The sequence below is a fragment of the Pseudomonas sp. GD03842 genome (genome assembly GCF_029841165.1).
In the GTDB taxonomy this organism is placed as follows: Bacteria; Pseudomonadota; Gammaproteobacteria; order Pseudomonadales; family Pseudomonadaceae; genus Aquipseudomonas.
In genome coordinates, this window is sequence record NZ_JAOCEA010000014.1 from 1 (window position 1) to 56,607 (window position 56,607).

50 protein-coding genes and 1 tRNA gene (1 of these 51 only partly in view) are annotated in these 56,607 nt (G+C 60.4%); 29 read left to right on the forward strand and 22 right to left on the reverse strand.

Translation table 11 applies throughout. The features are described from left to right. The first annotated feature begins 21 nt into the window (after positions 1-21). On the forward strand, positions 22-810 hold the full coding sequence (gene pcaD, locus N5D61_RS19295; RefSeq protein WP_279893868.1) for a 3-oxoadipate enol-lactonase: 789 nt from the start codon (positions 22-24) through the stop codon (positions 808-810). Between the two features lie 121 nt (positions 811-931). Here the strand turns inward: pcaD and N5D61_RS19300 are convergent, their stop codons facing one another. The 3 genes from N5D61_RS19300 to N5D61_RS19310 are packed head-to-tail and all read right to left on the reverse strand — an operon-like array spanning position 932 to position 6,666. Further along, a complete protein-coding gene (locus tag N5D61_RS19300; protein ID WP_279893869.1) occupies positions 932-2,398 on the reverse strand; it encodes an AdeC/AdeK/OprM family multidrug efflux complex outer membrane factor in 1,467 nt (488 codons plus the stop codon). Then, on the reverse strand, positions 2,395-5,523 hold the full coding sequence (locus tag N5D61_RS19305; protein ID WP_279893870.1) for an efflux RND transporter permease subunit: 3,129 nt from the start codon (positions 5,521-5,523) through the stop codon (positions 2,395-2,397). Before N5D61_RS19305 ends, N5D61_RS19300 begins: the two co-directional genes overlap by 4 nt. Positions 5,524-5,526: 3 nt before the next feature. After that, positions 5,527-6,666 (reverse strand): efflux RND transporter periplasmic adaptor subunit, encoded by a 1,140-nt coding sequence (locus N5D61_RS19310; RefSeq protein ID WP_108236998.1) that lies wholly within the window; start codon positions 6,664-6,666, stop codon positions 5,527-5,529. A 252-nt stretch (positions 6,667-6,918) separates the two neighbouring features. Here N5D61_RS19310 and N5D61_RS19315 point away from each other — a divergent pair, with 252 nt between their 5' ends. Continuing rightward, a complete protein-coding gene (locus N5D61_RS19315) occupies positions 6,919-7,566 on the forward strand; it encodes a TetR family transcriptional regulator (RefSeq protein WP_108236999.1) in 648 nt (215 codons plus the stop codon). Positions 7,567-7,972: 406 nt separating this feature from the next. Then, positions 7,973-9,154 carry a formate-dependent phosphoribosylglycinamide formyltransferase gene (purT, locus tag N5D61_RS19320; protein ID WP_108237000.1) on the forward strand — a complete coding sequence of 394 codons (1,182 nt, stop codon included), beginning with the start codon at positions 7,973-7,975 and terminating at the stop codon, positions 9,152-9,154. Between the two features lie 90 nt (positions 9,155-9,244). On the opposite strand, the gene N5D61_RS19325 is transcribed toward purT, so the two are convergent. The 3 genes from N5D61_RS19325 to ccsA all read right to left on the reverse strand — a co-directional run bounded on the left by N5D61_RS19325 (position 9,245) and on the right by ccsA (position 12,925). Further along, positions 9,245-10,564, reverse strand: a complete 1,320-nt coding sequence (locus tag N5D61_RS19325) for an MFS transporter (RefSeq protein ID WP_108237001.1) — start codon at positions 10,562-10,564, stop codon at positions 9,245-9,247. 299 nt (positions 10,565-10,863) lie between these two features. Beyond that, positions 10,864-12,102, reverse strand: a complete 1,239-nt coding sequence (locus tag N5D61_RS19330; RefSeq protein WP_108237002.1) for a CNNM domain-containing protein — start codon at positions 12,100-12,102, stop codon at positions 10,864-10,866. Between the two features lie 10 nt (positions 12,103-12,112). Beyond that, on the reverse strand, positions 12,113-12,925 hold the full coding sequence (ccsA, locus tag N5D61_RS19335; RefSeq protein ID WP_108237003.1) for a cytochrome c biogenesis protein CcsA: 813 nt from the start codon (positions 12,923-12,925) through the stop codon (positions 12,113-12,115). Positions 12,926-13,164: 239 nt separating this feature from the next. On the opposite strand from ccsA, the gene ffh reads away from it, so the two are divergent. The 11 genes from ffh to N5D61_RS19390 all read left to right on the forward strand — a co-directional run bounded on the left by ffh (position 13,165) and on the right by N5D61_RS19390 (position 24,358). Then, on the forward strand, positions 13,165-14,544 hold the full coding sequence (gene ffh / locus N5D61_RS19340) for a signal recognition particle protein (RefSeq protein WP_108237004.1): 1,380 nt from the start codon (positions 13,165-13,167) through the stop codon (positions 14,542-14,544). A gap of 246 nt (positions 14,545-14,790) precedes the next feature. Continuing rightward, a complete protein-coding gene (rpsP, locus tag N5D61_RS19345) occupies positions 14,791-15,042 on the forward strand; it encodes a 30S ribosomal protein S16 (protein ID WP_108237005.1) in 252 nt (83 codons plus the stop codon). A 5-nt stretch (positions 15,043-15,047) separates the two neighbouring features. Then, entirely contained in the window at positions 15,048-15,584 is a 537-nt protein-coding gene (gene rimM / locus N5D61_RS19350; protein ID WP_108237006.1) for a ribosome maturation factor RimM, read from the forward strand. Between the two features lie 3 nt (positions 15,585-15,587). Beyond that, on the forward strand, positions 15,588-16,340 hold the full coding sequence (trmD, locus tag N5D61_RS19355; protein ID WP_108237007.1) for a tRNA (guanosine(37)-N1)-methyltransferase TrmD: 753 nt from the start codon (positions 15,588-15,590) through the stop codon (positions 16,338-16,340). A gap of 43 nt (positions 16,341-16,383) precedes the next feature. After that, positions 16,384-16,734 (forward strand): 50S ribosomal protein L19, encoded by a 351-nt coding sequence (rplS, locus tag N5D61_RS19360; protein WP_108237008.1) that lies wholly within the window; start codon positions 16,384-16,386, stop codon positions 16,732-16,734. Between the two features lie 174 nt (positions 16,735-16,908). Beyond that, positions 16,909-17,805, forward strand: coding sequence for a site-specific tyrosine recombinase XerD (gene xerD / locus N5D61_RS19365; protein ID WP_279893871.1), 897 nt, complete (start codon positions 16,909-16,911; stop codon positions 17,803-17,805). Between the two features lie 166 nt (positions 17,806-17,971). After that, on the forward strand, positions 17,972-18,712 hold the full coding sequence (gene dsbC, locus N5D61_RS19370; protein ID WP_108237010.1) for a bifunctional protein-disulfide isomerase/oxidoreductase DsbC: 741 nt from the start codon (positions 17,972-17,974) through the stop codon (positions 18,710-18,712). Positions 18,713-18,788: 76 nt separating this feature from the next. Further along, positions 18,789-20,093: a homoserine dehydrogenase gene (locus N5D61_RS19375; protein ID WP_108237011.1), complete on the forward strand. Its 1,305-nt coding sequence runs from the start codon at positions 18,789-18,791 to the stop codon at positions 20,091-20,093. Between the two features lie 149 nt (positions 20,094-20,242). Then, positions 20,243-21,652, forward strand: a complete 1,410-nt coding sequence (thrC, locus tag N5D61_RS19380) for a threonine synthase (protein ID WP_279893872.1) — start codon at positions 20,243-20,245, stop codon at positions 21,650-21,652. Between the two features lie 114 nt (positions 21,653-21,766). Then, entirely contained in the window at positions 21,767-23,920 is a 2,154-nt protein-coding gene (locus tag N5D61_RS19385; protein WP_279893873.1) for a transporter substrate-binding domain-containing protein, read from the forward strand. A 141-nt stretch (positions 23,921-24,061) separates the two neighbouring features. After that, the gene (locus N5D61_RS19390) at positions 24,062-24,358 is read left to right on the forward strand and encodes a DUF3509 domain-containing protein (RefSeq protein WP_108237014.1); all 297 of its coding nucleotides are present in this window, start codon (positions 24,062-24,064) and stop codon (positions 24,356-24,358) included. A 162-nt stretch (positions 24,359-24,520) separates the two neighbouring features. On the opposite strand, the gene N5D61_RS19395 is transcribed toward N5D61_RS19390, so the two are convergent. After that, positions 24,521-25,414 carry a TIGR02285 family protein gene (locus N5D61_RS19395; protein WP_279893874.1) on the reverse strand — a complete coding sequence of 298 codons (894 nt, stop codon included), beginning with the start codon at positions 25,412-25,414 and terminating at the stop codon, positions 24,521-24,523. Positions 25,415-25,710: 296 nt separating this feature from the next. Here N5D61_RS19395 and N5D61_RS19400 point away from each other — a divergent pair, with 296 nt between their 5' ends. From N5D61_RS19400 to N5D61_RS19415, 4 genes are all read left to right on the forward strand, one after another. After that, positions 25,711-26,253 carry a YaeQ family protein gene (locus N5D61_RS19400; RefSeq protein WP_108237016.1) on the forward strand — a complete coding sequence of 181 codons (543 nt, stop codon included), beginning with the start codon at positions 25,711-25,713 and terminating at the stop codon, positions 26,251-26,253. 58 nt (positions 26,254-26,311) lie between these two features. Then, on the forward strand, positions 26,312-28,027 hold the full coding sequence (gene recJ, locus N5D61_RS19405; protein ID WP_279893875.1) for a single-stranded-DNA-specific exonuclease RecJ: 1,716 nt from the start codon (positions 26,312-26,314) through the stop codon (positions 28,025-28,027). Between the two features lie 105 nt (positions 28,028-28,132). Next, a complete protein-coding gene (locus N5D61_RS19410) occupies positions 28,133-29,239 on the forward strand; it encodes an NADH:flavin oxidoreductase/NADH oxidase (RefSeq protein WP_279893876.1) in 1,107 nt (368 codons plus the stop codon). A gap of 123 nt (positions 29,240-29,362) precedes the next feature. Beyond that, entirely contained in the window at positions 29,363-30,166 is an 804-nt protein-coding gene (locus tag N5D61_RS19415) for a cache domain-containing protein (protein WP_279893962.1), read from the forward strand. Between the two features lie 79 nt (positions 30,167-30,245). Here the strand turns inward: N5D61_RS19415 and N5D61_RS19420 are convergent, their stop codons facing one another. Continuing rightward, positions 30,246-31,751, reverse strand: a complete 1,506-nt coding sequence (locus tag N5D61_RS19420; protein WP_279893877.1) for an MDR family MFS transporter — start codon at positions 31,749-31,751, stop codon at positions 30,246-30,248. Between the two features lie 437 nt (positions 31,752-32,188). Then, positions 32,189-33,070 carry a LysR substrate-binding domain-containing protein gene (locus tag N5D61_RS19425; RefSeq protein ID WP_279893878.1) on the reverse strand — a complete coding sequence of 294 codons (882 nt, stop codon included), beginning with the start codon at positions 33,068-33,070 and terminating at the stop codon, positions 32,189-32,191. 159 nt (positions 33,071-33,229) lie between these two features. On the opposite strand from N5D61_RS19425, the gene N5D61_RS19430 reads away from it, so the two are divergent. Both N5D61_RS19430 and N5D61_RS19435 read left to right on the forward strand, forming a co-directional pair. Then, positions 33,230-34,867, forward strand: a complete 1,638-nt coding sequence (locus tag N5D61_RS19430; RefSeq protein ID WP_279893879.1) for a 5-guanidino-2-oxopentanoate decarboxylase — start codon at positions 33,230-33,232, stop codon at positions 34,865-34,867. Further along, on the forward strand, positions 34,864-36,324 hold the full coding sequence (locus N5D61_RS19435) for an aldehyde dehydrogenase family protein (protein ID WP_279893880.1): 1,461 nt from the start codon (positions 34,864-34,866) through the stop codon (positions 36,322-36,324). Before N5D61_RS19430 ends, N5D61_RS19435 begins: the two co-directional genes overlap by 4 nt. Here N5D61_RS19435 and N5D61_RS19440 read toward each other — a convergent pair whose 3' ends face one another. After that, positions 36,325-37,251 carry an AraC family transcriptional regulator gene (locus N5D61_RS19440; RefSeq protein ID WP_279893963.1) on the reverse strand — a complete coding sequence of 309 codons (927 nt, stop codon included), beginning with the start codon at positions 37,249-37,251 and terminating at the stop codon, positions 36,325-36,327. 357 nt (positions 37,252-37,608) lie between these two features. Here N5D61_RS19440 and N5D61_RS19445 point away from each other — a divergent pair, with 357 nt between their 5' ends. Together N5D61_RS19445 and N5D61_RS19450 are read left to right on the forward strand one after the other, a co-directional pair. Next, positions 37,609-37,956, forward strand: coding sequence for an antibiotic biosynthesis monooxygenase (locus N5D61_RS19445; protein ID WP_279893881.1), 348 nt, complete (start codon positions 37,609-37,611; stop codon positions 37,954-37,956). Positions 37,957-38,087: 131 nt separating this feature from the next. Beyond that, positions 38,088-38,327 carry a hypothetical protein gene (locus tag N5D61_RS19450; RefSeq protein WP_279893882.1) on the forward strand — a complete coding sequence of 80 codons (240 nt, stop codon included), beginning with the start codon at positions 38,088-38,090 and terminating at the stop codon, positions 38,325-38,327. 9 nt (positions 38,328-38,336) lie between these two features. Here the strand turns inward: N5D61_RS19450 and N5D61_RS19455 are convergent, their stop codons facing one another. The 7 genes from N5D61_RS19455 to bglX form a co-directional block, all read right to left on the reverse strand. Then, entirely contained in the window at positions 38,337-38,960 is a 624-nt protein-coding gene (locus N5D61_RS19455; RefSeq protein ID WP_279893883.1) for a flavin reductase family protein, read from the reverse strand. A gap of 188 nt (positions 38,961-39,148) precedes the next feature. After that, complete coding sequence (locus N5D61_RS19460) at positions 39,149-39,550, reverse strand: hypothetical protein (protein WP_279893884.1); 402 nt, start codon at positions 39,548-39,550, stop codon at positions 39,149-39,151. A 409-nt stretch (positions 39,551-39,959) separates the two neighbouring features. Next, a complete protein-coding gene (locus N5D61_RS19465; RefSeq protein WP_108237027.1) occupies positions 39,960-40,424 on the reverse strand; it encodes a hypothetical protein in 465 nt (154 codons plus the stop codon). 382 nt (positions 40,425-40,806) lie between these two features. Then, positions 40,807-42,126 (reverse strand): MFS transporter, encoded by a 1,320-nt coding sequence (locus tag N5D61_RS19470; RefSeq protein WP_279893885.1) that lies wholly within the window; start codon positions 42,124-42,126, stop codon positions 40,807-40,809. A 201-nt stretch (positions 42,127-42,327) separates the two neighbouring features. Further along, on the reverse strand, positions 42,328-43,677 hold the full coding sequence (locus tag N5D61_RS19475) for a sigma-54 dependent transcriptional regulator (protein ID WP_279893886.1): 1,350 nt from the start codon (positions 43,675-43,677) through the stop codon (positions 42,328-42,330). Next, the gene (locus N5D61_RS19480) at positions 43,671-45,428 is read right to left on the reverse strand and encodes an ATP-binding protein (RefSeq protein WP_279893887.1); all 1,758 of its coding nucleotides are present in this window, start codon (positions 45,426-45,428) and stop codon (positions 43,671-43,673) included. The genes N5D61_RS19475 and N5D61_RS19480 overlap by 7 nt, the downstream gene beginning before the upstream one ends. Before the next feature lie 168 nt (positions 45,429-45,596). Beyond that, positions 45,597-47,897, reverse strand: coding sequence for a beta-glucosidase BglX (bglX, locus tag N5D61_RS19485; RefSeq protein ID WP_279893888.1), 2,301 nt, complete (start codon positions 47,895-47,897; stop codon positions 45,597-45,599). A 281-nt stretch (positions 47,898-48,178) separates the two neighbouring features. Between bglX and N5D61_RS19490 the strand changes: the two genes are divergently transcribed. The 4 genes from N5D61_RS19490 to N5D61_RS19505 all read left to right on the forward strand — a co-directional run bounded on the left by N5D61_RS19490 (position 48,179) and on the right by N5D61_RS19505 (position 51,500). After that, the gene (locus tag N5D61_RS19490; RefSeq protein ID WP_108237032.1) at positions 48,179-48,802 is read left to right on the forward strand and encodes a LemA family protein; all 624 of its coding nucleotides are present in this window, start codon (positions 48,179-48,181) and stop codon (positions 48,800-48,802) included. Then, the gene (locus N5D61_RS19495; protein WP_279893889.1) at positions 48,802-49,542 is read left to right on the forward strand and encodes a TPM domain-containing protein; all 741 of its coding nucleotides are present in this window, start codon (positions 48,802-48,804) and stop codon (positions 49,540-49,542) included. The genes N5D61_RS19490 and N5D61_RS19495 overlap by 1 nt, the downstream gene beginning before the upstream one ends. A 26-nt stretch (positions 49,543-49,568) precedes the next feature. Further along, complete coding sequence (locus N5D61_RS19500) at positions 49,569-50,186, forward strand: hypothetical protein (protein WP_279893890.1); 618 nt, start codon at positions 49,569-49,571, stop codon at positions 50,184-50,186. A gap of 96 nt (positions 50,187-50,282) precedes the next feature. Beyond that, positions 50,283-51,500 (forward strand): SAM-dependent methyltransferase, encoded by a 1,218-nt coding sequence (locus N5D61_RS19505; RefSeq protein WP_279893891.1) that lies wholly within the window; start codon positions 50,283-50,285, stop codon positions 51,498-51,500. Here N5D61_RS19505 and N5D61_RS19510 read toward each other — a convergent pair. Then, the gene (locus N5D61_RS19510; RefSeq protein ID WP_279893892.1) at positions 51,497-52,396 is read right to left on the reverse strand and encodes a DMT family transporter; all 900 of its coding nucleotides are present in this window, start codon (positions 52,394-52,396) and stop codon (positions 51,497-51,499) included. The genes N5D61_RS19505 and N5D61_RS19510 overlap by 4 nt on opposite strands. A gap of 238 nt (positions 52,397-52,634) precedes the next feature. Here N5D61_RS19510 and N5D61_RS19515 point away from each other — a divergent pair, with 238 nt between their 5' ends. Then, on the forward strand, positions 52,635-52,865 hold the full coding sequence (locus N5D61_RS19515; protein ID WP_279893893.1) for a hypothetical protein: 231 nt from the start codon (positions 52,635-52,637) through the stop codon (positions 52,863-52,865). Positions 52,866-52,892: 27 nt separating this feature from the next. Here the strand turns inward: N5D61_RS19515 and N5D61_RS19520 are convergent, their stop codons facing one another. Next, positions 52,893-53,930: a DUF4917 family protein gene (locus tag N5D61_RS19520; protein WP_108239305.1), complete on the reverse strand. Its 1,038-nt coding sequence runs from the start codon at positions 53,928-53,930 to the stop codon at positions 52,893-52,895. 186 nt (positions 53,931-54,116) lie between these two features. On the opposite strand from N5D61_RS19520, the gene N5D61_RS19525 reads away from it, so the two are divergent. Beyond that, the gene (locus tag N5D61_RS19525; protein ID WP_279893966.1) at positions 54,117-54,344 is read left to right on the forward strand and encodes a hypothetical protein; all 228 of its coding nucleotides are present in this window, start codon (positions 54,117-54,119) and stop codon (positions 54,342-54,344) included. A gap of 98 nt (positions 54,345-54,442) precedes the next feature. Continuing rightward, positions 54,443-54,682 carry a DUF2188 domain-containing protein gene (locus N5D61_RS19530; RefSeq protein WP_279893894.1) on the forward strand — a complete coding sequence of 80 codons (240 nt, stop codon included), beginning with the start codon at positions 54,443-54,445 and terminating at the stop codon, positions 54,680-54,682. Positions 54,683-54,766: 84 nt separating this feature from the next. Here N5D61_RS19530 and N5D61_RS19535 read toward each other — a convergent pair. The 3 genes from N5D61_RS19535 to N5D61_RS19545 form a co-directional block, all read right to left on the reverse strand. Further along, positions 54,767-54,840: transfer RNA gene (locus tag N5D61_RS19535), tRNA-Gly, on the reverse strand. A gap of 205 nt (positions 54,841-55,045) precedes the next feature. Then, complete coding sequence (locus N5D61_RS19540; RefSeq protein ID WP_279893895.1) at positions 55,046-55,930, reverse strand: alpha/beta hydrolase; 885 nt, start codon at positions 55,928-55,930, stop codon at positions 55,046-55,048. Positions 55,931-56,238: 308 nt separating this feature from the next. Then, positions 56,239-56,607, reverse strand: partial view of a pseudouridine synthase gene (locus N5D61_RS19545; RefSeq protein ID WP_279893964.1) — the 3' portion only. It continues 324 nt past the right edge of the window; the window shows 369 of its 693 coding nt (coding positions 325-693); the start codon falls outside the window, past its right edge; it ends in the stop codon at positions 56,239-56,241.

Genomic DNA, 56,607 nt, shown 5'->3' on the forward strand with positions numbered 1-56,607 from the left:
GCTCAGTCCAAGGGAGTTGTCATGGCATTCGTAAAATTGCAAGACGGCGACTTGCATTATCAGATTCAAGGCCCTGCAAGCGCGCCAGTGTTGGTGCTGTCCCATTCGCTCGGCACCGATCTGCATATGTGGGATGCGCAGGTGGCTTCGCTCAGCAAATCGTTCCGCGTGGTGCGGTACGACACCCGGGGCCATGGCGAATCCCTCGTCACTCAAGGCCCTTACACCATCGAACAGTTGGGTCGCGACGTGTTGACGTTGCTCGACACATTGAAGATCGAGAAGGCTCATTTCTGCGGATTGTCGATGGGGGGACTGATTGGCCAATGGTTAGGTGTTCATGCCAATGAGCGTCTGCACAAACTGATCCTGTGCAACACCGCCGCGAAGATCGGTGGCCCGGATATCTGGGGGCCCCGTATCGAGACGGTAGAGAAGGGGGGCGAACAGGCGATGAAGGCGCTATGCGCCGGTGCCGTTGAGCGCTGGTTTACGCCGGACTTCGCGCGTGAGCATGCGGACCGGGTGACGCCTCTGCTTGACGTACTCGCCGCGACGTCGCCCCTGGGTTATGCCGCATGCTGCGCGGCGGTGCGCGATGCGGATTTTCGCAAGCAGGTGACCTCCATCACCGCCCCGACCTTGATCGTGTGCGGCAGCCATGACTCGGTGGCCACCGTCGCGGATGGACACTATTTGCAGAACCACATACAGGGTTCGCAATTGTCCGATTTCTATGCTGCACACCTTTCCAGCGTCGAGTTGGGTGAAGTCTTCACCTTGCGCGTAACGGAGTTTTTGCTGAGCTGAGAGGGTGAGGGATAGGTGGTGCTGCAGCCTACATCAGTTGCAGTGTCGTCAAGGCACGAAGGATTGAGCGCCAACGAGGGACAAAAAAACCACCTTTCGGTGGTTTTTTTAGGCCTTCAGGTCAGAACATCCGCATGGGCGGTACGTCACCCGAGGTGGGCTGTCGCTCCCCGGTCGGTGTCCGCTCATACCAGCCGCCACCCAGGGCGCGGTAGAGATTGACCTCGCTGCTCAGTTGCGACAGACGATCGGTGATCAGGGATTGCTGCGCGCTGAACAACTGACGCTGGGCGTCGAGGAAGGTCAGGTTGCTGTCGATACCGATCCGATAGCGGCGCTCTGCCAACCGGTAGTAATCCTGGTTGGCATTGACGAAGTCAGACTGGGCTTTCAACTGATCGGTGAAGGTCTTGCGCGCCGCCAGGCCGTCGGAGACTTCCTGGAAGGCGGTTTGAATCGCCTTCTCATAGTTGGCGACGCCGATGTCCTTCTGGATCTTCGAATAATCCAGGCTGGCACGCAGGCTGCCCGCATTGAAGATCGGCAGGTTGATCTGCGGCTGGAACAGCCAGGTGCCCGAACCGCCTTTGAACAGCCCGCTCAAGTCACTGCTCGCCGTGCCTGCGCTGGCGGTCAGGCTGATGCTCGGGAAGAACGCTGCCCGCGCTGCACCAATGTTGGCGTTGGCCGCTTTCAGGCTGTGTTCGGCCTGGAGGATATCCGGACGACGTTGCAGCAGTTCCGACGGTAGCCCTGCGGGCATTTCGTTGAGCATGTCAGCGCTCAACGGTTGCGGTGCGGGCAGGTTGGCCGGCAGCCCGGTGCCTAGCAACAGCACCAGATTGTTCTCGTCCTGAGCGACCAGGCGCTGATACTGCGCCAGCTTGACGCGGGCGCTTTCGACGGACGTACGCGACTGTGCCAGATCCAGCGCCGACGCCACGCCGACTTCGCTGCTGCGTGAAGTGAGACGGAAGCTTTCTTCGAAAGCACCGAGGGTGTCCTGGGTCAGCTTCAGCAGTTCCTTGTCGGCTTGCCAGGTCAGGTAGGCATTGGCCACGTTGGCCACCAGACTGATCTGCGTGCTGCGGCGGGCTTCTTCGCTGGCGAAGTAGGTTTCCAGCGCTTGCTCACTCAGGCTGCGCACCCGGCCGAACAGGTCCAGCTCATAGGCGCTGACACCCAGGCCAACCGAATACTGGCTGGTGATCCCCGCTTGGCCTGTCTGCGACAGGTCGCCCGGAACCCGCTGACGGGTGCCGGACGCGTCGGCCGCCACGGCCGGGAACAGGTCCGCACGCTGGATGCGGTACTGCGCCCGGTAAGCGTCGATGTTCAGCGCCGCGACACGCAGGTCGCGGTTGTTGCTCAGGGCGGTCTGGATCAGTTGCTGCAGCGCCGGGTCATGGAAAAACTGACGCCAGCCTTGTTCGGCCGCAGCCTGATTGGCCGCTTCGGCCGGCGAGTACGCCGGGCCTTGCGGGTATTGCGCAGCTACCGGTGCCGCGGGTTGCTGGTAATCAGGGATCAACGAGCAGCCGCTCAAGACGATCGCGGTCACTGCCAGAGAGATCAGGGACTTGCTCATTGGCCAGCCTCATCGTGTGGGATGTGTTTCTGTTTGCTCTTGAACAAACCGGAGATCGATACGAAGAACAACGGTACCCAGAAGATCGCCAGAATGGTCGCGGTAATCATACCGCCGATCACGCCTGTACCGATCGAATGCTGGCTGCCCGAGCCCGCGCCGCTGGAAATGGTCAGGGGTACGACACCGAGAATGAATGCCATCGAAGTCATCACGATCGGGCGCAGACGCATGCGACAGGCTTCCACCGCCGCGTCGAGCAGCGATTTGCCCTGTTCATGCAATTCCTTGGCGAACTCGACGATCAGAATGGCGTTCTTCGCTGCCAGGCCCACCGTCACCAACAGGCCCACTTGGAAGAACACGTCGTTGGACAGCCCGCGCAGGCTGGTCGCCATCAACGCACCGATGACCCCCAGTGGTACCACGAGCAGAACGGCAATCGGAATCGACCAGCTTTCATACAGTGCCGCGAGGCAGAGGAAAACCACCAGCACCGATATCGCGTACAACGCCGGCGCTTGCGAGCCGGACAGGCGTTCTTCGAACGACAGCCCCGTCCACGAGTAACCGATGCCCTGCGGCAATTGCTGCGCCAGGCGCTCGATCTCGGCCATGGCTTGGCCGGTACTGTAGCCCGGTGCCGGCGTACCGAGAATTTCCTCAGCTGGAACGCCGTTGTAGCGCGACAGTTTTGGCGAGCCGTAGATCCACTCGCCGCTGGCGAAGGCATCGAACGGAACCATGGTGCCGCTGGCGTTACGCACGTACCATTTTTTCAAGTCTTCAGGGCTCATGCGGGACTTCGGCGTCCCCATGATGTACACCTTCTTCACTCGACCGCGGTCGATGAAGTCATTGACGTAGTTACCGCCCATCGCGACCGATAGCGTGGTGTTGATGTCCGACTGGGTCACGCCGAGGGCGCGGGCTTTCTCGTCATCGATCAGCAGTTGGTACTGCGGTTCGTCTGTCAGTCCGTTCGGACGCACCCCCGCCAGGATCTTGCTTTGCGACGCCAGACCTAGCAGTTGGTTACGCGCCTGCATCAGCTTTTCATGGCCAACGCCCCCTTGGTCCTGCAGATAGAGGTCGAAACCGGTGGCGTTACCCAGCTCCAGTACCGCGGGTGGAACGACGGCGAAGGACATCGCGTCACGGAAGCCGAAGAAGTGCGCCTGTGCACGCTTGGCGACTTCGAACACGCTGTTGGACGAATCCCGTTCTTCCCATGATTTGAGCATGACGAAGCCCAGGCCCGAGCTCTGACCACGACCGGCGAAGTTGAAGCCGTTGACGGTGAACACCGAGTTCACGCCTGGATCGGTCAGCAGGTACTCGCGCATCTTGTCCAGCGTCTGCTGGGTTCGCTCGGCGGTGGAACCCGGTGGGGTCTGCACCTGGGCGAAAATCACGCCCTGGTCTTCTTCGGGGAGGAACGCCGTCGGGATGCGTGTGAACATCCAGATCATGCCTGCGAAGATCAACAGATAAGCGAGGAACGCCGGGAATTTGTGGCGGATCACATGGCCGACGCCCCGCTCGTAGCTCTGGACGCTGCGGTCGAACGTGCGGTTGAACCAGCCAAAGAACCCTTTACGCGGCTGGCCGTGTTTCTCGGGGTCGATTGGCTTGAGCATGGTGGCGCAAAGCGCCGGTGTGAAGACCAGTGCGACCAGTACCGAGAGCGCCATGGCCGAGACGACGGTGATCGAGAACTGGCGATAGATCACACCGGTGGAGCCGCCGAAGAACGCCATGGGCAGCAGCACCGCCGACAGCACCATGGCGATACCCACCAGCGCGCCTTGGATCTGCTCCATCGATTTGCGCGTGGCTTCACGGGGCGACAAGTGCTCCTCGGCCATGACCCGCTCGACGTTCTCCACCACGACGATGGCGTCGTCCACCAACAAGCCGATGGCCAGCACCATGCCGAACATGGTGAGGGTGTTTATGGTGAAACCGGCGGCCGCGAGGATGCCGAACGTACCCAGCAACACCACAGGCACGGTCATCGTGGTGATGATGGTGGCGCGGAAGTTTTGCAGGAACAGGTACATCACCAGGAACACCAGGACGATCGCTTCGCCCAAGGTGTGCACGACGCCGTTGATCGATTCTTTCACCACCGGGGTGGTGTCGTAGGGATAAACGACCTTCATCCCTGGCGGGAAGAAAGGCTCGAGGCGATCCATGGTGGCGCGGATGGCTTTAGAAGTGTCCAGCGCGTTCGCACCGGTCGCCAGCTTGATCGCCAGGCCCGAGGCCGGCTTGCCGTTGAACTGCGCGTCGACGCTGTAGTTCTCGCCGCCCAGACCGATGGTTGCCACGTCTTTGAGGCGAACCTGCGAGCCGTCCTGGTTGACCTTGAGCAGGATGTTGCCGAACTGCTCGGCGGTCTGCAGGCGCGTCTTGCCGATGATCGTCGCATTGAGCTGCTGGCCCTTGACCGCAGGCAGGCCGCCGATCTGACCCGAGGAGACCTGAACGTTCTGCGCGGTGATCGCCGATTTCACATCCACAGGGGTCAACTGGTAGTTGTTCAGCTTGTCCGGATCAAGCCAGATCCGCATCGCGTACTGCGAACCGAACACCTGGAAGTCCCCGACACCCGGGGTCCGCGCAATCTGGTCCTGAATATTGGAAACGATGTAGTTGGACAAGTCTTCCTTGGCCATGCTGCCGTCTTCGGAGACCAGACCGATCACCAGGAGGAAGTTTTTCACCGCCTTGGTCACCCGCAAGCCCTGTTGCTGCACCTCTTGAGGCAGAAGCGGGGTTGCGAGGTTGAGCTTGTTCTGCACCTGCACTTGCGCAATATCGGGGTTGGTCCCCTGGTTGAACGTCACCGTGATGGTCATGCTGCCATCAGAGTTACTCTCCGAAGAGATATAGCGCAGATTGTCGATGCCGTTCATCTGCTGCTCGATCACCTGAACCACGGTGTCCTGCACGGTCTGTGCGGACGCGCCGGGGTAGGTGACCTGAATGGCGATGGCGGGCGGCGCGATGGCGGGGTACTGGTTGATCGGCAGATTGAGGATCGAAAGAGCCCCAACCAGCATGATCACGAGGGCGATGACCCACGCGAAAATCGGTCGGTCGATGAAAAACTTCGACATGAATCAGTTACTCCCTTGCGCAGGGGCCGGCGCGGCTGCCTTGACGTTGGTCGCTTCGGCGACCTTCACTTGCGCGCCCGGTTTGACGTATTGCAGGCCTTCGGTGATGACGCGATCACCCGGGTTCAAGCCCTTCTCGACGACCCAGTCGGTGCCGCTGGTGCGGTTGGCGACCAGCGTGCGCTGCTCGACCTTGTTGTCCTGATTGACCACCAGTGCAGTCGGGGTACCTTTGAGGTCTCGGGTCACGCCCTGCTGCGGCACCAGGATCGCCTGCTCGTTGACACCGGCCTGCAGGCGGGCGTGTACGAACATGCCGGGCAGCAATGTGTGGTTCGGGTTGGGGAACACGGCGCGCAGGGTGACAGACCCTGTGGTCTGGTCGACGGACACCTCGGAGAATTCCAGCTTGCCGTCTACCGGATACTGGCTGTTGTCCTCCAGGGTCAACTTGACCTTGGCGGCGTTTTCACCGGCCTTTTGCAGCTTGCCGCTTTCCAGTTCGCGGCGCAGGCGCAGCATCTCGGTCGAGGACTGGATGACGTCCACATAGATCGGATCGAGTTGCTGGATGGTGGCCATCGCGTCGGCCTGACCATTGCTGACCAGCGCACCTTCGGTGACCAGTGAGCGACCGATGCGGCCGGAAATCGGCGCGTACACCTTGGTGTAGCGCAGATTGATCTCAGCCGTCTGCACGGCGGCCTGAGCTTCGCGCGCGTTGCCCACGGCGGTGTCGTACTCCTGACGACTGACGGCCTGTTCGTTGATCAATTGCTTGTACCGCCCGGCCAGCGAACTGGTCGCATCATAGGTGGCCTTGGCGCTGTTGAGGTTCGCCTCATAGATGGCAGGGTCGATCTGATACAGCTGTTGACCGGCCTTGACGTCGGTGCCCTCAGTGAACAGCCGCTTGAGAATGATGCCGTTGACCTGAGGGCGCACTTCAGCCACCCGATAGGCGGTGGTGCGGCCCGGCAAGTCCGAGATCAGGGTGTAAGGTTGGGGCTGGATGGTCACGACGCCGACCTGAGGAGGCGGAGGAGTCGCCGCCGTGGCTTCTTCCTTTTTACTGCATCCACTGAGCAGCGATGCCAGAGCGGCGGCAGTGACCAGTACGGTAACAGCTGGCTTGAATTGCATGAAGATCCTCGGGTCAGGAGCAGGGCTCATGAAAAGTGGAAAGGGTATGGATGCTTTTCCGGCTGGATAAGTAGCAAGCTAATGAATATACTTACGTTCACGGCTGTTTGTAAACACCTGTAACCGCGACGTATGATCGCGTTTCGGGAATCGATCGCTCGCACGGGACAAGGCATTACAAAGGCCGCCCGCTACGCTGTTCGGGCCTGCGGACCGCAGCGCCTGACGCATCTTCATTGAGGTTTTACTGCCATGGTTCGTCGCACCAAAGAAGAAGCTCAGGAAACGCGCAGGCAGATTCTGGAAGCGGCCGAACAGGCGTTTCTCGAGCGGGGTGTCGCCCGTACCACGCTGGCGGACATAGCGACCTTGGCGGGCGTAACCCGAGGGGCCATCTACTGGCACTTTAGCAACAAGGCCGATCTGGTGCAGGCGATGCTCGACAGCTTGCATGAGCCGCTGGAAGCGATGGCGCGCGCCAGTGAAAGCGCGGACGAAATAGACCCGCTCGGCTGGACGCGTAAACTTTTGATTCATTTGTTTCAACAAGTTGCTACGGACCCGAGAACCCGCCGCATCAATGAAATTCTCTATCATAAATTCGAATTCACCGATGAAATGTGCGACATGCGCCGCCAGCGCCAATTCGTCTGGCTCGATGCCAATGAGCGTATCGCCCTGGCCTTGAGCAACGCCTCGCGACAGGGGCAGTTGCCTGCCGACCTGAACCCGCGGCGAGCGGCGATCTGTCTGCATGCTTATATACACGGCATTCTGGGCCAGTGGTTACTGGTGCCCGAAAGCTTCTCGTTGCACGAGGAGGCTGAACGCCTGGTCGATACCGTTCTGGACATGCTCCGTTTCAGCCCCGCTTTGAGAGACCCGACCGCGCGCCGGTGAGCGCCTCCTCTCACGGGTGCAGCCACTCTTTCAAAGGATCGGCTGCGCCGTCCCAAGTGACCGACTATAACTGTGTGGTGCCTGACCTGCATCTATATAGCGAAGCGTTGCTGTTGAACAGTCGGTTTACCTAGCCTTTACGCAAATCCCGAGGCGTGTTCAGCCAGCCGACAGGCGTGGCCGAGGTTCTCTGCCGATGTGGCGGGTGCCGTTTCGCCCGTTCGCCTGCTTCGGGCATGGCGCCCGTGCGACCCGTCGGGTGCGAGAAAAGGGGGCGTGCTGGTGTCAGGTCGTCAGCCGTCCGTCCCCCTCCATGCTGGCTTCATGGTAAATTGCGCGCCTTTCTCCCCTGCGGTTGCTCGCCTGTGGCGGGCTGCCCTCGATATCTGCTCCACGAGGACCTGAGATGACCCAAATCGGAACTCCATTGTCGCCGACCGCGACCCGCGTTTTGCTCTGCGGTTGCGGCGAGCTTGGCAAGGAAGTGGTGATCGAACTGCAACGTCTGGGCGTTGAAGTCATCGCCGTCGACCGCTATGCCAACGCGCCAGCCATGCAGGTCGCACACCGCAGCCATGTGATCAACATGCTCGATGGGGCAGCGCTGCGCGCGGTGATCGAGGCCGAAAAGCCGCACTACATCGTGCCGGAAATCGAGGCGATCGCCACCGCGACCCTCGTGGAGCTGGAGTCCGAAGGTTTCACCGTCATCCCAACGGCGCGCGCCGCTCAGTTGACCATGAACCGCGAAGGCATTCGCCGCCTGGCCGCCGAAACGCTGGACTTGCCGACGTCGCCCTATCATTTCGCCGACACCTTCGAAGACTACCGTAAAGCGGTCGAAGATCTGGGCTTTCCCTGCTTCGTCAAGCCTGTGATGAGTTCGTCAGGCAAGGGGCAAAGCCTTCTGAAAACGGAAGCGGATGTCCAAAAGGCCTGGGATTACGCCCAAGAGGGCGGGCGAGCGGGCAAAGGCCGGGTGATCATCGAAGGCGCCATCGATTTCGATTACGAGATCACGCTGCTGACGGTGCGCCACAAAGGGGGAACTACATTCTGTGCGCCGATCGGTCACCGTCAGGAAAAGGGCGACTATCAGGAGTCCTGGCAGCCGCAGGCCATGAGCCCCGCGGCGCTGGCAGAGGCCGAGCGCGTGGCCAAGGCGGTGACCGGCGAGTTGGGAGGGAGCGGTCTTTTCGGCGTCGAGCTCTTCATCAAGGGCGATCAAGTCTGGTTCAGCGAAGTGTCGCCTCGTCCACATGACACCGGTCTGGTGACCCTCATCTCTCAAGACCTGTCGCAGTTCGCCTTGCATGCCCGCGCCATCCTTGGGCTGCCGATTCCATCCATTCGACAGTTCGGCCCTTCGGCTTCGGCGGTGATTCTGGTCGAGGGTCAATCGACCCAGACGGCTTTCGCCAACCTTGAAGAAGCCCTCAAGGAACCCGACACCGCGCTGCGGCTTTTCGGCAAGCCTGAAGTCAATGGCCAGCGCCGCATGGGTGTGGCCTTGGCGCGGGATGAGTCCATCGACGCCGCTCGTCGCAAGGCAACACGCGCCTCGATGGCTGTGAAAGTGCAGGTATAAGCTTCACGGCTGATGAAAACGGCGCCTCTCAGGCGCCGTTTTTCGTGGGCATTCGCGTGTCCGAGCGTGACCCGGCCACGCGAGCGCGTGTCAGGCGATCTTATCGAGATCGGCGTGCCGGGTTTCTTTCAGGCAGAGCACGGCGATCAGGCTCAGCAACGCAGCGGCAGAGACGTATCCGCCGACCCAACTCAAGCCGCCCATCTCCACCAGTTGCTGAGCGAAGAAGGGGGCCACCGAGGCACCCACGATGCCTCCGATGTTATAGGCCGCTGATGCGCCCGTATAACGTACGCGTGTTGGAAACAACTCAGGCAGCATCGCCCCCATCGGGGCAAAGGTGACGCCCATCAGGAACAGCTCGATGGACAGGAACAGCGTCACGGCCCAGGTCGTGCCATGGGTCAGCAGTGGCTGCATCAGGAAACCCGAGAGGACCGCCAGCACGCCGCCGATAATCAGCACCGGCTTGCGTCCGAAGCGATCGCTGGCCCAGGCGGACAGCGGCGTCGCCAGCGCCATGAACAGCACGGCAAAGCACAGCATGGCAAGGAAGGATTCGCGGCTGTAGCCCAGGCTCTTGACCCCGTAACTGAGCGAGAACACCGTCGAGATGTAGAACAGCGCGTAGCACACCACCATCGAAGCCGCGCCCAGCAGTACCGGTGCCCAGTAATGCGAGAACAGTTCTGCGATCGGCATCTTCACCTGCTCGTGACGCGCAATGGCCTTTGCGAAGATCGGCGTCTCTTCCAGCTTGAGTCGCACGTACAGACCGATTACCACCAGCACTGCGCTGAGAAGAAACGGAATTCGCCAGCCCCAGGTGCGGAATTGCTCGTCGTTCAGCGTCATGGCCAGCGTGAGAAACAGGCCGTTGGCCGCCAGGAAACCGATCGAAGGGCCCAGTTGCGGAAACATGCCAAACCAGGCGCGTTTGCCTTTGGGGGCGTTTTCGGTAGCCAGTAACGCCGCGCCACCCCACTCACCCCCAAGCCCCAGGCCCTGGCCGAAACGCAGCACGCACAGCAAGATCGGCGCCCACGATCCAATGGCGTCATAACCGGGCAACACGCCGATCAAAGTGGTGCAAATGCCCATCAGCAGCAAAGACGCCACCAGTGTCGATTTGCGACCAATGCGGTCGCCGAAGTGGCCGAACAGCAGCGAGCCCAGCGGGCGAGCGAGAAACGCGATACCGAACGTCAGAAACGCCGACAGCATCTGCGCCGTGCTGGAGGTCTGTGGAAAGAACACCGGTCCGATCACCAGCGCGGCGGCCGTGGCATAAACGTAGAAGTCGTAGAACTCGATGGCGGTGCCGATGAAGCTGGCAGTGGCGACGCGCGCGGCGGAGTTGGCCGGCCGCGCACTCTCATCGCTGGACGGATAAGTGGAGGTACTGGTCATGCGAGTATCCCTGGCAGTCATGTCGCCTTTCAGCAGGCAGAGAAGTGGCCTGCGCGCTGGGGGCGATCATCATTAATTATTGTTGGGTACAGCGCTGAACAGACTAGCCCGGATGCGGGAGGGGCGATTGCTCGGGATGGGAGCGTGCGCCAGAGGCGTCGCGTGAAGACGTCAGGCTGAGTGACTGGCCGACTTACGCCTGGTGCGGGTAGCACGCGGGTCGGCGGGGCTGGGTAAGCGGTTCGATTATAGGAAGGGCATCTGCGCGGAAACAAGTGTTTCAAAGTGCTGGATGCGCTTCAGATCACGTCTTTGGTCCGGCTGTTCTGCCACATCAGTACGCGGGTGACGCGGTTGTCCTCGGTTTCGAGGGTCTCCAGACGGTACGGGCCGATCTTCAAGCACACCGAGCTGTCAGGAATCGTTTCCAGCGCTTCGGTGATCAGGCCGTTGAGGGTTTTCGGGCCGTCAGCGGGCAGGTGCCAGCCCAGGCTCTTGTTCAGGTCTCGAATCGAGGCTGCGCCCTCGACCACCAGGCGCCCATCGGGCTGCGGGTGGATGTGCGGATTGTCCAGGGTCTGCTCGCTTTCGAATTCGCCGACAATCTCTTCCAGAATGTCTTCGAGACTGACGATGCCCTGAACTTCACCGTATTCGTCCACCACCACGCCCATGCGTCGCTGTTGCTTGTGGAAGTTCAACAGTTGCAACTGCAACGGTGTGCTCTCCGGGACGAAATAAGGTTCGTAGCAGGCAGCGATCAACGCTTCCTTGGTCAATTGTCCCCGTGGCAGGAGATGGCTGATCATCCGGGTGTTGAGCACGCCTTCGACCTGATTGATGTCGTTGTGGTAGACGGGCAAACGGGTATGCCGCGAGATGATCAGCTTGTCGGTGATTTCTTCGATCGTCTCATCGAGATTGATGCCGTCCACTTCGCTGCGTGGAACCAGGATGTCGTTGACCGTCATGCTGTCCAGCGCATGAATGCCGGACAGAACACGGGAGCGGCCGAACTGGCTTTCGTTGTCCTGATAGACCACCGTGCCCATGTCGTCGTCATCGGCGGCCGTATCGGGGCGGCGCTTGGAAAGGAAAGGGCGCAATACCAGTTTGGCGAGGTTCTTGTACAGCCACGTGAGGGGGCGCAGCACGTGCATCGGGATGCGCAGAACGTTGTTACCCAGCAGAAGAATCGCCTCGGGACGCCGGGCGGCGAGTTTGCGGGGAATGAATTCGGTGACGATCACCAGCAGACTGGCGACGAGGATCCAGGCGAGTAGCGGGCCATGGACATACCACTGACCGATCGCCAGCACCGTTGCCAGAACGGTGATGAGGGTTTTCAGCAGGGTGTTGCCCAACACCAGGCTGTTGAAGTTAAAGGCGAGAACCGGCTTGGGCGGCTCGGTCGAGCGAGGATTGATGCGGGCCGCGCGCAGGTTGTGATGAGCCGCTTCGACGGCGCTGAACAGCGCTGACCACAGAGTGAGCAGAGCAAGCAGCGCGAGCAACGTGCCGGTGGGCAGGTTTTCCATGGTCGGCCTGTCAGATATGCAAGATGTATTCGCGGACCAGTTTGCTGCCGAAATAGGCCAGCATCAGCAGCAGGAAGCCGCCGAGCGTCCAGCGGATTGCTTTGTGACCCCGCCAGCCCAGACGCGTGCGGCCCCATAGCAGGACGCTGAATACGATCCAGGCGAGGATCGACAGCAGCGTCTTGTGCACAAGATGTTGTGCAAAAAGGTTCTCGACGAACAGCCACCCGGAGATCAGCGACATCGACAACAGCGTCCAGCCCGCCCACAGGAACCCGAACAGCAGGCTTTCCATGGTTTGCAGGGGCGGGAAGCTACGGATCAGCCCGGAGGGGTGCTTGTTCTTGAGCTGGCGGTCTTGCACCAGCAACAGCAGTGCCTGAAACACCGCGATGGTGAACATGCCGTAAGCCAGGATCGACAGCAGGATATGGCCGATAAGGCCCTGCTCGCCGACGATCGGCTGCAGCGTACCGGCAGGCGCGAACTGTGCCATCAGGGTGGTCAGCAGGCCCAATGGGAAGAGCAGTACGAGGAGAATTTCCACAGGGATGCGGATGCACGCCAGCATGGTGACGATGATCACCGCCACTGCGATCAGGCTCGCCGCGCTGAAGAAATCCAGCCCCAGGCCGATCGGCCGTACTAGCTGGCTGAACAGCGCACTGGCCTGGCAAGCGACCGCCAGCGTCCCGATGAGGCACAAAAGCCACTTGTCGGCCTTCCTGCCCTGGCGCAGACGAATACCTTGATAAAGAGTCGCAGCGGCATAGAGGACGGCGGCGGCGAGGCTGAACGGCAGACTGGGTGACAAGGGGAACATAGATCCTGATGGGCGGGCCCGAAAGCCGCTGAGTGTGGCATAGAATCGGCGTAGCACGAAAGACCACGCAAGCCGACGTCATGGTGTCCGCGCGTCGGACTCTCCGCTATAATCCGCGACCTGCTCACGCCAACGCCTTGTCGAGCGCTGTTCCTTCCTTATATAAGCATCGCATCGAGCGGTGGCCGGAGAACAGGGCCGCTCCCACTGGGGTTCGCCGCGAACTCAAAGGATCACGCATGTTTGAAAATCTGACAGAACGTCTTTCACAGACGCTGCGCCAGGTCACCGGCAAAGCCAAGCTGACCGAAGACAACATCAAGGACACGCTGCGTGAAGTGCGTATGGCACTGCTCGAAGCCGACGTTGCCTTGCCGGTCGTCAAAGACTTCGTCAATCGCATCAAGGAGCGAGCGGTCGGCACCGAAGTCTCTCGCAGCCTGACGCCGGGTCAGGCGTTCGTGAAAATCGTCCAGGCCGAACTGGAAGAGATGATGGGCGCTGCCAACGAGGAGCTTTCGCTCAACGTGGCGCCGCCGGCCGTGGTGCTGATGGCGGGTCTGCAGGGGGCGGGCAAGACCACCACCGCGGGCAAGCTGGCGAAGTTCCTTAAGGAGCGCAAGAAGAAAAGCGTGATGGTGGTGTCGGCAGACGTGTACCGCCCTGCCGCGATCAAGCAACTGGAAACCCTGGCCAACGACATCGGCGTGACCTTCTTCCCGTCCGACATCAGCCAGAAGCCAGTGGCCATTGCCGAAGCGGCCATCAAGGAAGCCAGGCTCAAGTTCATCGATGTCGTGATCCTCGACACCGCCGGTCGCTTGCACGTCGATGCCGAGATGATGAGCGAGATCCAGGCCCTTCACGCAGCGGTCAAGCCCGCCGAAACGCTGTTCGTGGTCGACGCCATGACCGGTCAGGACGCCGCCAATACGGCGAAAGCGTTCGGCGACGCGTTGCCGCTGACAGGCGTGATTCTGACCAAGGTCGACGGTGACGCCCGTGGCGGCGCCGCGCTTTCCGTTCGTGCCATCACTGGCAAACCGATCAAGTTCATCGGTATGGGCGAGAAAAGCGAGGCACTCGAGCCTTTCCACCCGGACCGAATCGCCTCGCGCATTCTGGGCATGGGCGACGTCCTCAGCCTGATCGAGCAGGCCGAGCAGACCCTCGACAAGGAAAAGGCCGACAAGCTCGCCAAGAAACTGAAGAAAGGGAAGGGCTTTGACCTCGAAGACTTCCGCGACCAGTTGCAGCAGATGAAGAACATGGGTGGCCTGGGTGGCCTGATGGATAAGTTGCCGAGCATTGGCGGCGTCAATCTGTCGCAAATGGGCAACGCGCAGAACGCTGCAGAAAAACAGTTCAAACAGATGGAAGCCATCATCAACTCGATGACCCCGGCTGAACGCCGCGATCCCGACCTGATCAGCGGTTCGCGCAAGCGCCGCATCGCAATGGGTTCCGGCACGCAGGTGCAGGACATCGGACGTCTGATCAAACAGCACAAGCAGATGCAGAAGATGATGAAGAAATTCTCCACCAAGGGTGGCATGGCGAAAATGATGCGCGGACTGGGCGGGATGATGCCCGGTGGCGGTGGCATGCCTCGCCTTTGATCGGCTTGGGCGCGTACCGTTCGTCCGTGCCCGCTTCTTTGGGATCGCCTCCCTCAGGTCTGCCCACGCAGGCATACAGGCCGTCGAAACGATGGCTCCTTTCACGGATGTGGATGGCTCAGGGCCTTGCGCCGGAAAAAGTCATTTGCAAACGTCCGGATATTCCTTAGAATATGCGGCCTTTCGGGCACCCCGTGCCCGTTCGTGCACTTTAGATTTGCAGCACACTAACAGGAACTTTGTTCAATGCTAACAATCCGTCTGGCCCTTGGCGGCTCCAAGAAGCGCCCGTTCTACCACCTGACTGTGACCGACAGCCGTAACCCACGCGACGGTTCGCACAAAGAGCAAATCGGTTTCTTCAACCCGGTCGCCCGTGGTCAGGAAATCCGTCTGTCCGTGAACCAAGAGCGTGCCAACTACTGGCTGAGCGTTGGTGCACAACCTTCTGAGCGCGTTGCTCAGCTGTTGAAGGAAGCTGCGAAGGCTGCGGCCTGAGCGATATGAGCGCGACGCCAGCATCTGCCGACGATCTGATCGTCATCGGCAAGATCTATTCGGTACATGGCGTGCGTGGAGAAGTGAAGGTGTATTCCTTTACCGATCCGACTGAAAACCTGTTGAAGTACAAAACCTGGACGCTCAAGCGCGAAGGGAGTGTGAAACAGGTTGAGCTGGTCAGCGGGCGCGGGAGCGACAAGTTCCTGGTCGCGAAGCTCAAGGGTCTGGATGATCGCGAAGAAGCCCGTCTTCTCGCCGGTTACGAGATCTGCGTGCCAAGCCACCTGCTACCGGGGCTGGACGACGGCGAGTACTACTGGTACCAGCTTGTCGGCCTCAAGGTCATCGACCATCTTGGGCAACTGCTCGGGAAAATCGATCACCTCCTGGAAACCGGTTCGAACGATGTCATGGTGGTCAAGCCCTGCGCAGGCAGTCTGGATGATCGTGAACGCCTGTTGCCCTATACGGAGCAATGTGTGTTGGCAGTCGATCTGGTTGCAGGCGAGATGAAGGTGGATTGGGACGCGGATTTCTGAGCAATGGCCAGCCTGCGCATAGAAGTCATCACGCTGTTTCCCGAGATGTTTTCCGCCATCAGCGACTATGGCATTACCAGCCGTGCGGTAAAGCAGGAGCTTTTGCAGCTGACCTGTTGGAATCCGCGGGACTACACCACGGATCGGCATCACACGGTGGACGATCGCCCCTTCGGCGGTGGTCCGGGCATGGTGATGAAGATCAAGCCTCTGGAAGACGCTCTGGTTCATGCCAGGCAGGCAGCAGGGGATGCGGCGAAGGTGATTTACCTGTCGCCACAAGGCCGCAAGCTGGAACAAGATGCGGTACGCGAGCTGGCAAAGGAAGAAGCACTGATTCTGATTGCCGGTCGTTATGAAGGCATTGACGAGCGCTTTATTGAGGCTCATGTCGATGAAGAGTGGTCGATAGGGGATTACGTGTTGTCTGGCGGCGAGCTGCCGGCCATGGTCCTGATCGATGCGGTTACACGGCTGCTGCCCGGAGCTTTAGGGCATGCGGACTCCGCGGAGGAAGATTCCTTCACGGATGGTCTGCTCGATTGCCCGCACTACACCCGACCTGAGGTGTATGCGGATCAGCGTGTACCCGACGTATTGCTCAGTGGCAATCACGCACATATCCGGCGTTGGCGTTTGCAGCAGTCCCTTGGTAGGACCTACGAACGACGAGCCGATCTTCTGGAAAGGCGCTCGCTTTCTGGAGAAGAGAACAAGCTGCTGGCGGAATACCTCCGTGAGCGGGACGATAGTTAACGTATCGATGGTAGATCCGACTGATTTACCTTAGGAGCACAACATGACGAACAAAATCATTCTGGCCCTCGAAGCAGAGCAGATGAGCAAAGAAATCCCTCCTTTTGCCCCGGGCGACACCATCGTCGTTCAGGTGAAGGTAAAGGAAGGTGACCGTTCCCGTCTGCAGGCGTTCGAAGGCGTTGTCATCGCCAAGCGCAACCGCGGCATCAACAGTGCTTTCACTGTTCGCAAGATCTCCAACGGTGTTGGCGTTGAGCGTACTTTCCAGACCTACAGCCCGACCATCGACAGCATGGCGGTCAAGCGTCGCGGTGACGTCCGTAAAGCCAAGCTGTACTACCTGCGCGACCTGTCGGGTAAAGCAGCACGCATCAAAGAAAAACTGTCTTGATTCCAGTTCTTCGGTGCAGAAAGGAGCAGCCTTCGGGCTGCTTTTTTTATGGCCGGGGAAAAGTGACAGTTGGCGCAGAGGGGGGGCGCCAAAATCGTTCGACTCGACAATTTTGTCATGCGGGGGTGGATGTGAAAAACTGCTCCACGTTTTCGTTCGCTCAAGTCTGACTCCATGCCTGCCCTAGACCACCCCATGATCGACCGTTTCCTCGATGCCTTGTGGCTAGAAAAGGGCCTCTCGGACAATACCCGCGACTCGTACCGCAGTGACCTGGCGTTATTCAACGGTTGGTTGCAGGAGCGAGGTGTCGATGTGATGGAGGTGGGGCGGGAGGTGATCTTCGATCACTTGGCCTGGCGTGTGGATAACGGCTACAAGGCGCGTTCGTCCGCACGTTTCCTTTCCGGGGCGCGAGGGTTTTACCGCTATCTGCTGCGTGAGAAGCTCATTTCGGTGGACCCGACACTGCAAGTGGACATGCCGCAACTTGGTAAGCCGTTGCCCAAATCCTTGTCCGAAGCCGATGTCGAGGCGTTGCTCGCGGCCCCCGATTTGAGCGAGGCCATCGGTCAACGCGACCGGGCAATGCTGGAGGTGCTCTATGCCTGTGGCCTGCGTGTGACCGAGTTGGTCAGTCTGACGCTCGAGCAGGTCAACCTGCGCCAGGGCGTCCTGCGCATCATGGGCAAAGGCAGCAAGGAGCGCCTGGTGCCTATGGGGGAAGAGGCCATCGTCTGGGTCGAGCGGTATTTGCGTGACGCCCGTCAGGAGTTGCTCGGCGGTCGTCCCAGCGATGTGCTGTTCCCCAGCATGCGGGGTGAACAGATGACCCGGCAAACGTTCTGGCATCGCATCAAGCTGCAGGCCAAGGTGGCCGGCATCGGCAAAAGCCTCTCCCCGCACACGCTGCGCCACGCGTTCGCCACTCATTTGCTGAACCACGGGGCCGACCTTCGTGTGGTGCAGATGCTGCTCGGCCACAGTGACCTGTCGACGACACAGATCTACACCCATATTGCCCGCGCAAGACTGCAGGAACTGCACGCCAAGCATCACCCTCGCGGGTAGTGGACAGCAGGAATTTGCGACGAGTCTTACGTCAGTCAGCGTCGGCCTCTTGAGCCTAATGTGATAGGCTTTGCCGGTTTCGCAGATTGGCACTTCGAAAAGGATGTGACGGCTCCGCATCCACCTTTTCGGGCCTGCCCAACTGCCCACCGCTCGAGGAGTTTTCATGCGCGTGACTCGTTTTATCGGTGCTGCTGTCGTAGCGCTGGCCAGTACTTTCAGCCTGTTCGCCCACGCCGATGAAGCGTCCGACAAGGCCATCCGCAAGACGCTGGAATCGCTGAACCTGGAAATTCCGGTGGAGAGCATCTCCAGCAGCCCGCTCAATGGGCTGTATGAAGTCAACCTGAAGGGCGGTCGAGTGCTCTACGCCAGCGCCGACGGGCAATTCGTCATGCAGGGTAACCTTTACCAGATCCAGGGCGGAAAACCCGTCAACCTCACTGAAAAGGTCGAGCGCCTGGCGATCTCGAAGACCATCAACGGTATCCCCACCGCGGAAATGGTGGTCTATCCGGCAGTTGGCGAGACCAAGTCACACATTACCGTGTTCACCGACACCACATGCCCGTATTGCCACAAGCTGCATGGTGAGGTGCCTGAGTTGAACAAGCGCGGGATCGAAGTCCGCTACGTGGCGTTCCCTCGCCAGGGCCTGGGTTCGCCCGGCGACGAGCAACTGCAGGCTGTCTGGTGCTCCAAGGATCGTCGCGACGCGATGAACCGCATGGTGGACGGCAAGAACATCAGTGCGCCCAAGTGCGATAACCCGGTGACCCGCCAGTTCGAGATCGGTCAGTCCATCGGGGTCAACGGTACGCCCGCCATCGTGCTGGCGGATGGTCAGGTGATTCCGGGTTATCAACCTGCCCCGCAAGTGGCCAAGCTGGCGTTGAGCGCCAAGTAATTCAACAGCGAGCCGCACTGTGATGCGGCTGTTACCACGGTCGGCCTCGTGCCGGTCGTTTTACGGGGAGTTCATAGTGAAACCGGTCAAAGTAGGCATCTGTGGGCTGGGTACTGTCGGTGGCGGTACCTTCAATGTGCTAAAGCGTAACGCCGAGGAGATCGCCCGCCGTGCCGGGCGTGGAATCGAAGTCGCGCAAATTGCCATGCGTTCGCCAAACCCCCATTGCCAGATTACCGGTACCCCGACCACCACCGATGTTTTCGAAGTGGCCAGCAATCCTGACATCGACATCGTTATCGAGCTGATCGGCGGCTACACCGTCGCGCGCGAGTTGGTGCTAAAAGCCATAGAAAATGGCAAGCACGTGGTCACTGCCAACAAGGCGCTGATCGCGGTGCACGGTAATGAAATCTTCGCCCGAGCGCGGGAGAAAGGCGTGATCGTCGCCTTCGAAGCGGCCGTGGCGGGGGGCATTCCGGTAATCAAGGCGATTCGGGAAGGCCTGGCGGCCAACCGCATCAACTGGTTGGCAGGTATCATCAACGGCACAGGCAATTTCATCCTGACCGAAATGCGCGAAAAGGGTCGGACGTTTCCTGACGTGCTCGCCGAAGCGCAGGCGCTGGGTTATGCCGAAGCCGATCCGACGTTCGACGTGGAAGGCATCGATGCGGCCCACAAGCTGACGATTCTGGCGTCCATCGCGTTCGGCATTCCACTGCAGTTCGACAAGGCCTACACCGAAGGCATCACCCAACTGACCACTGCCGATGTCAATTACGCCGAAGCGTTGGGCTACCGCATCAAGCATCTGGGTGTGGCGCGCAGCACCCCGGCGGGCATCGAGTTGCGGGTCCACCCGACGCTGATCCCGTCCGATCGCCTGATCGCCAACGTCAATGGCGTCATGAACGCCGTCATGGTCAATGGCGATGCCGCCGGTTCGACGCTGTTCTACGGTGCCGGCGCTGGTATGGAGCCCACGGCCTCATCCGTCGTCGCCGACCTGGTGGATGTGGTGCGTGCCCTGACCACTGACCCGGAGAACCGCGTGCCGCACCTGGCGTTCCAGCCTGATTCGCTGTCGGCCCATCCGATCCTGCCGATCCAGGAGTGCGAAAGCGCTTACTACTTGCGCATTCAAGCCAAGGATCACCCAGGCGTCCTGGCACAGGTGGCGAGCATCTTGTCCGAGCGCGGGATCAACATCGAGTCGATCATGCAGAAGGAAGTCGAAGAGCAAGATGGGCTGGTGCCGATGATTCTGCTCACCCACCGGGTGGTCGAGCAGCGCATCAACGATGCCATTCAGGCGCTCGAGGCCCTGGAAGGCGTTGCGGGTCCGGTCGTTCGCATCCGTGTCGAGCATCTGAACTGACAGCAGCAACACGCTTTAAGCTAAAAGCTGCACGAAAGAGCAAAATCACATCGCGGCGAGCTTCGAACCGCGAGCTGGAAGGCAAAGGCAAACCGCTTTTGCTTGCAGCTTGCAACTTGCAGCTTGCGGCTCGAACCGAAGGTTTGTTTATGCGTTATATCAGTACCCGCGGCCGCGCACCGGCCCTGAATTTCGAAGACGTCCTGCTTGCTGGGCTGGCCAGCGATGGCGGTCTGTACGTCCCTGAAAATCTGCCTCGATTCACCCAGGAAGAGATCGCGTCCTGGGCGGGCCTGCCTTACCACGAGCTGGCGTTCCGCGTCATGCGTCCGTTCGTGGCGGGCAGCATCCCGGATGCCGATTTCAAGAAAATCCTGGAAGAAACCTATGGCGTGTTCGCACACGCTGCCGTGGCGCCGCTGCGCCAGCTCAACGGCAACGAATGGGTACTGGAGCTGTTCCACGGCCCGACCCTGGCGTTCAAGGACTTTGCCCTGCAATTGCTGGGACGGTTGCTGGATTACGTGCTGGAAAAACGCGGCGAGCGCGTGGTGATCATCGGCGCGACGTCCGGCGACACCGGTTCTGCTGCCATCGAAGGCTGCCGCCGTTGTGACAACGTCGATATTTTCATCCTGCACCCGAACAACCGGGTTTCCGACGTTCAGCGTCGTCAAATGACGACGATCTTCGGTGACAACATTCACAACATCGCCATCGAAGGCAACTTCGACGATTGCCAGGAAATGGTGAAGAACAGTTTCGCCGACCAGAGCTTCCTCAAAGGCACGCGTCTGGTTGCGGTGAACTCGATCAACTGGGCGCGGATCATGGCCCAGATCGTTTACTACTTCCACGCCGCGCTGCAATTGGGCGGCCCGGCGCGTTCAGTGGCTTTCTCGGTACCGACCGGCAACTTCGGCGATATTTTTGCCGGTTATCTGGCGCGCAACATGGGGCTGCCGATCAGCCAACTGATCGTCGCCACCAACCGCAATGACATCCTGCACCGCTTCATGAGCGGCAACCAGTACGTCAAGGAAACCCTTCATGCCACGTTGTCGCCGTCCATGGACATCATGGTGTCATCGAATTTCGAGCGTTTGTTGTTCGACATGCACGGTCGCAACGGCGCAGCGCTCGCCGAGTTGATGGACAGCTTCAAACAGGGCGGCGGCTTCAGTGTCGCTGAAGATCGTTGGACCGAAACCCGTAAACTGTTCGACTCGCTGGCGGTGAGCGACGAGCAGACCTGTGAAACCATCGCTGAAGTCTTTGCCAGCACCGGTGAGGTGCTCGACCCGCATACGGCGATCGGCGTCAAGGCGGCGCGCGACTGCCGTCGCAGCCTCGACACCCCGATGGTGATTCTGGGCACGGCGCACCCGGTCAAGTTCCCGGAAGCGGTGCAGAAAGCAGGCGTGGGAAAAGCACTGGCACTGCCTGCACATTTGTCTGATTTGTTTGAGCGCGATGAGCGCTGCACGGTGCTCCCGAATGATCTGAAAGCCATGCAGGCCTTCGTCAGTCAGCACGGTAATCGTGGCAAGCCGCTCTAGCGGTATCGCCGTGTAACAACTTAAGGCCCGCTCACCCGCGGGCCTTCTCGTTTCTGCATGCCAAACTTGCGAGCATTTCTGAGCTTCGTAAACAACTCATTGGCGGTAGAACACATGAACATGGACACGCAAGGAATGCCCGTCCAGCCCCGAATCACCCTGTTTATCCTATTGACGCTGCTCCTGATCGGCAGTTGGAGTCCACCGGGCCAGAGCGCGGAGACATTGCCCTTTGTCCTCGGGGCGCCTTTCAAAGTCGAGGAAAGGCTTCACCTCAACGCCGAGGAACGTCGTTGGCTGGATGATCGCGCCGTGCTCAACGTCGGCATCCCCATCGCCGATTACGAACCGATCAACATCACCACGGACCAGAATCGCTATCAGGGCATCAGCGCAGATTACCTGAGCCTGATCAGCGCCAAGCTTTCCATCCCTATAAAGATCACGGGGTTTTCCCGCCGTGAAGAAGAGCTTGCCGCGTTGATGGCGGGCAAGGTCGATCTGCTCGCAAGAGCCAGTGGTTCCGAGGGCGGGAAATCCGATTTGATCTTTTCACAGGTTTACATGCCTGATCGCTCGGTGGTGGTCGGTCGCTCCGCCGATTCGCCCCTGAAGACGCCGCTCAAGAGCAAACGCATTGCGGTGCTGAACGGCTATGTGGATGAGGCCGCCTTGAACAGGGCTTATCCGGACAGCCTCATCGTGCTGGCACCGACACTGCACAGCGGTATGGAAGCCCTCGCTCAAGGTGACGTGGACGCCTTTGTCGGCAATGAGGTGATTGTCCGGGCGTACCTCGCGCTGCGCCCGTACCTGAAGCTGAGTGTTCAATTCGAGAGCGCACTGGCCCCTTCTGGTTTGTCCTTCGCTTTGCGAGGCGACGACATCCGGCTCAAATCGTTGGTCGATCGCGCGCTCGACGATCTCGACGAATCCGTCGGCCGGGAGATCCAGCGACGCTGGACAGCCGGGCTGGGCGATGATGTCGTGAATCAGCGCATCCGCTTGAGCCCTCAGGAGCAGCGATGGGTGCGCAGGCATCCCCAAGTCACCGTGGCGTCCACTCAGCTCCCGCCGTATATCTATCAGGATGAGAAGGGACGCTGGGTGGGACTGAACATCGATCTGCTCGAGCGGATTTCCCGCATGACCGGCCTCATATTTCGGCATGACGTCATGCCGTCCACCCAGGCCGCACTCGAGGCGCTGAGCGCTGGCAAGGCCGATATGAACACCACCCTCGCTGAGACGGCCGAGCGCCGGATGCAACTGAATTTCAGCTATGCCTATGGGGGCAACAACTGGGTCTACGTCGTGCGGGCGAATCGGCAGTCGCCCACGACCCTAGGCGACCTCTCGGGAAAAGTGCTGGCTATGCCGAGGCGTCATGCCCTGGTGGACTTTCTGCAACGCGATCATCCAGATATCCGGTTGAAGCTTGTCGCGACCTATGCGGATGCGCAGCGGCTCGTCGAAACCGGAGACGCTCAAGCGACCATTCAGAACGAGGCGGGTGCCTGGGCCTCTGTGACCAGGCCGCTCAAGGTCGGCCGAAGCGTCGAAGGATTGTGGTCGCCCGATCGCTTCGTCGTGAGCAAGACACAGCCGGAACTGCTAAGCATCCTGAACAAAGCGCTCGATGAATTTCCGGTCGCAGAAATGCGAGCGATACGAATGAAATGGCTGGGAAGCCTTCATCCCCCTCCACCCATCTGGTCACGCCCCCCCGTTTGGGTCTATGGCGTGTTGGCCGTTGTAGGGGTGTCGTGGCTGGTGTCGTTGTTCTGGCGTGCGCGTATCAGGGTGCTTGACGCTCAATGCAGGCGGGCAGAAGAGCAGCTCAATGATCATCATCTATTTCTCTGCACGTTGCTCGACGCTTTGCCCGATGCAGTCTACGTCCGCGATTTGCAGGGGCGATTGGTGACCTGCAATCGGGCCTACGAAGAGCGGCTCGGCATCAGCTTCGAGCAGTTGCATGGCCGGCGCCTGACGGATATCGACTTGCTGCCTCGCAAAACTGCGGAGGCGGTGCATGCCACTTACATGGATATTCTGAGCACCGGGGAGCCGGTCCGAGGGCGGGCGCCTCTGACGCTTGTAGAGCCTGAAGTGGACGTCTTTCAGTGGGTCGCTCCGTTTTATCGTGCCAACGGTGAGCTGCAGGGGGTAGTGGGCGGCTGGGCCGAGCTACCACCCCTTGGCCATGTTGAGCGGGAGCGGGCCGGCATCCCACGGACAGCGGTATCCGCGGGGCCATCAGGATGAATTCCATCTGTCACATTCGACGGGCATGCTCCCAGGGAGCCAGACCTACAGATCGATGCAGCCCTGGAAAGAAACTTTCCACTTCCGACCGTGGTCACTGATGAGCACCTTTTGCATTCAAATGATTGAGTGGTGAATCCAATGGAAAATATCAGCTTGTTGCTCAGCGAAGCCTTGGCGCCTTATCAGGCGATTCTGGGGGCTGTCGGGGTCAAGGGCGAGCGTCTGGTGACGTTGAAAGATGCAACCGGTGCAACCGTCATCGAGCGGATCTATTCCGCTGCGCAGTTGTGTGACAAACGCCAGTTGACCGATGTGGTCGATGGGCTGCGTCGGGACTTGATGGTGGCCGAAGGGCGTATCGAGCCCTGCGTCATCGCGGCCATGCGTAATGCGACACAGGTCACTCATTTCACCGCCGGTCAGACTTTCATCTAAGGGACGTGGAACCTTATCGATTGATCGGGCTCCTATCCAGTACGGCAGGCGCAGGCATTGTGCTCCGGTGTTCGTGTAGCCTGCCGTACGGGTCCAGATTGGACCGCGGTTGACCCCGAGTAGTCTCCCCGCTGCTCGGGGTTTCTTTTTGCCTGGCGTTTTTCAGTTTTGCGCTTCGTCGAAAAACGTCTGGGCATCGCGCAGGTATTCCTCCTTCTTGACCATCCACTCGGCGTAAAACCCGATGAGTCGGGTGGTCCGCAGAACGCGCATTTCACGGTTGATCACCTCCATGGCCGCACGGCCCTTATCGGTCTTCGAGCAGCCGATGTGCGCAAACTGATATTTGGGCGCGTTCTTGATCGGAAAAAACTCCAGCTCCTCGAGCGGGATGCCTTGTTGTTGAGCGTGATAGCGCACCTCTGGCCAGTAGCTGATGATGGCCTGAAAACGGTCCATGCGTTCCATTTGCAGCATGCTGCCTACTGCCGCATTGCCATAGTGCAGGATCAGGCTGTCCGTTGCCGGCGTGGCGCGCAAGATCTTGTCGATGGTCGGGCCATAGCTGCGCTCGGCCACTATCCCGACTTTGACGGTTTTGCTTGCCAGCAGGGTGGCGAGGTCCAGATGGCCGTCCTCGGTCAGGAAGGGGGCGAATCGGGCGTGATTGCTCTTTTCGATGGTCACGCCGTTGCCGGGGGTGGCATAAGTCGGGATCGAAAACAGAATGGTTTTTTCGCGTTCTGCAGTCCATAGCAAGGTGGGATCACAGGCGAACACGTCCGGGTCCTGAAGCATTTGCGTACCCCGTGCGCGATTCACATGCATGATCTGGTGGTTGTACTCAGGCATGCGGGCGATCAACTCAGGCATCAACCTGTCAATTGCACCCTGGCCGGTCTGAGGGCCGGCGAAAATAGTCAGGGGCGGAAAGTCGCGCAACAGCCAGATGAGCGTCTCTTTGGCGTGTGCGGTGCCGGGCATCATGCTCAGCGATAAGCTCGCGAACAGGGCCAATGGCCCGCTGATGTGAAGGCGCAGGGTGCGAGTGAGCATCCGTCGATGTAAATCCCGAAAAAGCTGGTTGGCGCTCAGGCGTGTGCTGCCGCACCCGGTAGGGTCTGAGAGTGAAACGGCCCGCTCTGAAAACTTCATCCTGAAGGGTCTCGTACCAAGGTATCGGCGTGGTCGTCCATTTATTTAACACTCGCCACCTCGGATTGATTAAAGCACCGCGTTGCCGGTTCGGCACAGTGGGAGGGTCCTTCAACCGATCGGTCATCGCCTCGGGTCGTTGAATGCCCCTGCATCGGGTAGACTTGGCGCCTTCCCCTGTCTCTAGAAGCCCTTTCATGGCCCAGCCGTCAACGACCTACAAATTCGAATTGAACCTCACCGACCTGGATCGTGGGGTGTATGAAACCGTCAAGCAGACCATCGCTCGCCACCCCTCCGAGACCGAAGAGCGTATGGCCGTGCGCTTACTCGCTTATGCGCTCTGGTACAACGAGCACCTGTCATTCGGCCGGGGATTATCCGACGTGGATGAACCTGCGCTGTGGGAAAAAAGCCTGGATGATCGCGTTCTGCACTGGATCGAAGTCGGCCAGCCCGACGTCGATCGTCTGACCTGGTGCTCCCGTCGCACGGAACGTACCAGTCTGCTGGCCTACGGCAGCCTGCGGGTCTGGGAGGGCAAGGTGGTGCCTGCCGCTCAGGCGCTGAAAAACGTGAACATCGCAGCCGTTCCCCAAGACGTGCTGGAGACGCTCGCCCACGAAATGCCACGGGTGATCAAGTGGGACGTCATGATCAGCGAAGGCACGGTGTTCGTGACGGACGACCGTGGTCAGCATGAAGTGCAGTTGCAATGGCTGGCAGGGGAGCGCGGCTGATCCCCGCCGTCACGCCCTGCTCAACACGCGTCAACCCATGACCATCAGCGGAAACCGCATGCGCATCGAATCACGTCAGTTGCCCGACACCCTGCCATTCCTCGGCGATTTGCCCCCTTTGCTGACCCGTTTGTACGCCGCTCGCGGCGTGCTCTCGCAGGACGAGCTCGACAAAGGGCTGGCGCGGCTGATCCCTTACCAGCAACTCAAAGGCATCGATGCGGCTGTGGACTTGCTGGTCGACGCCCTGGAGCGACGCCAGCGTATTCTCATCGTGGGCGACTTCGATGCCGACGGTGCGACTGCCAGCACGGTCGGCGTGCTGGGGCTGCGTTTGCTCGGCGCGGCGCATGTCGACTACCTGGTACCGAACCGCTTCGAATACGGCTATGGATTGACCCCGGAAATCGTCGACGTTGCCCTGACGCGGGAACCCGGCCTGCTGATGACCGTGGACAACGGGATTTCCAGCGTCGAGGGCGTGGCGGCCGCCAAGGCCGCGGGGTTGCGGGTATTGATCACCGATCACCATTTGCCAGGCCATGAATTGCCCGCGGCCGATGCCATCGTCAACCCCAACCAGCCGGGCTGTACCTTCCCGAGCAAGGCGTTGGCCGGGGTGGGCGTGATGTTCTATGTGCTGATGGCCCTGCGGGCTCGCTTGCGCGACTTGGGTTGGTTTGCAACCCATGGCCGGGCGCAGCCGAATTTGGGCGAACTGCTGGACTTGGTGGCACTGGGGAGTGTGGCCGACGTCGTGCCGCTGGATGCGAACAACCGTATTCTGGTGCACCAGGGGTTGATGCGTATTCGCGCCGGGCGTGCCAGGCCGGGGTTGCGAGCCATTCTCGAAGTGGCCCGTCGTGACCCATCGCGCATCACCTCCACCGACCTGGGGTTCATCCTCGGTCCCCGGCTCAACGCAGCAGGTCGTCTGGATGACATGAGCCTTGGCATCGAATGCCTGCTGTGCGAAGACGAAGCCCAGGCGCGGGAAATGGCTGCGCAGTTGGACGCGCTCAATCAGGACCGCAAATCCATCGAGCAAGGTATGCAGCGCGAGGCGCTGGCGCAGTTGAAAGACCTGCCGGTGGAATCGATGCCGTTCGGTCTGTGCCTGTACGAGGCCGAATGGCATCAGGGCGTGATCGGGATTCTGGCCTCGCGGCTGAAAGAGCGATACCACCGTCCAACCATCGCCTTCGCCAGCGCGGGAGAAGGGATGTTGAAGGGCTCGGCCCGCTCGGTGCCCGGTTTTCACATTCGTGATGCGCTGGACGCCGTTGCGGCCCAGCACCCTGAGTTGATCAGCAAGTTCGGCGGCCATGCCATGGCGGCGGGTCTATCCTTGCCCGCCGACCATTTTGAGGCATTCGCCGAAGCCTTCGATGCGCAAGTGCGACAGCAGTTGACCGAGGAAGATTTGACGGGGCGCTTGTTGTCCGATGGCACGCTGGCGGTCGAAGAGTTTCATCTGGAGCTGGCGCGTGCGCTGCGCAACGCCGGGCCTTGGGGGCAACATTTCCCCGAGCCGCTTTTCCATGGGGTGTTTCAATTGGTCGAGCAGCGGGTGGTGGGCGAACGGCACTTGAAGATGGTGCTCAAGACCGAATGCGGCACCGTCAAGCTCGACGGCATTGCCTTCAGCGTGGACCGCGACGTCTGGCCAAACCCCGGGGTGCGTTGGGTGGAACTGGCCTACAGGCTCGATCTCAACGAATTCCGTGGAAATGAAACGGTTCAGCTGATGGTCGCGCACATCTCGCCACGTTGAGCGCACCAACGCTGGATAGCAGGAACCGCCCTCTCTTTCAGGTTGTCGACTAGGCTCTAGGGTCTCATCCTCGGGACCTTCCAACGCCATCTGAAAGAGGTGCACATGAGCCTGCTGCTTGAACCCATCACCTTTCGCCAATTGACGCTGCGCAATCGCATCGTGGTTTCGCCGATGTGCCAATACAGCTGTGCCGATGGTCTGGCCAATGACTGGCATCTCGTCCATCTGGGCAGCCGGGCCGTGGGTGGCGCAGGGTTGATCTTCACTGAAGCTGCCGCCGTGACCCGCGACGGCCGTATCACCCCGGAAGACCTCGGCATATGGTCCGACGACCAGATTGCGCCATTGCAGCGCATAACGCGTTTCATCAATGCCCAAGGCGCGGTGGCCGGTATTCAACTGGCCCATGCGGGACGCAAGGCGAGCACTTGGCGTCCCTGGCTGGGCAAGCAGGGCAGTATCCCTGCCGATCAGGGGGGCTGGACGCCATGGGGGCCGTCGAGCATCGCTTTCGATCCTCAGCACACTCCGCCCACGCCGCTTGACGAAGCGCAGATCAAAAGCGTCATCCAGGCCTTCGTCGACGCTGCCAAACGTGCGCTGACCGCGGGTTTTTCGGTGGTGGAAATTCACGCTGCGCATGGTTACCTGTTGCACCAGTTTCTCTCGCCGCTCAGCAATCAACGTCGCGATCAATACGGAGGCTCGTTCGAGAACCGCATCCGTCTGACGCTGGAGGTCACCGAAGCCGTGCGTCAGGTATGGCCGGACGAATTGCCATTGTTCGTGCGCGTATCTGCCACCGATTGGGTGGAGGATGGCTGGAATCCGGACGAAACCGTCGAACTGGCCAAGCGGCTCAAGGCGCTGGGCGCGGACCTGGTGGATGTGTCCTCGGGCGGCACGGCGGCCAATGCGGAAATCCCCGTCGGGCCGGGGTATCAGACCGAATTCGCCGGGCGTGTTCGCCAGGAGTCGGGAATCGCCACCGGGACCGTGGGCATGATCACCGAACCGTATCAGGCCGACACCATTCTGCGTACCGGTCAGGCCGATCTGATTTTGCTGGCTCGCGAACTGTTGCGCGATCCGTACTGGCCCCTGCATGCCGATGACGATCTGGGAGGCCGTCAGGCGGTATGGCCGGCTCAGTATCAGCGCGCCACTCACCGCGATCAGCCGATTCACGAGTCGGACCTGCGCGACTGAGGAGCGCCCTCGTCGAGTCCCGTCTACGCTTGCCTGCAGACCAATAAGAATGGGAGCAGCAAGATGGCAGTCGTTTCATTCGGCAACGCATGCAAAACGATGGTACTGACGGTGGTGGCCTGCATGTGGGTCACCCAGGCAACGGCGGCAGGGGATGAGGCACAGGAAGCCTCTGCCGCCAGAGCCTTGTTGGACAAGGCTGTCGCACATTATCGGCAAGTGGGCGACAAGGCCTTGGCCGAGTTCAGCCGACAGGGGGAATATGTCGATGGTGAGCGCTACGTATTCGTCACCGACACCCACGGTGTGATGCTGGCCAGCGGCGGACCTTCCGTGGCGTTAATCGGGCGCGACGTTTCCTCAGTGCTCGATCCAGACCTTCAAAAAGCCTTCAAACACGTCCTGCAGACCCCCGAAAGTGCGGGTGTCCAGCAGGCTGAGTATCGTTGGCAAAACTGGCGCGATGGCAAGGTCGAGCGCAAGCGCGTGTATTTCCAGCGAGTGGGGGAGCGGATCCTGGCGGTGGGGTATTACTTGCCGCGCGCCGCCCCTGAACAGGCCAGAGCGTTGCTCGACAAGGCCGCACAGGCGCTGGAGCAGGATCAGAACGGCACGCTTGAGGCGATCAATAATCTCAAGGGTGGATTCTTGCAGGACGACCTGTACGTATTTGTCGTCAACACCACGACTAAACGTTATGTCGCACACGGCACCAACCTGCGGCTGGTCAACACTGATTTCAGCAAGGTGAAAGACCCCGAAGGCAAGCCGGTCGGATTGCCGATGCTGGAAATGATCAAGAAGCAGCCTCAGGGCGACTATGAGTATCGTTGGCGCAACCCGGTCACTGGGAAGGTCGAGCACAAACACGCTTACATGCGCAAAGTCGGGGATCTGCTCGTTGCTGTGGGGTATTACAGCGGTTGAAAAGCGCACTGGGCATGCCTTCCGTTGCGGCCCGTGCGAGGGTGCCTGTGTGCTCGCTTCCTTCTGCGCCAACCGGGCGTCACCGATCCTTGTCGGCGCGCCCCCTCAACAGGTGATTCGGCATCCCCAGGGCCGCTGCCAGGCCGAGCACCGAAACCCCGGCGCTGGCCAGCAACAGATGCTGGAACGTCATCGCCAGTTGCGCCTGCAGCCCCGCCAGCGCGGGGCCACTCGCGGCATGCAGACTGTCCATCAACACATTGCCTGAACCGCCTTCACCAAGGGCGCCGCCGTCGACCTCGGCCAGCCCCGTTCCGGCCAGCATCACCAGCAACAGCGCCGACATGCTGGCCACGCCCACCGCCCCGCCCAATGAACGAAACAGGTTGGTGGTGCTGGTGGCCACACCCATGTCCTTGATGTCCACCGAGTTTTGAGTGCCTACCAAAGAGGTGGGAAATTGCAGCCCGCACGCGATGCCGGTGAGGACCATGAACAGGCCGGTGAGGACCACCGACTGCGCAGGTGTGAAGGCGATGCCGAGGATGGCGATCGGCATCAACAGCGCGCCGGTCAGAATGATGGGTTTGTAACGCCCGGTGTGGGATGTGCGCCGCCCGCCGAAGTAAGCGCCCATGGGCATGCCGATCGCCAGTGGCATCAGATGCAGTGCGGCACTGTCAGCGCCGCCGCCGGTGACCGTCTGGAAGCGCAGCGGCAGCAGGACGATCAGCGAAATGGCCTGGAAGCTGGTGAAGAAAATCGTGCACCAGCACAACACGGCGCTGCGGTTGGCGAATAGGTGCATCGGCAGCAGCGGCTCACGGGCCCGACGTTCGTAGAGCGTAAATGCTGCCAGCGCCAGCAAGGCGATCCCCAGTTGCAGCTGAACATGCCCATCGCGCCAACTGTGGCCTTGACCGATTTCCGTGATGCCGAGCAACAGGGCCGTCAGGCCGATGATCATGAGCACCGTCCCCAGGTAGTCAATGATCGGTTTGCGCTGTGGAACGGGAAGGCCGATGAGTGTCCGACGAGCCACCCACCAGGCCACCAGGCCCAACGGCAGGTTGATGATGAATACCCAGCGCCATGACAGGTATTCCGTCATGAAACCCCCGAGGACCGGCCCCGCCACGCTGGCGGCGGCGTACATGCTGCTGAAGTAGCCTTGGTAGCGGCCACGCTCGCGGGGCGGAACGATGTCGCCGATGATCGCCTGACTCACGGAAACCATCCCGCCTGCACCGATACCTTGCAGAACGCGCGCGAGCACCAATTGCTCCATGCTCTGGGCCATGGCGCAGAAAAGCGATGCGAGCGTGAACGTGCCCAACCCGAACAGCATCAGCCGACGACGGCCGTACAAGTCGCCGAGTTTGCCGTAAATGGGGACAGCGACGGTCAGGGCCACCATGTAGGCCGAAATGACCCAGGCAAGCAGATCGAAATCCTGGAATTGAGCGGAGATGGCCGGAATGGAAACGGCCACGATGGTCTGGTCCAGCGCGCTGAGGAAAACGGCCATCATCAGCGCAAACAGAATGCTGCGAATATCCGGGCGGGTTTGATTGAGGCTGGTCACGAACAGGGACTCGATCTGGCAGGTTGACCCGCCCAGGCTCGGCGGGAAAAGTCTGCTCAGTCTAGTCCGTTAGCTAGCTAATCGATAGCCGCCTTCGGTTGAAACCGGTGTGGCAATCAGCGCAACGCGCTGAAGCTGGCCTCTGTCGGCATACAGTGACCGAACGTGCATACGACCACGCCCCGTGGCGTCTGCCGCATCTGCTCGATCCTGTAGGCCCCGGCTGCATAGATGCTCAGCACTGTAGCAACCGCAACCACATACACCATCTGTCTTCTTATTGTGGTTCTCATGACGTGTACCTCGATCCGCGTACAAAAATCATTTTTTTGTCGGATAAGGTGAGTGTAGGCCCTCATACGTGATGATGGCGCTGCGCCGGGTATTGAATGTTTTTATCGCATTGGCCGGGGTGGCGACGGAATGACGATGGAACTTTAACGTTGTCCCGCTTGGGCTCGAAGCCAATCCAATAAAGCCTGGATCCCTGGCGTGCCCTGCGTGCGGTCTGGATAGACGAAGTAGTAGCCGGCGCCGGTCTTCAATCGCTCGTCAAAGGGGGTGACCAGACGGCCGGCCCGAAGATCCTCGCCAATGAGCGACCAGTCGCCGATCGCGATACCCGATCCTTGGGAGGCAACAGTCATGGCCAGGTCCATGGTATCGAAGTGTTGGCCCTTGCCGACATTGCCCAACTGCACGCCTGCCGCTTTCAGCCACTGGGTCCAGTCCTGTTCGTCGAGCGTGGGGTGCAACAGCATGTGCCGCTCCAGATCCGTGATCTGCGTCAGAGGTTCGGGACCGTTCAGCAACGCGGGCGCACACACCGGGGTGAGCTCTTCGTCGAGCAAGCGATGCACCTGCATCGAGTCACCGGGATGCGCCCCGTAGACCACCGCCGCATCGAAGCGCTCGCGACGGAAGTCCACGCCATGGGCAATGGTGGTCGTCAGTTCCACTGGCACGTCTGGCCGTTCCTTTTGCCACGTCATCAGACGGGGCAGCAACCACCGGGTAATGCACGTCGGCGCTTTCAGTTGTAACGCCTGCTGGCGAGTGCCCACATGGTCGACGGCATCCTCGATCAAGCCGAATACCTGCTCGATGCGCGGAAATAATTCACGTCCCTGGGCGGTCAGGCTCAAACCTCGGGCCTGACGATGGAACAGGGGATAGCCCAAATGGCTTTCCAGCCCTGCGATCTGGCGGCTCACGGCGCCCTGTGTGATGTGCAGTGTCTCCGCCGCTCGGGTGAAATTGCAGCATCGCGCAACCACCAAAAAGGTGTGAAGGGCGGGAAGGGGTGGCAAGCGTTTCATGGATGTCTGAAGCCATGATCTGAAAACATGGCTAAGCATGACATTTTTTGCGTTGTCACTGATACCGGGCCACGGTTCCAATGGGGCTCGCCGCCTGCTCCGGGCAACCGTGCGTGGGCGGCTTCAGGCGATCTCAAGAACGAGCAAAGGTCCAGACAAATGGCAACGTGTGGTGAAGTGTTGGTCAAGCTTCTCGAAGGGTATGGGGTGGAACGGGTATTCGGGATCCCGGGCGTGCACACCGTCGAGCTGTACCGGGGGCTGGCCAGGTCGTCGATCCGTCATATCACCCCACGCCATGAGCAAGGCGCCGGTTTCATGGCCGACGGCTATGCGCGCACCCGTGGCAAACCCGGAGTGTGCTTCATCATCACCGGCCCTGGGATGACCAACATCGCGACTGCCATGGGCCAGGCGTACGCCGACTCGATTCCCATGCTGGTGATCTCCAGTGTTCAGGCCCGCAGTCAACTGGGTGGGGGGCGCGGCAAGTTGCACGAACTTCCGGCGCAAGGCGCAATGATGGCGGGCGTTGCGGCGTTCTCTCACACATTGATGTCCGCCGCCGAACTGCCCGCGGTGCTCGCCCGTGCTTTCGCCGTATTTCAGGCGGGCCGCCCGCGACCGGTGCACATCGAAATCCCCCTGGACGTCATGGTCGAGAACGCCGACGCCCTGTTGGGCAGCGAGCCGGTGTCTATCTGCCGCGCGGGCCCGGACCCTGTCGCAATCAAGCGCATGGCCGCCTTCCTCGCTCAGGCCAAGCGCCCGTTGATTCTCGCCGGCGGTGGTGCCATCGATGCGGCCCCGGCATTGACGCAGTTGGCCGAGGCCCTGGAGGCGCCGGTTGCGCTGACGATCAATGCCAAGGGCATCCTGGCTGCCGACCATCCACTGCTGATCGGCTCCACGCAATCGTTGGATCCCGCACGCGCAATCATTGAAGCGGCCGATGTGGTCCTTGCCGTCGGCACGGAGCTGGCCGAGACCGACTATGACATCACCTTTCAAGGCCACTTCCAGATTCCCGGCACGCTGCTGCGCATCGATATCGACCCCGATCAGACCGTGCGCAATTTCCCGCCGCAGGTCGCGTTGGTCTCCGACGCGCGGACCGCGGTCGAGGCGCTGCTGAACGCCCTGGCCAATGAAACACGGGCCGAGCGCAATGCTGACTGGGGCCAAGCGCGTGCCGTGCAATTGAAGGCAACGCTGAACGCCACCTGGGATGAGGCGACGCGTGGCCAAACCTTGTTTCTGCGCACTGCGCTCGATGCGTTGCCCGATGTGGTCATCGTCGGCGACTCCACCCAGCCGGTCTACACCGGCAATCTGACGCTGGACCTGGATAAGCCCCGTCGTTGGTTCAATTCGTCCACTGGCTACGGCACGCTCGGCTATGCCTTGCCAGCAGCGGTGGGTGCGTGGCTGGGGCGCGACGACGCCCATGAGCGCGGTCCGGTGGCCTGTCTGATCGGCGACGGGGGGTTGCAGTTCACCCTGTCGGAGCTGGCCAGCGCGGTCGAAGCACGTACGCCCATCATCGTCTTGCTGTGGAATAACCAAGGCTACGAGGAAATCAAGAAGTACATGGTCAATCGGGCGATCGAGCCGGTCGGCGTGGATATTTACACCCCTGATTTCATCGGAGTCGCCAAGGCGCTGGGCTGTGCAGCGCAGACCGTCAGCGGCGTCGAGCCTTTGAAGGCCGCGTTGAGTGCAGCGGCGGCGCACACAGGGCCTACTGTGATTGAAATCGACCAACGCCTGTGGATGGAAGGATTGAAAGCATCATGAATGAAGCCGCAGATAGGCATCCGGTTTTGCAGGGGCTCTACCTCAACGGTCAATGGTGGGAGGGTAAAGAGCGTCTCGCGGTCATCAACCCGTCGACGGAAGCGCCTTTGGCAATCGTCACCGGGGGAGATGCGCAGTCAGTGGACGATGCCGTGCAGGCCTCCCGTTCGGCGTTCGACGCCTGGTCGAGGACGACGGGCGCCTTCAGGGCGGTGATTTTGCGTCGGATCGCCGCCGGTGTCGCAGAGCGGCGCGAGCGCTTGATGAGCCTTCAGTCCACCAATAATGGTAAGCCCGGTTTCGAGGCCGCCATGGACGTGGATGACGTCATTGCGACGTTCAACTATTACGCGGACCTGGCCGAGGCGGCAGACGTGCAGCAAAACCGCGAGGTGGCGCTGCCGACCGAGGCGTTTGCAGCCCGTCTGCGTCGGGAGCCGTGCGGCGTGGTGGGGTTGATCGTGCCGTGGAACTTCCCCATGGTGACCACCGCCTGGAAGCTCGCGCCTGCCTTGGCCGCCGGTTGCTGCGTGGTGCTCAAACCCTCGGAAATCACCCCGCTGGCGGAGCTTGAGCTCGCCCGGATCATTGCTGCGAGCGGCCTGCCGGACGGCGTGTTCAACCTCGTCTGCGGTACGGGGCTGGCCGTCGGCGCACCGATGGCAGGACACCCGGGCATTGCCAAGGTGTCGTTCACGGGCAGCAATGCGGTTGGCGTGCAAGTCATGCAGCGCGCCGCGGAAACGGTGAAGGGCGTGAGCCTCGAACTGGGCGGCAAATCGTCGCTGCTGGTGATGGCAGATGCTGATCTGGATCTGGCGGTTGAGCTGGCCAGTGGCGGCGGGTACTTCAACGCCGGGCAGATGTGCTCGGCGACCAGCCGTGTGTTGGTGGCTGAAGAACGCCTAGAGCCGTTTCTCCAACGCCTCGTCGCCAAAGCGCAGTCGATCAGGGTGGGCAGCCCCGAAGAGGACGGTGTCGAGATGGGGCCGCTGGTCAATCAAGCGCAGTATCGCCGGGTCGTCGATCACATTGAGACCGCAAAGGCCGACGGTGCGCGGTTGTTGTGTGGCGGACAGCGTCCGGCCAGCCAGCCTCGGGGGTACTTCCTGGAGCCGGCAGTGTTCACGCAAGTGCCGCTGAACTGTGCGCTGTGGCGCGAAGAAATCTTCGGCCCTGTGCTGTGCGTGCGCGGGTTCAGCTCCGAGGCCGAAGCCATCGCACTGGCCAATGACAGCCCGTTTGGCCTGGTTGCCAGCGTGGTCAGCAGCGACAGTAGGACGGCGGACCGGGTTGCCGACGCCTTGCAGGCGGGCACGGTATGGATCAATTCACCCCAGGTGATCTTCCCCCAGACGTCTTGGGGCGGTTTCAAGCAGAGCAGCCTGGGTCGTGAGTTGGGCCCTTGGGGCATGCAAGCGTTCCAGGAAATCAAGCACGTGGTACGTGCGACTTGATTACAGCGTCTTGCGCAGGCGCGCCAAGTCCCTTAGCGGTGGTGCGCCGAACAATCGACTGTATTCGCGGCTGAATTGGGACGGGCTTTCATAGCCGACCCGGTAGCCCGCCGCGGAAGCTTCAAGGCCCTCGGCCAGCATCAGGCGCCGCGCTTCCTGCAAACGCAGCTGTTTCTGGTACTGCAGGGGGCTCATGGCGGTCACTGCCTTGAACCGATGGTGCAGAGTGGACACGCTGAGGTTCACTTCACGCGCCAGCTCTTCGATCCGCAACGGTTGCTGGAAATGGTGGTTCAACCACTTGATCGCCTGGGTCACGCGATGGGTCTGACAGTTGGAAATCGCGATTTCATACAGCCGATAGCCTTCGCTGCCCCGTAGCAACCGGTAAAGAATCTCGCGGGTGATCAGCGGCGCCAGCATGGGGATGTCTTTCGGGGTATCGAGCAGGCGAATCAGCCGGATCACCGCGTCCAGCAATTGTGCATCGATACGCTCGACATACATCCCGCGACCGCTGGGTCGGGTCGGTACGCTCATCGGCCCGGCCTCGGCGATCAGCGCATTGATGTCGGCCGGATCGATGTCCAGGCGCATGGCCAGGTGCGGTTCTTCTGGCGAGGCATACACCACCTTGCCGCTGATCGGCAGCGCCACGGAGACCACCAGGTAGTTGAGCGGATCGTAGGTGAACACTTCTCCGCCGAGGGTCACGTCCTTACGTCCCTGAGCCATGATGCACAGCGCCGGTTGCACCAGGCCGGGGACGGATTGCTGAGGCTGGTCATGGCGAACCATGAACAGCGACTTGACCACAGTCTGGAAGCTACCGTCGGTTGGTGCATGGCGGCGGATGAGGTCTGCGAGTTCGGCGCGCTGCTGTTCCATCTGCGCGCTCAATCGAGGCAGGGGAGGGGTGACAGGCATCGCGGGCGCAACAGCGGTGGGCAGCATGGGAAGTCCTCACATGAAGCATTGATGCAGCACAGCTTATTTTTGTGCAATCGCCAGCGTTAGGCGGATCCTGTCGGATGATTGCCTGATTCTGCTCCGGCTTCACCCTTCACGCGACGAAATGCCCGGCACAGCGGGGGCGATTGCTTGAAAGTCCCGTCGCCCTGTTGCCGATACTGGAGGCCCGGCCCCGCTTCTGACGACGGCCGCAGCAGAATCAGGCAATAACGGGGCAGTATTTGGCTAACTGCTATTGCGTTCTGGCACCTAATCTTCACTTCCAGCCGCAAAGACATTCTCCGTTGCGGTGGAGCTACAGGAGCACAGACCATGCACAATACTTCCGTCGTGAGCCACCTCATCTATGTGCGCGCCAGTGCAGGAAACAGCGCGCGATTGGGTGCACGTTTGAGCACATTGGTTGGCCCGTCCTCCAAAGCCTTTGGCTGTCTGCACTTCGCCTTGCAGAAATCACTGACTGAGGATGACCTGTGGGTCATCCACGGCGGATGGGCCGATGAGTCGGCGATGAATGACTGGGTGGCCGCACCTGAGCTGAAGGTGTTTGCCGAGCTGATGAGTGAGCGACTGGTCAAGAGCCTGGATTTTCAGACCTTCGCCAGCGTAGCGACAACCAGGTCCGCTTGCGGATGGCCCACTGAGCGTTTGGCGGGCTGAACTCCGACCGATAACGGCCCATTCTCCAGACCGCTGCGCCTGGCAGGAGGCGACGATGGCGCGAGCACGGGCAGAATGGAAGTCGAACGTTTAAGATGCCTGCCTCATTCTTTGAAGCAGGGTCTTTCCCAATGGCACGCAAAGCGTTTGCGCATTATGAAGCAGTTTCCGCTGCGATCCCCCGCGACGGCGGCTATGACGCCGCCATTGCCGTCAAAGCGCTCGGGGCTGGCGGCGGGCCGATCTTTCATCGGGTGCTGGCCGATCAGACATTCACCACCGCGCTGGCTGCCGACCTGGCCGCCGTCGACGAACTGGAGCGTCTGATTGACGTCACGTCCGAGGGCGAATTGATGTTCGCGCAGGATTGATAAGCTTGGTCACGCTTTGGGCCGGTACATTTTGAACAGCGCCTCCGGCCCCACTTGGAAGTAATCGGCTGGGCCGCCTCCGCGCAAGATGGGCTCACCGGCTGCCGTGTCGTAGACCCCCTCCTTAAGCAACCGCTTGGCGATGTGAATCGCCACGACTTCTCCCAGAATCAACCAACTCGGCACCACCTCCTTGTCGGCCCGCTGCAGTTGGATGATCTGCGTCAGCTTGCATTCAAACGCGACGGGCGTTTCCTTGACACGCGGCACGGACACGATGCGCGACGGCTCGGCGGTGAGATTTGCCAGCTCGAATTCATTCACATCCGCGCTGACCGGTGCGCAACTGAGGTTCATCTGCTCGGCCAGCGGCCGCGTGGCTAGATTCCAGACAAATTCCTCGGTCTGCTCGATGTTGTTCAGGCTGTCTTTACGCCCGATGCTGCAGAATCCGATGATCGGCGGCACGTAATTGAACGCGTTGAAGAAACTGTAGGGCGCCAGATTGAGCTTGCCCTCAGCGTCGTGCGAGGAGATCCAACCAATGGGGCGGGGGCCAACGATGGCATTGAAGGGGTCGTGGGGCAAACCGTGCCCTTTCGAGGGTTCGTAGAAATGAATGTCGTCTGACATGGGCGTTTCCTGACGTGGGCGTAATCAGCCGTCGCGCAAGCAGCGGCTTTCGGAAGAGAGTGAGAGCCATAGTGCTTGGCATTATGGCCGGAAGCCAGGCGGCGGTAATCCAGCGAGCAAAAAAAAGCCCGGCATCAGCCGGGCGACAAAGGGAGTTTCGGGAGGTTGAACAACAATGAAGCGGTCAATCAGCCGACGCGATTAGCGCCTACATGGTCGGCGCCGTCAGCGGCCAGGCGGTTGGCACCGACGTGGTCGGAACCGTCCGCAGCTTGACGATTGGCACCTACACGGTCAGCACCGTCGGAGGCCAGGCGGTTGGCACCGACGTGGTCGGAACCATCGGCGGCTTGACGATTGGCACCTACACGGTCAGCACCGTCGGAGGCCAGGCGATTGGCACCGACGTGGTCGGAACCATCAGCGGCTTGGCGATAAGAACCTGTATGCGATGCGTTGGTGTGGGACGAGCCACCCTCGGCGACCACATTGCCTTGAATAACAGAATGATTATCGGAAGTTGGCAGAGCGAACGCGCTCGATGCCAGGATCGACAGACTAAGACCAAAGATCAGATTCGAAGTTTTCATGATGTTAGCTCCAGCAAAGTTCAATAAATTTTTCAACTTGGGTATGGAGCTAAGTTTACGCGCGTAGGGATTAAGTAGAAGTTAACAAGATTGCTATCCACCATCGCCAAAAATGATAGTTGGCTGGAGCGCCCGGTTTTAAAGCGTTTCGAGGGGTGTTGAACCGAAATGGGGCATTTTTCTTGACTTTTGGTCAGATAGGCGCTTGACAGAAATCCACTATTGTGATGCCCATTTATGATCGCGCCTTCTTCCTTCGGCGCAATCCCGGAGAGGTCCGACCGGCCACTCGGACAAGGGGGGCGTCGCAGGAAATGAGACGCGTTGAAAAGCGGGGCTTTCGACGCGCTTTGGCGCTGCAAAAAATTAAGCCCGGCGAATGCCGGGCCAAGAGGGAACAGGTGAATCTTTAACTGATGCGATTTGCGCCTACGCGATCTGCACCGTCGGCAGCGACTCGATTTGCACCAACATGGTCAGCGCCGTCTGCAGCCACACGGTTGGCACCTACTCGATCGGCGCCGTCGGAAGCCACACGATTGGCGCCTACACGGTCGGCACCGTCGGAAGCTACACGGTTGGCACCCACACGGTCAGCACCGTCGGAAGCCACGCGGTTGGCGCCTACACGGTCAGCACCGTCAGAAGCCACGCGGTTGGCGCCTACACGGTCAGCGCCGTCGGAAGCGACGCGGTTGGCACCCACACGGTCAGCACCATCAGAAGCCAGCCGACCGACGTTAGTGTGCGAAGAGCCATTTTCGGCAACAACCGGTGCATTAATCTGTTTGTGCCCTTCAACCGCAGGAAGTGCAAATGCGCTGCTTGCAAGAATCGAAAAAGCCAGGCCGAAGATCAGTTTGTTAGTTTTCATGATAGTTGCTCCAGTTCGAATAAGTAGTGGGTCACTCGGTATGGAGTTAACTTTACTCGGCTCAGAATGATTAAGAAGTCAATCGCATTGCTAGCGAACATTGCTGAAATTGATACTAGAAAAGCGTCAGCGTATTCAGCCACTTAGCGATCATCTCAGCGGAGCTGGCGTGATCGCCCTGGCAGGCTGACGGACGCGTATCTCCATCGTCCCCCTGTGCAGGAGGGCGATCGCCCCTGCCTTGACCCTGTGGATCGGCGAGATAAGCATGTTGGACAGGTGTAGATGACGAGCGCAGCACGATTGGGCAATCGTACAGCTGCGCTCGATGAAACAGCAGAGCGGTGCCACCCATGAATAGCGCGGCGGGGCAGGGATGCCGTCAGTCGGTCTCGATTCGCGAATGCTTGCGCGTGTCCTTCATGAAGACATACACCAGCAGCGAAACGGCGATACAAACGGTCACGTACCAGTAGTAGCCCGTTTCCATGCCGACGCTTTTGAACCACAAGGCGATGTACTCAGCGGTGCCGCCGAAGATTGAAACAGTCAAAGCGTAGGGCAGGCCAACACCCAGTGCGCGGATCTCGGTGGGAAAGAGCTCGGCTTTGACGACCGCGTTGATCGAGGTGTAGCCGCTGACGATGATCAGGGCGGCCATGATCAGGAAGAACGCTCCCCACCACGTTTGGATCGTGTGCAGGGTGCTCAGGATGGGGACGGTGCACAGAGTGCCCAGCACGCCGAAGGCGATGAGGATCGGCCGACGGCCGACCTTGTCCGACAGCGCGCCGATGACTGGCTGCAGGCACATGAACAGAAACAGCGTTGCGGCGGAAATGGTCGTGGAATCGGAAATGCTCATCCCGACGGTATTGACCAGGTATTTCTGCATGTAAGTCGTGTAGGTGTAGAAGGCCAGCGTGCCTCCCATGGTCAGGCCGACCACCGTCGCCAGTTCCTTGGGATGACGCATCAAGGTGCGCATCAGGCTCTCTTTCGATTTTTCCTTCTTGGCGAACGACTCGGTCTCTTCCATGCCGCGACGCAGAAACAGCGCAACCACCGCACACAGTGCGCCAATGGCGAACGGGATACGCCAGCCCCATGCGTTCAGTTGTTCGGTCGAGAGCGTTTGCTGAAGCACGATCAATACGCCCAGCGCGATCAATTGGCCCGAGATCAGCGTCACGTATTGAAAGCTGGAGTAGAAACCACGGCTTTCCTTGGTTGCCATTTCGCTCAGGTAAGTGGCCGAGGTGCCGTATTCGCCACCCACGGACAGTCCCTGCATCAGCCGCGCAAGGACCAGCAGGATCGGTGCGCCGACACCGATGGTTTCATAGCCTGGCGTCAGGGCGATGATCAGTGAGCCGAAGCACATCAGCAGTACCGACGCCATCAATGCGGCCTTGCGGCCTTTGCGGTCGGCGTACAAGCCCATCAGCCAGCCCCCGATGGGGCGCATCAAAAAGCCCACGGCGAAGATGGCGGCGGTGTTGAGCAGTTGCGCGGTGGTATCGCCCTTGGGGAAGAAGACCTTGGCGAAGTAAAGGGAGAACGCCGCGTAGACGTACCAGTCGTACCACTCGACCATGTTACCGACCGAACCGCTGAAAATGGATTTCAGGCGGCTGCCGGTGGTTTTTTGAGGCGTGGACGCGGACGTGGATTCGGCGGATGCGGAATGAGGGACGGCCATAGGGTTACCTGCAAGTCATTGTTTTTAGAAGGCGCGCAGTGATGCGGTCTGATGACTGTGATAGCAGGAGCTGTGCCAGGCCCCGAAAGGCCCGGTCTAGAAGGGCTGGCGCATTTTTGATGAGCGGAAATCCGCCGAGAGGAGGCCCTAGGATGCGCGGAATGTCGCCGATGCAACAGGCTCCACCCTGTCATCCCGCGATCATCGGGGACCCAGGCGACCGTCAGGTAAGAACTGTTCCCGCGTCAGACCATGGCGCTGCATCTTTTCATTCAAGGTTCGCCGGGGCAGTTGCAGCTCGTTCAGAACGGCTTTGATGTCACCGCAATGCCGGCTCAACGCAGCGCGCAGGCAATGGGCCTCGAACGCTTCCTGGCGGGCCACCAGCGATTGGCCTTCCGGAGCTTCGACCGAAGCTGGATTTTCCAGTCCCAGCACTTGCCGTTCGGCAGCATTGGCCAGTTCGCGGACGTTACCGGGCCAGTCGTGGCTGAGTAAGTGCCCCAACTGTGCACCGCTGAGCGTCGGTGCATTTCGGCCTAGACGCTCAGCGGCCTGGCGCGCGAAATGGCTGAACAGGAGGGGAATGTCTTCGCGCCGCTCGCGTAGGGGAGGGAGTCGCAATTCAGCGATGTTCAGCCGATAGGCCAGATCCTCGCGGAAGCGGCCCGCGCGAGCCTCGTCGAGCAGATCGGGTTTGGTCGCCGCGACGATGCGCAGGTCGACCTCAATGCTCTGGTTCGAGCCCAGCCGCTCCAGGCGTCGCTCCTGAATGACCCGCAACAGCTTGGCCTGCTGGGCCAGCGGCATGCTTTCGATCTCATCGAGAAACAAGGTGCCGCCATCGGCGTATTCCAGTTTGCCGATCCGCTTGCCCTGCGCGCCGGTGAAGGCGCCGCTTTCGTGACCGAACAGCTCCGCTTCGAACAACGTCTCGGGAATGGCGGCGCAGTTGACGGCCACAAACGGTTTTTTAGCGCGAGGGCCGAAGTCGTGCAGACACCGCGCGACCATCTCCTTACCACTCCCGGTTTCACCACGAATCAACACATTGACGGGCAGCGGCGCCAGGTCCAGCACGTGGCGCCGCAGCGTCTGCATCATCGGCGATACGCCCTGCAGCGTGGCCTCAAGGCGAGTCCGTGTGTCCGCCTGCGCGTGCAACCGCTGATTTTCGAGCACCAGGGCTCTCTTTTCCAACGCGCGGCGCAGGCTGGCGAGCAGCGTTTCCGGGGTGAAGGGTTTCTCCAGGAAGTCATAGGCGCCGTCGCGCATGGCCTCGACCGCCATCGGCACATCGCCATGGCCCGTCAGCAGGATCACGGGCAGTTCGGGGTCACGCGCCTGAAGTTCAGCCAGCAGTTCCAGCCCATCCATGTCCGGCATGCGCACGTCGCTGAGCACCACGCCCGGAAAGTCAACCGGCAAGCGCTTGAGACACTCGTGCGCACGGCTGAAGAGTGTCACCTCGAAACCCGATAGCGACAGCCACTGTTCGATGGCTTCTCGAATAGGCGCTTCGTCATCGACCACGATCACTGAGTTCAGCATGGCAGTTCAGCCTCTGGTGCCTTGGGCAGGGAAAAAGAAAATGCGGCGCCATCGTTCACATTGGCAGCGATCAAGCGGCCGCCGGATTCGTGGACAATCGCATACGACACCGCCAGCCCGAGTCCCAGGCCGTCGCCCACGGGTTTGGTGGTGAAGAATGGGTCGAAGACATTGCCTAGGTGCTCGTGGGCAATTCCGCCACCGTTGTCCGAGACCGAAAGCTGCCACCGACCCTGCTCGTCAGTGATCCGGATCTGCAGGCGCTTGAGCGGTTTATCGCGCATGGCATCCAGCGCATTACGCAGCAGGTTGATCAACACCTGCTCAAGCCGGATCGCGTCGCCCTGCACCCAGGCGGGACGGGTCAGGTCCAATTCAATGTCCACCCGCTCATGGCGAATTCGGGCGTCCAGAAGCAGCAGTGCCTGATCCACCACGCTCGCCAGATCCAGCCGTTCGCGCAGGCCGCTGGGGCTTTTGCGGGCGAACGTCTTGAGGTGGCCCGTGAGGGCGGCCATGCGGGTGAGTTGCTGGTCGAGCAATGCGAGCGCTTTAGCGGCGTCCTCTACGCGCCCCTGATCGAGGAGCAGGCGCAAGGTTGCCAGTTGCATCCGCTGTGCGGTCAGCGGTTGATTGATTTCGTGCGCCAGCGCCGCCGACATCTGCCCTAGCGCGGCCAGCTTGGTCGACTGCACCAGGCCTTCCTGAGCAGTCTGCAGGTCGCGGGTCCGGGCTTCGACCAACCGCTCGAGTTCTTCGCGGCTGCGTTGACGAATCCTGGCCAGCCGCCAGCGCTGGTACACGAACAGACCCGAGAAGACGAGGGTCAACCAGATGCCTGCCGCTGCCAGCGCAGCGTTGCGAAGGTCTTCGACCGCTGGCTGCGGTTTGCGCAACAGGTGCAAGGTCCAGCCTTCCGGTTGCAAGGGCAGTGATTGCCAGAGGTAGTCGGCCGTGCCATCGGGCGCGGCAATGCGGCTCAATTCGCTGTGCTCGCCGAAGGTGCGCAGGGTTTCCCGATGCAACGCGCTCAGCGGCTGTTTATCGTATTGGCGGGTGGTGCGCAGCTCGAGCAGATCCGGATCCGACAGTGGCTGCAATATGCGATAGCGCCAGGCGGGCTGGTTGGCGATGAAGACGATGCCTTTGGCGTCGCTGACCAGCAGCACATCATCCCCTTGAGCCCACGAGTGCTCCAGATCGGGGAATTCGAGCTTGACCACCATCGCTCCGATGAACTGCCCTGCATCGTCGCGAACGGCATTCGACAGGAAGTAGCCCGGTATCCCGCTGGTCACGCCCACCGCATAGAAGCGCCCGACGCCGGTGGCTTTAGTCTGGGTGAAATACGGGCGAAAGCCGTAGTTGTGGCCAACGTAACTGCTGGGCAGTTTCCAATTACTGGCGCCAATGGCCAGCCCGTTGCGGTCAAGCAATTCTAGGGTCGATGACCGGGCCGCGCCGTTGATCTGCTCCAGTTTCACATTCAGTGCCCGGGTCGTCTTGGCGTCGACCGGACCGCTCAACGCGGCCCGCAGTTCTGGGTCAAGCGCCAGCACGGCGGGCAGCGCGCGATAGCGTTCAATCAGGGTCTGCAGGGTGTTGGCGTAGAGCGAGAGCTGTCGCTGCGCCCGTGCTGCATCGTCTTCCAGCGCATGGCGCTGCGCCTGCTGCATGGCCAGCATCGCCACGGCCACCGCACCGGCGACGATCAACAGCACGTAGAGCAGGAGGCGAGCGAGACGGGGCATGGCGGATGGCCTGTTGACCTGACGGGCGTGTCAGCCGGTGGAGACGGCAGATAAACACGATGCAGGCGATTTCATTCTGAGCGGCATTTGGATGGCTTGCCATTCGTGACGATGAGTGCTCAGCCAGAAAAGCGCGCGCTCGAATGAAATCGCACTGACCGTGCGGGCTTACTGCAGCGTGAACGTCGCCTCCTTCACGTCTTCGGAGTCCAGGCCGATCATGAGTTTGAAGTCGCCCGCCTCGGCAGCGTACTGCAGCGACGGATTGAAAAACTTCAGGTCGTCCTCGGTCAGGGTGAACGTCACGGCTTTCTCCTCACCCGGCTTGAGCATGATTTTCTGGAAGTTCTTCAGCTCTTTGACCGGGCGGCTCAACGACGCGGCGATGTCCCGCAGGTACAGCTGAACGGTGGTCTCACCCGCAACCTTGCCGATGTTCTTGACCTGGACCGTCGCGGTCAGCTTGTCTTTGCGGGTCATCTTGTTGATGGACAGGACGATGTCCGAAACGCTGAATTGCGTGTAGCTCAGGCCATAACCGAAGGGGAACAGCGGGCTGGTCGGCTCTTCGAAGTAATTCGACGTGTAATTGGAGTCGTGCACACGATAGGGCCGGCCAGTGTTCAGGTGGTTGTAATACGCAGGGACCTGACCGACCGAGCGAGGGAAGGTCATTGGCAGCTTGCCCGAGGGGTTGTAATCACCGAACAGCACGTCGGCCAGTGCATTGCCGCCTTCGGTGCCCAGGAACCAGCTTTCCACCAGCGCGTCGGCCTGTTCGTTTTCTTCGACCAGCGCCAGCGGGCGCCCATTCATCAAGACGATGACCAGCGGCTTGCCGGTGGCCTTCAGCGCTTTGAGGAGGTCACGCTGACGGCCCGGAATCTCGAGGTCCACACGGCTGGCCGCCTCATGGGACATGTTGCGCGACTCGCCCACCACTGCGACGACCACGTCCGATTGCTGCGCGACCTTGACGGCTTCGTCGATCATTTCCTGTTCGGGGCGTGGATCGATCGGGATCTGATCGTCCATCTTGTCGAGGTAGGTGATCGCTTCCTGGTTGTCAGTGACGTTGGAGCCTTTGGCGTAGAGGATCTTCGCTTTGTCTCCGACTGCATTGGCAAGGCCGTCATAGGCGCTGACCGTCTGGCGGGCAAGGCCGGCCGCCGACCAACTGCCCATCATGTCCAACGAGCTTTTCGCCAGCGGGCCGATGACGGCGATGGTGCCCTGCTTTTTCAAAGGCAGGGTGTGATTCTCGTTCTTCAGCAGCACCACGCTGCGGCGCGCCACGTCGCGGGCCTCCGCGCGGTGCAGGCGATTCTCGGCGTTGCGGTCTGCGGGGTCATCGACCGCCGCGCCGATGCGCAGATAGGGGTTGGCGAACAGGCCCATTTCCCACTTGGCACCGAGTACTTCTCTTACGGCGTTGTCGACTTCCTTGACCGACACCTCGCCACTTTTCACCAGCGCGGGCAGCTCCTCGCCGTAGGCCTTGTCGTTCATGCTCAAGTCGACGCCAGCCTTGATCGCCAGCTTCGCGGCTTCACGGAAATCCTTGGCGACGCCATGGTCGATCAGTTCCTTGATCGCCCCGTGGTCGCTGACCGTCACACCCTTGAAGCCCCAATCCTTGCGCAGCACGTCTTGCAACAGCCAGGTATTGGAGGTGGAAGGAACGCCATTGATCGAGTTCAGCGCCACCATGACGCCGCCTGCGCCGGCATCGATGGCGGCGCGGTAAGGGGGCAGGTAATCCTGTTGCATGCGCACCGGGCTCATGTCGACCGTGTTGTAGTCACGGCCGCCTTCAACGGCGCCATACAGTGCGAAATGCTTGACCGCGGCCATGATGCTGTTCGGGGCCTGGGTGCTGGTGCCCTGGAAGGCGCGGGTCATGGTCGCCGACAAGCGCGAGACCAGGTAGGTGTCTTCACCGAAGCCTTCGGAACTGCGGCCCCAGCGCGCATCACGGGTGATGTCGACCATGGGCGCGAAGGTCATGTCCACGCCATCGGCGGCCGCTTCGATGGCCGAGACGCGCCCGGTGCGGGTCACGGCATCCATGTCCCAGGTCGACGCAAGGCCCAGGCTTATCGGGAAAATGGTGCGTTGGCCGTGCACCACGTCATAGGCGAAGAACATCGGAATCTTCATGCGGCTGTTGGCGACAGCGGCATCTTGCATGGCGCGGTTGTCGGGCAACACGACGGAGTTGAACGTGCCGCCGATCTTGCCGGCCGCGATCTCTTTGACAATTTCCGACTTGGGCATTTCCGGGCCGATGCTGATCAGACGCAATTGACCGATTTTTTCTTCAAGGGTCATTTGCTTCATCAAATTGGAAATGAAGGCGTTCTTGGCTTGCAGCGTGGAGAGGTTACTGGCGGGTTTGACGGCCGTTTCAGCCCAGACGGACTGGCTGGCCAGGCCGATGACGAGACTCAGTAAACACAGCTTATTCATGTAGGCGATTCTCAAGGCGTCGGTCGGCAACTCACGCGAAATACCGTGCGGCCTTTGTTTTTGGTAAGAAACCTTTGGTTTTTGTTGTCGTCAGGACGTGCTAATCGCTGAACTCCCGGCGCGTTAGAGCATCAGTAACGCAGCGAGTTTTATCCGGCAACGGAGCGGCATGACAAAGCCTGACGACGTGATGGGCCAGGATTATGCCGAGGATCGCCCGATTTGGCTAAAGTCATGTCTGGCGAAGTGAACAAACAAGGACTTCAAGGGGCACGCAGGCCATGCAAATAGAGCGTTACGGGCACATTCGGGGTAGTCGTTACAATTTGTCACTAGCGCTGCTGATGCTGCTGAGCACGTTATTGGCCGGTTGCGGCATCAACAACATTCCCACCTACGACGAGCAGGTCAAGGCCGCTTGGGCTCAAGTGCAGAACCAATACCAGCGCCGCGCCGACCTGATTCCCAATCTGGTTGAAACCGTGAAGGGCTATGCGCGTCAGGAACAGGAAACCCTCACGGCGGTGATCGAGGCGCGCGCCAAGGCGACGTCGATTCAGGTAGATGCCAATACCCTCAACGATGCAGCCAAGCTCAAGCAGTTCCAGGATGCGCAAGGCCAACTGACCGGTGCCTTGAGCCGCTTGATGGTGGTGTCCGAGCGCTACCCCGATCTGAAATCCAATCAGAACTTCCTCGCGCTGCAGTCTCAACTCGAAGGGACGGAGAATCGGATTGCCGTGGCGCGCCGCGATTTCATCGCCGCAGTCGAGAAGTACAACACCGAGATTCGCACCTTCCCCGGTCGTCTCTGGCATTCGGTGATGTACCGCGATTTGCCGATCCGACCCAATTTCGAAGCCACCGCAGCGGGGGCCGACAAAGCCCCTGAAGTGAAATTCTGATGCGTGTCGCCCGCCATGGGTTCGCAATCGCATGGCTTGCGATGCTGCTGGGCATCTTTGCTCGACAGGCGCTCGCCGAGCCGACCTTCCCGCCCCTGACCGGGCGAGTCGTCGACATGGCCGGGATGCTCGACAACGCGAGCAAGGAACGGCTGTCGCAGATGCTGCGGGCACACGAGGAACTGACCACTGAGCAAGTCGTGGTGGTCACGGTGCCGAACCTGCAAGGTAGCGCGATCGAAGATTACGGCTACCAATTGGGTCGGCACTGGGGCATTGGTCAGAAGGGCAAGGACAACGGTGCGCTGCTGATCGTGGCCAAGGAAGAACGCAAGGTGCGCATCGAAGTGGGCTATGGGTTGGAGGATCGTCTGACGGACGCGCAATCCTCGGTCATCATCAACCAGATCATCACCCCGGCGTTCAAACAGGGCGACTTTGCCGGCGGCATCAACCGTGGGGCCGAAGCCATCGTGCAGGTTCTGGGCGGCGATCCGCTGGCCGAACCTGCGGTCGGTGCAACGGGCGGCGACGAGGTCACGGATGGGCGGATGACGCTGCTGCTGTTCGTGCTGTTCATCATCGCCTGCTACATCAGCGCACGCTACGGTGGCATCGGCCTGATCGGCTCGGGCGGTTCCAGAGGCGGGGGCTTTGGTGGTGGGGGTTCAGGCTCCGGCGGCGGCATGCGCGGGGGCGGTGGCAGCTTTGGTGGAGGCGGTGCCTCCGGGGGTTGGTAATCGATGGTACAGCGAGCGTGCAACGCATGACGTTACTCACGGAACACGAACGCCAGCAGGTTGCCAGCGCCATTGAAGCGGTGGAGCGCGCCACGGACGCGGAGCTGGTCACTGTCCTGGCGGCCAACGCCGATGACTACGCGTATGTGCCGCTGATTTGGGCCGGGCTGGCGGCGCTGTTCATTCCCGGGCTCATCAATTTCTATCCGGGCTGGCTCAGCGCCAACCAATTGCTGCTGGCGCAGATCGCCACCTTCATCGTCGTGGCGGTGGTGTGCCGTCTGCCAGCGGTCGTCACGCGGCTGGTGCCCCGCTCCGTGCGGCATTGGCGTGCGGGCAACATGGCGCGTCGGCAATTTCTAGAACAGAACCTGCATGCCACGGCGAACGGCACGGGTATGCTGATTTTCGTCAGCGAGGCCGAGCGCTATGTGGAAATCATCGTCGACGACGGGATCGCCCGACGCGTGGACGATGAGGTCTGGCGAACCCTGGTGGATGTGTTCACCCAGCAAGTGGCCCGGGGCCAGACCTTGGAGGGCTTTCTGGGCTGCATTCGCGCCTGTGGCGAGGTACTGGCCGATCAGGTGCCGGTGACGCAGCCACGCAATGAGTTGCCCAACCGTTTGGTGGTGCTGGAATAATACCCAGCCCCACATCCCTCATAAATATGCCCACCCCAGCGTCGTACCCGCCTAAAATACCGCTCTCGTATCTTTCGCTTCCCGAGGCTGTATCCGATGTCCGTCACTGCTTCCCACCCCACGCCAGCGCAGGATCACCGCGCGGATTTTCTCGGCTTGCTCGATACCTGCCTGATTCAAGGCTCGTTGATCAAGCTGGTGCTGGCCCGCTACGTGGGCGATGAGGTGGATCTACAGCGGATCATCATCAAACCGACCACGATCAAGCAGCAGCCTTGTCTCTCTTTCGTGTACCGCTACAAAACCCGCGACATCACCAAGAACCATCCGGTGGCCGACGCGCAAGCGCTTATCGCAGGCTTGCTGCCCGACGCATTCAGAAACGCCCACCTGCTGTCATTGACGGACGAAGTCCAGCTGGAATTCGGCAAAAAGGGCAAGAGCTCGCTGCACCGGACAACTTCACAACAGCAGCGCGAAGCGCCATCGGCCGGGCATGATCGTGAGAAAAAACGCTACCTGGAGTTGAGTCGCCCGTTCCTGACCGATCTGGGCGTGACCAACAGGCAGCATGAGCTGATACCGGCCATGTCGCGCAAATGGAAGCAGATCAACAAATTCATCGAAGTGTTTTCCCACGCGCTGAACCAGTCGCCGATCAAACTGGACAAGCCGGTGAGCGTGGCTGATTTCGGCTCGGGCAAAGGCTACCTGACCTTCGCCATCCATGATTACTTGCGCAACACCCTACAGGCCGAAGGCAACGTCACGGGCGTCGAGTTGCGCGAAGACATGGTGACGCTGTGCAACGACGCGGCGGGTCGGCTGGAACACCCTGGCCTGGTCTTCAAATGCGGGGACGTGCGTTCGGTCGCACCGAGCGAACTGGATGTGATGATTGCGCTGCATGCCTGTGACATTGCCACGGACTATGCCATTCACACCGGCATTCGCTCCGGGGCGTCGATCATTATGTGTTCGCCGTGCTGCCACAAACAGGTCCGCCTGCAGATCCTGAGCCCGACGCTGCTCAAGCCCATGCTGCAATACGGCCTGCACATGGGGCAGCAGGCGGAGATGGTCACTGACGCACTGCGCGCACTGCTGCTGGAGGCTTGCAGTTACGAGACCAAGGTGTTCGAGTTCATTTCGCTGGAACACACCAACAAGAACAAGATGATCCTGGCGGTCAAACGCCCCGCCGCACAGGATCCGACCGAGCTATTGGCCAGGATTCAGGAATTGAAGACGTTCTACAACATCAGTGAGCAGTGCCTGGAGACATTGCTCCAGGCGGACGGCTTGCTTGGCTAGACGCGGGTAGCCACCCTGGGCTTCGGCGCGATGACGGCAGTCTTGCGCCCGATGGCCAGGGTCACCACGACGCCAGCGGCGAAGATCCAAGTGATCGGGTCGATGTGTTCACCGAAAAACAGAGCCGAAAATGCCATCGTGAAGAACAACTGGATCAGTTGGATCTGGCTGACGCGGGCAATGCCGCCCATGGCCAGGCCGGCGTACCAGGCAAAGAAACCGATAAATTGCGAAAACAGCGAGACGTAGCCGAACGCCCACCAGGCGCCGGCGGATATCGGCCCCTGATGGTGAGCGGCCAGGTAGCCGACCGGGAGGATCAATACTGGCGCCGAAATCACCAGGGCCCAGCAGATGACTTGCCAGCCACCCATCTGCTTCGCCAGCCGCCCGCCTTCCGCATAACCCAGGCCGCCAATCGCCACGGCGCCGACCATCAGCAAATCACCGGCTTGCAGGTTACCTGCGCCGCTGATGAGCGCATACCCGAGCACCAGAACGCTGCCCATTGCGGCACAGGCCCAGAAAGCGCGGGACGGACGTTCATGAGACAGCCAGGCGGCATAGATCGCTACCAGCAAGGGTTGTAAACCGTTGACCAGTGCGCCGTGTGAGGCGGGAAGGGTTTTCATGGCCCAGGCCGATAGCACAGGGAAGCCGATGATGACCCCGGAGGCCACCACCATCAGGCCTTTGAATTGCGCAAATGTCGGCAGATGCTCCCTGCGCCACAGCAGCAATGCGCCTGCTGGAATCGCAGCGACCAAGGCGCGGCCCAGCCCATTAAGCAGCGGATGAATTTCCTGAACGACGATACGGGTCATCGGCAACGTCAGGCTGAAGATCACTACCCCGATCAGCCCGAGCAGCATGCCGGTGTTTTCGCGAGAAGACATGTCGAATCGTGCCTTGTTGTTATAAATGAGAAGGACGCCCATTCAGCCACAAACGGTGCGGTTCGCCCCTTAACAGCTACCTACAGAATCAGCCGTACACTTTGCCAGGGGAGCGCTTCAGCCGTTTCATGCGCTGCGAGCAAGTGAAGGCGAATGTTGGTGCAAAACTTGAATGCCATCTTCCTGCAACAGTTTGACGGTCAAATTGTCGCCATTCAGTTCAGTCAGGAGAGCCATCGTGTCGGGCATCGGTAAGTGGGCGTTGCAAGGTGTTGTAGTGTTCGTGTTCGCATGGCTGGCGACCGTAGCGGCCCAATGGTCAGCGAGCGTCGTCAAAACGACGAGCAGTGATCGGCTGGCCGCCTTGAGCAGCGTGCGGCTCTCCAGCGAAACGGTGGCGACTGTCGCGAGTAAAAACGTATCACGCGATGCCGTCGTGGTGACGGCCTTGTCGCAGGGGGACGAGTAACCCCGTAGAGGGTGGTCAGTCGGCTGACTATGACTGACTTCCCTTCGCCTCCACTCCGTCTCCAGCCCGCGTCACCGGCACCGACAGCCTGGGGTTGCCGAGCGGGTGTGTCAGTGCATTGAAGAATTGCAGTTCAATGTGTTGCCCTTCAAATAACGCGTGATAGTGCCTTTTCTGGTGCTGCACGAACGCGTCGTTGCGGGGCAGTATGGAGATTGCGAGCGTTTGCGGGCGGGCTTGCAGGACCGCATCGAGAATGTGCCGGTCCTGCCTGCCCAGCGCGTGGCCGAAGATGCACAACGCACCTTGGTGCCGGGCCAGTTGGGCGTGGCAATAGGCGAGGTAGTCCGAGCCGCGGATGATCTTCATCTTGTCGTCGCTGCGCCCTTCGCAGACGAACAGGGGCACATCTTCCAGTGCATTCACGGCGAAACTGCCCAGCAATGTGCTCTCCGAAGAAAGCAACTTGCGCGTGGTGCCATCGAAATGTTTGACCAGATGCATGCCGCCGTGCAGGTAAAGCACGCGGGTGGCATGGCTGTCGGTGCGATGCAGGTTGAACGTGGCATCGTCGTCGAACAAATCGTCGAACGGATGGGCACCGTGCATCACCGCCCAATAGGCCAGCAGGTCGTAGTTGGTGGAATACACCGTCTCATACTGACTCAGCGCCTGGCTGATGTGGGCGATGGTCGAAGGCTCCATCAGGCGCCACGGAATGTGGGCCGAGCGGATGCCGTGGATCAGGGCTTCCTTGATGGCGAAGTAGCGATTGCGCGGCGACGAAGAGCTGATGGTCAGCGCCGCATTGACCCGCATCGCGATCTTCAGCCCGCTGAGCACCGGTTCGAAATTCTCGGTGTCCATCGACTTGAACAACGCCAGTTCAGTCGGGCTGAGCGGCTTGTTGCGGGTGGTCTGGGCCAATTCGAACAGGGAATCGTAGGCGAAATGTTTCCACACTGCCCGACTTGCGCCATTCCCGAGCAACAGCCCCGTGCAGGGATGGGTGTTCTGTAGCTGAGCCCAATCGGACAGTTCGGCATCAAAATCGGTGAAATCCATCGTCTCGCTTCGCTTTCGGGTGAACAGGCCTGACGTAAGCCAGAACGGACTGGACTTATAGGAACACAGATGCGGCTTGTCAATCGGGCTGTCGGCGGTCGGACGCGGGAAAATCCTTCGAACTGCCGTGTGCTCCGCATTTCTAATCCATGAACCCACCAGCATCCGGCTCGCCCGGAGGTGAACATGAAGACTGATCCCGTCAATACCCCCGCAGCCCAAAGCCCAGGCCCCAATCCGAATCCGATGGAGCGCTCACGCCACAGCGAGGCCGAGCGACAGGCGGACACGTTCGAGCGAGTGGAGGGCCTCGACGAAAACGATCGTGAGACGCCGCCCCCGCAGACCTGGAAGCACCCGGATGACGGCAAAAGCCTGTCCGAGAAAGACGAGGAAATACCTCTCAAACCTTGAGAGCCGTTGGTCAAGCCAATGCTCAATCCGCCTTGAGCGGGTGTAAGGTCTTTTGGGTAAGCACCTATCACACTCTCCGAAGCGAGAGGGAGGTCCCAATGCACAGCGCAATGCTCAGCAAAACGCATTTCAACGGTTATGACGTCATCAACGTCAACAACGGCCCCTGGCGGGTCTGCACGCACCATGACCGACTTGGGTCGTTCGACACGCGGGAGGAAGCCATGGCATTTGCGGCGTCACTGCCTGCGTACAAAGAGCGAACGGCGATGGAGGGCAAGGTCGAAGGGAAGAGCGAGGGCAGTACACAAACGGTCAAGGACCGAACCAGGCATTGACGCATTCGGGCCTGGCATCACATCGCGTGGGGTCAGGCCCTGACTTCACTTTTTCAGCGAAGGGCCCGGCAATGCTGGGGGAGGTGGAGCGGGTAGAGGGAATCGAACCCTCAACTAAAGCTTGGGAAGCTTTCGTTTTACCACTAAACTATACCCGCTTTTTTTCGCGCCTTGCTCGGGAGAGCGGGTGGCCTGAGGGCCGTGACGCGTTCAGCGGGTGACTTTGTACCAGATGCCGCCTGTGAAATGAAGTGTTATCTACCTGCTTGGATCATTAAGCTTCCGATACCAAGGTAGGGATTCATTCGCCAAGGCACGTGTGCCATTGCGGGCGAATGAATCCCTGCCGATGAGACGTTGCGGTCAGATTGCTAATGCATGGTGCGTCTGGGCCTGTCGATAGCGGTCTCCGCGGGGTTCTGCAGGTGCGGCCAGGAAGCCGAGCAGGGCGCTCTGGGACTCTGCGCACGCGGCTTTGTGTTCCATGTCCAGGAAATGGCCAGCTTCTTTGATGGTAGTGAAGTGGCAATCGCGCACGTGGTTCTGAAACAGCCTCGCATCCTGCGCCGAGGTGTATTCGTCCCATTCCCCATTCATGAACATGACCGGCACGTTGATACGTTTCGCCGCCGTCAATTGTTTCTGGGTTGTGGCTTCCAGCACATGGTTGATGTGATGGTGCATCTGCGCGTACTCGTGAAGGTCCAGCGAGCTGACGTGCCTGTAGTTGAAGCGCTTGAACAGCGAGGGCAGGTGCTTGCCAATGGTGCTGTTGATCAATGCGCCCACTTCGAAGCGGTCGAACGCGCCCAAATACTGCTGGCCTCGAGTGAGGTAGTCGCGCATCGGTTCGTTGATCACCGGTGAAAACGAGCTGATCACCGCCTTTTCGATGCGCTTGGGCCGATGGGCCAGGGCGACCAGGGCCGGCGCGCCACCCCATGAGAACGACATGATGTGTTCGGCGTTGAAATGGTCGATCAGCTCTAACAGGATCTGCCCTTCGGTTTCCTTGGTGAGCGGGGCGTGGTTGAGGTTGTGGGGCTTGGATTTGCCCGCGTACGGCTGGTCATACAGCACCACGTTGAACTGCGGGTGAAGGTTGCGGACGGTTTGGGCGAATGATGCGGTCGTGGCCAGTGAGCCGTTGACCATGATGATGGTCTTTTCGGCGGCATCTGCGCGATAGAACTCCGTGTGAACCCGAAACTGGCCCTGTATATCAAGCACAGCGATTTCTGGCCTCATATCCATGTCTCCTGACGTTAAACAGGTGTGCGCGCAACTAGGTTGCACGAGTTTCGTGACAGGTAGGCAATGCCTGAAGGGAGCCCCGTGTCGGTCCTTTACGGACTGGCCGACAGGTTTTGTTGTTGGCGGGCGGTTTGTCGGCAGACGTTGCCTGCAAGGCGTACGGCCGACAAAAGGTTTCTTGGAATGCGCTCGTGACTCGTCGGTCACATGTGGACCGACGATTGGATTCAAGCAGTGGCACCCTCATCCCGCAAGTGCCGTTGGGAAATTATGAAATCTACCCGCCGAGCGGTCGAAAGACGTCAGATGTGCTGAATCTCTTCAGCGGTAAGCGCCCGGTACTCGCCGGGCTTCAACATCGGATCGAGTGTCAGAGGGCCCATGCGCTCGCGGTGCAGGCTAACCACTTTGTTGTTGAAGTAGCCGAACATGCGTTTGACCTGGTGATAGCGGCCTTCCACGATGGTCAGCCGTGCGTGATGACTGCCGAGGATGACCAACTGGGCAGGGCGGGTGGTGAGGTCTTCGTAGGCGAAGTAAAAGCCCGCCGCGAACTGTTCGATGTAATGCTGGCCAATGGGCTGTTCGGTCTCGACTTCGTACACTTTCGGCAACAGCGTCACCGGCTGAGTCAGGCGGCGTGACCATTGGCCGTCGTTGGTGATCAGCAT

Bases quoted from the DNA above. Each gene is read 5' to 3' on its own strand.
- pcaD (WP_279893868.1), top strand. From the start codon at position 22: ATGGCATTCGTAAAATTGCAAGACGGCGACTTGCATTATCAGATTCAA.
- N5D61_RS19300 (WP_279893869.1), bottom strand. From the start codon at position 2,398: ATGAGCAAGTCCCTGATCTCTCTGGCAGTGACCGCGATCGTCTTGAGC.
- N5D61_RS19305 (WP_279893870.1), bottom strand. From the start codon at position 5,523: ATGTCGAAGTTTTTCATCGACCGACCGATTTTCGCGTGGGTCATCGCC.
- N5D61_RS19310 (WP_108236998.1), bottom strand. From the start codon at position 6,666: ATGCAATTCAAGCCAGCTGTTACCGTACTGGTCACTGCCGCCGCTCTG.
- N5D61_RS19315 (WP_108236999.1), top strand. From the start codon at position 6,919: ATGGTTCGTCGCACCAAAGAAGAAGCTCAGGAAACGCGCAGGCAGATT.
- purT (WP_108237000.1), top strand. From the start codon at position 7,973: ATGACCCAAATCGGAACTCCATTGTCGCCGACCGCGACCCGCGTTTTG.
- N5D61_RS19325 (WP_108237001.1), bottom strand. From the start codon at position 10,564: ATGACCAGTACCTCCACTTATCCGTCCAGCGATGAGAGTGCGCGGCCG.
- N5D61_RS19330 (WP_108237002.1), bottom strand. From the start codon at position 12,102: ATGGAAAACCTGCCCACCGGCACGTTGCTCGCGCTGCTTGCTCTGCTC.
- ccsA (WP_108237003.1), bottom strand. From the start codon at position 12,925: ATGTTCCCCTTGTCACCCAGTCTGCCGTTCAGCCTCGCCGCCGCCGTC.
- ffh (WP_108237004.1), top strand. From the start codon at position 13,165: ATGTTTGAAAATCTGACAGAACGTCTTTCACAGACGCTGCGCCAGGTC.
- rpsP (WP_108237005.1), top strand. From the start codon at position 14,791: ATGCTAACAATCCGTCTGGCCCTTGGCGGCTCCAAGAAGCGCCCGTTC.
- rimM (WP_108237006.1), top strand. From the start codon at position 15,048: ATGAGCGCGACGCCAGCATCTGCCGACGATCTGATCGTCATCGGCAAG.
- trmD (WP_108237007.1), top strand. From the start codon at position 15,588: ATGGCCAGCCTGCGCATAGAAGTCATCACGCTGTTTCCCGAGATGTTT.
- rplS (WP_108237008.1), top strand. From the start codon at position 16,384: ATGACGAACAAAATCATTCTGGCCCTCGAAGCAGAGCAGATGAGCAAA.
- xerD (WP_279893871.1), top strand. From the start codon at position 16,909: ATGCCTGCCCTAGACCACCCCATGATCGACCGTTTCCTCGATGCCTTG.
- dsbC (WP_108237010.1), top strand. From the start codon at position 17,972: ATGCGCGTGACTCGTTTTATCGGTGCTGCTGTCGTAGCGCTGGCCAGT.
- thrC (WP_279893872.1), top strand. From the start codon at position 20,243: ATGCGTTATATCAGTACCCGCGGCCGCGCACCGGCCCTGAATTTCGAA.
- N5D61_RS19385 (WP_279893873.1), top strand. From the start codon at position 21,767: ATGAACATGGACACGCAAGGAATGCCCGTCCAGCCCCGAATCACCCTG.
- N5D61_RS19390 (WP_108237014.1), top strand. From the start codon at position 24,062: ATGGAAAATATCAGCTTGTTGCTCAGCGAAGCCTTGGCGCCTTATCAG.
- N5D61_RS19395 (WP_279893874.1), bottom strand. From the start codon at position 25,414: ATGCTCACTCGCACCCTGCGCCTTCACATCAGCGGGCCATTGGCCCTG.
- N5D61_RS19400 (WP_108237016.1), top strand. From the start codon at position 25,711: ATGGCCCAGCCGTCAACGACCTACAAATTCGAATTGAACCTCACCGAC.
- recJ (WP_279893875.1), top strand. From the start codon at position 26,312: ATGCGCATCGAATCACGTCAGTTGCCCGACACCCTGCCATTCCTCGGC.
- N5D61_RS19410 (WP_279893876.1), top strand. From the start codon at position 28,133: ATGAGCCTGCTGCTTGAACCCATCACCTTTCGCCAATTGACGCTGCGC.
- N5D61_RS19415 (WP_279893962.1), top strand. From the start codon at position 29,363: ATGTGGGTCACCCAGGCAACGGCGGCAGGGGATGAGGCACAGGAAGCC.
- N5D61_RS19425 (WP_279893878.1), bottom strand. From the start codon at position 33,070: ATGAAACGCTTGCCACCCCTTCCCGCCCTTCACACCTTTTTGGTGGTT.
- N5D61_RS19430 (WP_279893879.1), top strand. From the start codon at position 33,230: ATGGCAACGTGTGGTGAAGTGTTGGTCAAGCTTCTCGAAGGGTATGGG.
- N5D61_RS19435 (WP_279893880.1), top strand. From the start codon at position 34,864: ATGAATGAAGCCGCAGATAGGCATCCGGTTTTGCAGGGGCTCTACCTC.
- N5D61_RS19440 (WP_279893963.1), bottom strand. From the start codon at position 37,251: ATGCCTGTCACCCCTCCCCTGCCTCGATTGAGCGCGCAGATGGAACAG.
- N5D61_RS19445 (WP_279893881.1), top strand. From the start codon at position 37,609: ATGCACAATACTTCCGTCGTGAGCCACCTCATCTATGTGCGCGCCAGT.
- N5D61_RS19450 (WP_279893882.1), top strand. From the start codon at position 38,088: ATGGCACGCAAAGCGTTTGCGCATTATGAAGCAGTTTCCGCTGCGATC.
- N5D61_RS19455 (WP_279893883.1), bottom strand. From the start codon at position 38,960: ATGTCAGACGACATTCATTTCTACGAACCCTCGAAAGGGCACGGTTTG.
- N5D61_RS19460 (WP_279893884.1), bottom strand. From the start codon at position 39,550: ATGAAAACTTCGAATCTGATCTTTGGTCTTAGTCTGTCGATCCTGGCA.
- N5D61_RS19465 (WP_108237027.1), bottom strand. From the start codon at position 40,424: ATGAAAACTAACAAACTGATCTTCGGCCTGGCTTTTTCGATTCTTGCA.
- N5D61_RS19470 (WP_279893885.1), bottom strand. From the start codon at position 42,126: ATGGCCGTCCCTCATTCCGCATCCGCCGAATCCACGTCCGCGTCCACG.
- N5D61_RS19475 (WP_279893886.1), bottom strand. From the start codon at position 43,677: ATGCTGAACTCAGTGATCGTGGTCGATGACGAAGCGCCTATTCGAGAA.
- N5D61_RS19480 (WP_279893887.1), bottom strand. From the start codon at position 45,428: ATGCCCCGTCTCGCTCGCCTCCTGCTCTACGTGCTGTTGATCGTCGCC.
- bglX (WP_279893888.1), bottom strand. From the start codon at position 47,897: ATGAATAAGCTGTGTTTACTGAGTCTCGTCATCGGCCTGGCCAGCCAG.
- N5D61_RS19490 (WP_108237032.1), top strand. From the start codon at position 48,179: ATGCAAATAGAGCGTTACGGGCACATTCGGGGTAGTCGTTACAATTTG.
- N5D61_RS19495 (WP_279893889.1), top strand. From the start codon at position 48,802: ATGCGTGTCGCCCGCCATGGGTTCGCAATCGCATGGCTTGCGATGCTG.
- N5D61_RS19500 (WP_279893890.1), top strand. From the start codon at position 49,569: ATGACGTTACTCACGGAACACGAACGCCAGCAGGTTGCCAGCGCCATT.
- N5D61_RS19505 (WP_279893891.1), top strand. From the start codon at position 50,283: ATGTCCGTCACTGCTTCCCACCCCACGCCAGCGCAGGATCACCGCGCG.
- N5D61_RS19510 (WP_279893892.1), bottom strand. From the start codon at position 52,396: ATGTCTTCTCGCGAAAACACCGGCATGCTGCTCGGGCTGATCGGGGTA.
- N5D61_RS19520 (WP_108239305.1), bottom strand. From the start codon at position 53,930: ATGGATTTCACCGATTTTGATGCCGAACTGTCCGATTGGGCTCAGCTA.
- N5D61_RS19525 (WP_279893966.1), top strand. From the start codon at position 54,117: ATGAAGACTGATCCCGTCAATACCCCCGCAGCCCAAAGCCCAGGCCCC.
- N5D61_RS19530 (WP_279893894.1), top strand. From the start codon at position 54,443: ATGCACAGCGCAATGCTCAGCAAAACGCATTTCAACGGTTATGACGTC.
- N5D61_RS19540 (WP_279893895.1), bottom strand. From the start codon at position 55,930: ATGAGGCCAGAAATCGCTGTGCTTGATATACAGGGCCAGTTTCGGGTT.